The sequence below is a fragment of the Mycobacterium sp. IDUB_5 genome, assembly GCF_055419565.1.
Genome location: NZ_JBVAXX010000002.1, coordinates 280,233 through 335,608 on the forward strand (window position 1 = coordinate 280,233; position 55,376 = coordinate 335,608).

Consider the following 55,376-nt stretch of genomic DNA (forward strand, 5'->3'; position numbering starts at 1 on the left):
TGGCGGGACGCACGTGCCCGGTGAGCCCACCGATCACGAGAACGACCACCGCGGCGGCCGTACCGAGGACGGTCCTGCCATAACGCCAGGTCAAACTGTCGGGACGCCTACGCACGTGGGCAGCCTACCGCGCGATTTCGGCGTGGTCGTGATCGCTGGGCGACGACGACCACGCCGAAATCGCCATCACGGCAGGGCGCCGGGGCTGATCTCCTCGAGCATTTCGGTGACCAGCGCCGCGATCGGGGACCGTTCGCTGCGCAGCAGCGTGATGTGAGCGAACAGCGGGTGTCCCTTGAGCTTCTCGATGACGGCGGCGACGCCGTCGTGCCGGCCGACGCGCAGGTTGTCCCGCTGCGCGACGTCGTGGGTCAGCACCACCCGTGAGCCGCTGCCCAGCCGCGACAGCACCGTGAGCAGCACGTTGCGCTCCAGCGACTGCGCCTCGTCGACGATCACGAACGAGTCGTGCAGCGACCGGCCGCGGATGTGGGTCAGCGGAAGCACCTCGAGCATGCCGCGCGAGAGCACCTCGTCGAGCACCGCCGGGGAGGCCAATCCCTCGAGTGTGTCGAAGACGGCCTGCGCCCAGGGCCCCATCTTGTCGCTCTCACTGCCGGGCAGGTAGCCCAGATCCTGGCCGCCGACGGCGTACAGCGGCCGGAACACCACGACCTTGCGCTGTGTGCGGCGCTCGAGCACCGCTTCCAGGCCGGCACACAGGGCCAGCGCGGATTTGCCGGTGCCTGCCTTGCCGCCGAGTGACACGATGCCGACGGACTCGTCGAGCAGGAGATCGAGGGCTACGCGTTGTTCGGCTGACCTTCCCCGGAGGCCGAACACTTCGCGATCACCACGGACCAGTTGCACCCGCTTGTCGGGGTTGACCCGGCCCAACGCGTGAGAGTTGCTGCCCAGCAACCGAATTCCCGTGTGACACGGCAGGTCGCGAGCGGCCTCGAGATCGATCTCACCCTCGGCGAACAGTGCGTCGACGTCCTCGCCTGCCACCTCGAGCTCCGCCATCCCGGTCCAGCCGGACGTCACGACGTCCTGGGCGTGGTACTCGTCGGCGAGCAGGCCCACGGCGCCGGCCTTGACCCGCAGCGGGATGTCCTTGCTGACCAACGTGACTCGCTTGCCCTCGGCCGCCAGGTTGGCGGCGACCGTCAGGATCCGGGTGTCGTTGTTCTCGGTGCGGAATCCGGACGGCAGCACCGACTGGTCGCTGTGGTTCAGTTCGACGTTGAGCGTTCCACCTTCTGTGCCAATGGGTATCGGCTGATCCAGGCGTCCGTGTTCCAGGCGCAGATCGTCGAACATGCGCAAAGCCTGGCGGGCGAACCAGCCCAGTTCGTGGTGATGGCGTTTCGCCTCGAGTTCGCTGATCACCACCAGCGGAACCACGACCTCGTGTTCGGCGAACCTCGTGATGGCCCAGGGGTCGGACAACAGGACAGAGGTGTCGAGAACATAGGTCCGGACGGGAGAATCGATCACGTAGCGCTCCTCGAGGCTGCGCGAGTTCGCGGAGCCCCGACGCGAACATCTCGGTGGACGCGGGCGCGGCCGAAAGGACCGGGGCCGGTCCTTTCGTCGAAACGATTCGGACCGCCCGGACAGCAGAGCATGTCGCTAGCCATCGAAAACGACGCTACTCCCGAGCGGGCGTCCGCGCCGGACAGGCGCGCCGCGTAGAAGCGGCTGCCCCGTTACGAGCTGATGAACTCCGAGAGACGCGGCTCGTCGGCCAGGCCCCACGCCGCGATCGAGTCGGCGACGACTTGCCGCAGCGCGGCCTGATCGAAGATGCCGGCCTCGGCGACGGTGGCCACCTTGTCGGTGTAGGCGTCGATGTCGCCACCGACCACGTCCAGGGCCGCAGCCCGGGTGGCGATCGCGTCGACGGTCTCGTCGCGCAGGGAGCTCACGCAGTGCGCGACCAGGTTGCTGAAGAACTCGGCGTGACGTTCCTCGTCGCGCGCGATCTTCTCGACGAGGCCGCGTAGCACCGGCTCGTCGGTCTCGGCGGCCAGGTTGCGGCAGAACACGGCGTGGGCACGCTCCCACATCGCCATGAACGCGAGCGTCTCGATCTGGCTGTAGGTGTTGGCGCGGTAGCCCTTCATCACGTGCTCGACACGCACGTCCTCGTTGGCCGACGGGTCGACCTCGCGGGTGACGACGAGGTAGTTGCGCAGCGCGACGGCGTGCAGGTGCTCCTCGGCGGTCCAGCGACCCAGCCAGCGGCCCCACTTGTCCTCGAGGATGAAGTGTTCGACCAGCTCGCGGTGGTACCCCGCCAGGTTGTCCTTGGTGATCAGCAGGATCTCGACCGCGTCGGTGACCTTCTTGGGCAGCGTCACATCCGAGGGCTCCCAGTCGCGGCCGCCGAGGAATGCGAAGTTCTCGCCCTGGTCGAAGGGCACATAATCGTGGGCGAACCAGGCGTCCTCGGTATCGAGGTGACGTCGCAGCTGCTCCTGGACGACGGGCTCGAGTTCGAGGGTCAGCGCGTTAGCGACAGGTTTCTGTGCCATGCGGTTACAGTAACCCAATTATGTGGGAATCGTAAAATTCCTCGGCCGTGTCGCGGGCCTCGTGTCAGAGGGTCAGACCCGGGTAGAGCGGGTTGGCCTCCAGCAGCTCTGAGGCCGCCGAACGCACCCGGTCCGCGGTGCCCTCAGCCAGCGTGTACTTGGCTTTCGACGGCCCGTTCGGTCCCGCGGCCGGCTGGGTGTTGGACAGCACTTCGACGACCAACTCGGCCACCCGGTCGAACTCGTCGGCGCCGAACCCGCGGGTGGTCAGCGCGGGGGTGCCGAAGCGGATACCGCTGGTGTACCAGGCGCCGTTGGGGTCGGCCGGGATCGCATTGCGGTTGGTGACGATGCCGGAGTCCAGCAGCGCCGATTCGGCCTGCCGGCCCGTCAACCCGAACGACGTGACGTCGAGCAGCACCAGGTGATTGTCGGTGCCGCCGGTGACCAGCGCGGCGTCCCGCTTGACGAAGCCGTCCGCCAGCGACTGCGCGTTGTCGGCGACGGCCTGGGCGTAGGTGCGGAACTCCGGCTGGCGGGCCTCGGCCAGCGCGACGGCCTTGGCGGCCATCACGTGCGAGAGCGGGCCGCCCAGCACCATCGGGCAGCCCTTGTCGACCGCCGGCGCGTACTCCTCGGTGGCCAGCACCAGACCGCCACGCGGGCCGCGCAGCGACTTGTGCGTCGTCGTCGTCACCACGTGCGCGTGTGGCACGGGATCCTCGTCGCCGGTGAACACCTTGCCCGCCACCAGACCGGCGAAGTGCGCCATGTCGACCATGAACGTCGCGCCCACCTCGTCGGCGATCTCGCGCATCTTGGCGAAGTTCACGCGGCGCGGGTAGGCCGAGTACCCGGCGACCAGGATCAGCGGCTTGAACTCGCGCACGGCCGCGGCCACGGCGTCGTAGTCGATGAAGCCCGTCTCGGGGTTGGTGCCGTACTGGCGCTGGTGGAACATCTTGCCCGAGATGTTCGGCCGGAAGCCGTGGGTGAGGTGTCCGCCGGTGTCCAGCGACATGCCCATCAGCTTCTGATTGCCCAGCTTGGCGCGCAGCGTCTCCCAGTCCGCTTCCGACAGGTCGTTGATGTGCTTGGCACCGATGTCGGCCAGGCCCGGGGTCTCGACCCGGGTGGCCAGGATCGCCCAGTAGGCCACCAGGTTGGCGTCGATGCCCGAATGCGGCTGGGCATAGGCGTAGGACGCCCCGAACAGTTCGCGCGCGTGCTCGGCGGCGAGCGCCTCGACGGTGTCGACGTTCTGGCATGCCGCGTAGAAGCGGTGCCCGACGGTGCCCTCGGCGTACTTGTCGGAGAACCAGGTGCCCATCGTCAGCAGCACGGCCGGCGAGGCGTAGTTCTCGCTGGCGATCAGCTTCAGCGAATGGCGTTGATCGTCGAGCTCTTTGCGGGTGGCCTCGGCGATGCGCGGTTCCACGCTCTCGATCACTCGAAGAGCGGCGCGGTAGGCCTCGCTCGCGGTGTCGGCGTATTCGATGCCCTGACCTTTGGCGGAGGTGGCAGTCATGCCGTCGAGCCTAGCCCGCGACCAGCCCGGCCGAGAAACCCACCGAGACCGACCGAGTGTGCGATCCGTGACGCTTGACCCGGCGTGTTGCGGATGAAACCGCACACCCGGCGGCGGCTCAGGCGGCCCGCAGCGACGACGGGATCAGCGGCTCGTCGAGCAGCGTGGTGAACCGCTGGGTCAACGTGACGCCGTCGGGCCGGTCGTCGAGCCAGCCACGTAGCAGCCGGTAGCCCTCGACGTAGGTGCTGGTGTAGGCCCGCCACAGCGGCGAGGACAGGAACCGCAACATCTGGCGGGCGCGGTTGTCGTCGACCAGCAACCAGCGCTTCAGGAACGCCACCACGTCGTCGACGTCGCGGTGCTCATCGTGCAGCATCAGTGCGGCGTCCTGGCGGACATCGGCTAGCGCGGCCGTCGCCTCCGAGATCGTCTCGGCTCGCGCGCCGTCGAACCGCAGGCCCAGGTCGGCATAGATCTCGGCGGCCCAGGTCCCCCACCCCGGCCCGACGGCGGCGTGGAGCGCGAGGTCGGCCAGGCCCTCGGCCATCAGGCACTGCGGCGTGTTGACCAGGAAGATCGTCTGCTCGGCCTGACCTTTGCCCTCGACGAGCCCGGCTTCTTTGCGGCAGTGCTCGGTGTGGTGGCCGGGGTAGGACTCGTGGGCGACCAGCCGCGGCAGGTTCGCCATCTGCTGCTTGAGGTCGGCGTTGACGGCGACCGTGGACCGGTAGTCGCCGAGGTAGTAGTTGAATCCCGACCACGGTTTGTCGGTGACCACCTCGTAGGTGATGGTCTCGCGCTCCGGCAGAGGGAACGTCGCGCGGACCCGGTCACGCAGGGCGCTGGAGAACGCGTGGATGGCTTCTTCCAGACGAGCGGGCGGAATCTCCTCGGCCGCGCGGTGGGCGGAGATCCGGTCGGCCAGCGGGCCGGTGCCTCCGAGCGCGTCGTCGAGCTTGGCGTGCGCCTCCCGGTAGCGCTCGGGATCGCCCTTGCTGATGCGGACGTCGAAGTATGCCTCGACCTCGTCGACGAACCCCACCTTCTCGCCTGCGAACGTGCGGGCCGCGCACTCGAGGGCGCGCAGGTGTGCACCGACGAACGCGGCACGATCGGCGTCGAGGCCGGCGGGTAGTTCGCCGAGCAACCGTCGGGCGTCGCGCGCGAGGTCGGCGGGGTCGGGTGCGGGTTCGTCGGCGACCGCGCGACGCAGTGCGGGGTCGCCGGTGAACGAGTCGACGTAGCCCTCTTCGATGCGGTCGAAGCGCAGCCCCAGCATCAGGTAGTCGCGCACCAGAGACTCAGAACCAGTACCGGCGTCCATGGTCACCACGCTAACTGCAAGACTGTGCCCATGGCTCGGCTGAGCGAACCCAGCCCCTATGTGGAGTTCGACCGACGTCAGTGGCGGGCACTGCGGATGTCGACGCCGCTGAAGCTGACCGAGGACGAACTGGTCCGGTTGCGGGGTATCGGCGAGAAGATCGACCTGCTCGAGGTCGAGGAGGTCTACCTCCCGCTGGCGCGATTGATCCACCTGCAGGTGGCGGCGCGCCAAACGCTGTTCTCCACCACCGCCGACTTCCTCGGGGAACCGCAACAGAATCCGGACCGACCGGTGCCGTTCGTCATCGGGGTGGCCGGCAGCGTCGCGGTCGGCAAATCGACCACCGCGCGCGTGCTGCAGGCGCTGCTCGCCCGCTGGGAGCACCACCCCCGGGTGGATCTGGTGACCACCGACGGCTTCCTCTACCCCAACGCCGAGCTGTCTCGACGTAATCTCATGCATCGCAAGGGTTTTCCCGAGTCATACGATCGCCGCGCGCTGATGCGCTTCGTCACCGCGGTCAAATCGGGTGTCGACGCTGCGTGCGCCCCGGTGTACTCGCACCTGCTCTACGACATCGTGCCGAGCGAGAAGCAGATCATCGCGCACCCGGACATCCTCATCCTGGAGGGTCTCAACGTCCTGCAGACCGGGCCTGCGCTGATGGTGTCGGACCTCTTCGATTTCTCTGTCTACGTCGACGCGCGCATCGAGGACATCGAGGAGTGGTACATCTCGCGGTTTCTGTCGATGCGGGCCGGGGCGTTCGCCGACCCGGCCTCGCACTTCCACCACTACTCCACGTTGACCGACGAGCAGGCCGTCTTCGCCGCCCGCGACATCTGGCATTCGATCAACCGCCCCAACCTGATCGACAACATCCTGCCGACGCGCCCGCGCGCCACGCTGGTGCTGCGCAAGGACTCCGATCACTCCATCAACCGGCTGCGGCTGCGCAAGCTCTAGTCGCGAGCGCTGATGCGGCGCACGCCCTGGAACTGCAGCTCGGCCATCACCAACGTGTAGACGCCGGTCCCGAGGAACAGCGCCACCCCGGTGGTGGTCAGGGGCAACACCCCGGCCAGCACGATGCAGACCGTGGCGACGCTGAACAGCAGATTGCCGGCGGCCAGCACCACCCCGGCCGTGCGGATCCGCGGCCGTGACGCGAACACCAGCACCACGAGGGCGAACACGACGAACGACGCACCCGTCACGTACTCGATCGTGGGCGTCGTCCCCGACAGCCGGGCGACCGTCGGGGCGAGCGCCAGCAGCGCGACTCCGCTGAGGCCGCTGCACACGGCGTCGGCGCGCATCGCGAAACGCAGCAGCGAGTCGCTCGCCGCGCCGAGGCGGGAGGACACAGTGCCGAGGCGGGAGGACACAGTGCCGAGGCGGGAGGACACAGTGCCGAGGCGGGAGGAAACGGTGCCGGTCATGGGTGATTCCTTTCAGTAGGACCGGTACCGGAGCCGACGCCGTAACCTCTTCCGACGGCGACTCCGGTCCCAGCCATGACGGGGTCACGCCAGGTGGCGCACCCCGAGGTACTGCAGCCACGACAGGCCGATGGTGGCCGCCGTGAACGTCAGCACGAGAGCGGTGCCTGCACCGGTCAGCACCATCGCACCGGTCACGAGGACGGTGACGACCGCGGCGACGAACAGCGCGTTACCGACCAGGACCGCGACGCCCACATGCCGGATGCTGCCCAGCCGTGCGGCGCTGTACAGCAGCGCGCCGTATCCGACCAACGCGGCGCCGGCGAGCCACCCGACCGTTGCGCTCACCCCTGTCAGCCGGCCGAGCGGATCAGCCGCCATCGCGGCGAAGAGGCCGACCCCGCCGCAGAGTGTGGCGTCGGCGCGCAGGGCGAAGCGCAACAGCTGGTCGTCGGGGCGGCTCGCCCCGGCGGCGCGGTGGGTGATGGCGGTCATGACACTGACGGTGCGCCGATGTCGGTGCCAGATCGACACCGAATGCTGCCAAGTGCTGCCAACCGCAGGTCAGCGCACGTCGACGAGGCTGCTCTTGAGGTCGGTGGCGATGACGCGCGCGGCGGCGTTCTGCCAGTTGTGCAGGGAGCGCTGCGGTACCTCGGTGGCAAGCCACTGCCACGCGCGGCGCGCCACCGGGTCCAGACCGGCGGCGGTCGCGTTCTGCGCGTAGGCGCGGACGCCGACGACGTACGGGAAATAGAGGGCGTTGTAGTGCCGCCACGCCTCGGTGGTGCCGAAGTCGTTGCCGTCGCGGGGTTTCAGGCCGGCGATGCGCTCGGCCAGCAGCGCACGCAGTTCGTTGGCGCGTTCCAGCGGGTGACCGGGCGCCCCGCGCCGGGCGAGCCGCTCGTCGATGATCGGCAGCGCGGTCAGCGGGCTCGCGACGAGCTTGGACAAGTCGGCGTAGTGGCCGAGGGCGCGGCGGGTGACGCGGACGAACGTCTCGTCGTCCATGTCGTCGAGGGGGCCGGCCGCACGCCGCGGCAGCGCCGCCTCGGTGCTGCGCAGCGCCGCGCGCTCGGCGCTCAGCGCGGGGGTCCGCGAGAACGCGAGCCGGTCCAGCAGTCCCGCGAGCGGGTCGGCCAGCACGTTGACGGTGATCGCGATCGCGAGGCTGGTGAACAGCAGCACGACCAGCGTGACGCCCGGCCCGGAGGCGGCCACGCCGAGCAGCACCTGGCCGCCGAACAGCACCGCGACCGCCGCGGTGCCCAGCGCCGAGCGCAGCATGTCCTTGCGCAGCGCCTGGCCCTCGTCGAAGGCGTCGCCCAGAGCTACCGCCATGCCGAGCAAGGCGACGTCGACGCCGGTCGAGGCGAGCGCGAGCCAGCTGGGGACCAGACCGAGCGGGATGACGAGGATCGCGTTGCCGAGTGCGAAGAACAGCGTGGCGACGACGACGAACCCGACGACGGGCCGAGGCTGGTGGCGGCGCAGGACTGCGGCCAGCAGCGCGCCGACGGCAGGAACTGAGACCGCGGCGAACAGCACCCAGTGACCGAGCCGCAGCGGCCCCTCGACGTCGCCGGCCATCGCGGCTCCGATCACGGCGACGACGGCTGCCGCGGCGACGAGCGCGGCCTCGCGGGCGCGACCGCGTGCGCAGTCCCGCGGGCGTGACATCTCCAGCAGCACCGCGAACCAGGCCACCCCCGGCACCGCGACGAGGTACACCTCGAGCCGGCCGAGCGCGTCGACACCGGCGCCTACGCGCACGGCGTCTAGCGCGACGACGGCCGCGAAGCCGGTCAGACCCACCGCGGCGAGCACCAGCACCGGTTTGCGCGGGTCACGGGCCAGCAGATAGAGGCCCAGCCACCAGCTCAGCGCGAACACCGCGGCGGACAGGCCGAGCATCACGGCGCCCTAGCGTCCGTAGCGCCGATGCCTGGCGCTGTAGTCGCGCAGCGCCCGCAGGAAGTCGACCCGCCGGAATTCCGGCCAGTAGGCCTCGGTGAACCACATCTCCGAGTAGGCGCTCTGCCACAGCAGGAACCCCGAGAGCCGTTGCTCACCCGAGGTTCGGATCACCAGATCGGGGTCGGGCTGGCCCGAGGTGTAGAGGTTCTCCGAGATCGCTTCTGCGGTCACGGCTTCGATCAGCTGGTCCCCCGTGGCGCCGTTGGCCAGCTCCTTGCTCAACAGGGCGCGGACCGCGTCGACGATCTCCTGACGGCCGCCGTACCCGACGGCGACGTTGACATGAAAGTGGCCACCGTTGCCGTCGGTCGACTGCACCGCCTCGCGCAGCCGGCGGGCGGGCTCCTGGCCGATCAGCTCGAGATCGCCGACCGTGCGGACACTCCACTGATTGGCCGGCGCGCAGATCTCTTCGACGACGTCGGTGATGATGTCGATCAGCGCTGCCAACTCGTCGGCGTCGCGCTGCAGGTTCTCGGTGGACAGCAGGTAGACCGTGGCCATCTCGATGCCGGCTTCGGCGCACCAGCGCAGCATCTCGGCGATCCGCTGCGCGCCCGCGCGGTAGCCGAACGCGACGTCGTCGTGGCCGAGCTCACGGGCCCACCGCCGGTTGCCGTCGCACAGCACGGCGATATGGCGCGGGAGCTCGGATTTCTGCCGGGACAGCTCCTGTCGCAGCCGCAACTCGTAGAGCCGGTAGGCCGGTTCCTTGAGCCGCCGCGGAATGAGGTCCACGATGATCCAGACTACTGTGACCGATGGATTGTCCACGCCAGTCAGCGGAGGTGAAATGCCGACATCTCTGGAGCCTTGGTACACCGCCGACACGCCACGGGAACCCGAGGATCTGCCCGAGGCCGTCGCAGAAGGTGTCGCCCAATTCCTGGGCAAGCCGCGGCTACGCGGATGGATCCACGTCTACTCCGCGGTGATCGCCGTCATCTGCGGAGCCACGCTGGTCGCGGTGTCGTGGTCGATGAAGTCGACCCAGGCGGGAGTCGCGACGCTCGTCTACACGCTGACGATCGTCGCGATGTTCACGGTCAGCGGGACCTACCACCGGGTGAACTGGACGTCGAAGACCGCGCGCACGTGGATGAAACGTGCCGACCACTCGATGATCTTCGTGTTCATCGCGGGCAGCTACACGCCGTTCGCTGTGCTGGCGCTGCCCCAGCACAGCGGTGAGGTGCTGCTGTGGATCGTGTGGAGTGGCGCTCTGGCCGGGGTGCTGCTGAAGATGTTCTGGCCGTCGGCGCCGCGGTGGGTGGGGACGCCGCTCTACATCCTGTTGGGCTGGGTGGCCGCGTGGTTCATCGGGCCGATTCTGCAGGGCGCCGGGGTGGCAGCGGTGGTGCTGCTGATCGTCGGCGGCGCGCTCTACAGCATCGGCGGTGTGCTCTATGCGCTGAAGTGGCCGAACCCGTGGCCCACGACGTTCGGCCATCACGAGTTCTTCCACGCCTGCACGGCCGTCGCGGCGATCTGCCACTACGTCGCGATGTGGTTCGCCGTCTACTCCGGCTGAGGTCCGGCTGAGGTGTGGCCCCCTACAGCGGGGTGATGTTCTCCTGGCTCCAGTAGGCCTTCATCGACGTGATCTTGCCGTCGCCGTCGAACACCATGACCTCGATGGGTTCGATGCGCATCGCGCCGCCGACGTTGATCGCGAACATGAACGCGGCCTCGTGCCCACCGGCGCGGAACGTCAGCAGCTCGGTGGTGATGTCGTGATCGCCTTCCATTCCCTTGTAGAACCCGGCGATCGCCTGTCGGCCGATGTGCACTTCCCCGCACCCGACCGGGTCTTCCAGAGTGGCGTCCTCGGCGTAGAGCGCGGCGACGTCCTCGGCAGTGCCGGTGGCGACCGTGTCGAGGTAGCGCTGGACGAAACCGTGCAGGACATCGGGCTCGAAGCTCATGAGCCGCAACGCTACACGGACGGCTTCAGCGCGGCAGCGAGTTCGCCGGCCGTGCGAACCGGCAGATCGCACATCCGCCCGCGACACACGTAGGCGGCATCCTCGGGGTCGTCGATGCCGCCCATCTGCGGCCGGTCCCGCAGCAGTTCCGACGTATCGACCGGCCCGCCCACGACGATCGCTCCCCCTGGCGCCAGCGCGCGGGCGGCCCGCAGCAGATCCGACGTCGCCGGGTCGACGCACGACACCGCGATCTGGATCGGACCACGCACCGCCGCCTCGGCGACCGCGAGCCAGTGTCCGGCCGACCGGGGCGCCCGCGCCAGCAGCGGCGCGGCCGTCGCGAGCGTGGTGTCGAACGCGTCGCCGTAGCGGTTCGCCCTGTCGGCGGGAGCGAGGTGCGCGGCCAACATCAGCGCCTCCGCCATCGACGACGCCCCCGACGGCGTAGCCCCGTCGAACGGATCGGCGGGCCTCATCAGCAACTGCTCTGCGTCGTCGGCGACGTCGTAGAAGCGGCCCGGGCGGTCTGGATCGGCGAAGTGGTCCAGCGCGACGTCGAGCATTTCGGTGGCGGCGTCGAGCCAGCGTTGCGCCCCGCTGACCTGGTGCAGCGTGAGCAGGCCGGTGGCGAGGGCCGCGTGGTCGTCGAGGATGGCCGCGCTGGGGCCGACGACACCACCGAGGCTGGTGCGGCGCAGCCGGCCGTCGCGCACGTGCAAATCCAGCAGGGCGTCCGCGCAGGACGCGGCCGCGTCGATCAGCTCGGGTTCGGCCAGCGCGACGCCCGCCTCGCACAGTGCCGTGATAGCCAGCCCGTTCCACGCGGTGACGACCTTGTCGTCACGCTCGGGTTGCGGCCTTTCAGCGCGCACCGCGCGCAAGGTCTTCCGCACGGCATCGAACCGCGCCGCATCGGTCGGCTCCGCGCGCAGCTGCAGCACCGACGCACCGTCCCCGAAGGTGCCGTCGTCGGTCACGACGAAAAGCGCTGCGGCCCAGTCCGAGTCGTCACCGAGTGCGTCGCGCAGCTGCGCGGGAGTCCACACATACGTCGATCCCTCCCGTCCCGCGGCGTCGGCATCCAGCGACGAGACGAACAGGCCATCGCGGCGCAGATCGTCGAGCATGAACATCGCGGTCTCGCGAGTCACCCTGCGCGCCAGAGGATCACCGGAGAGCCGCGCCCAGTGCGCATAGACTCGCAGCAGCAACGCATTGTCGTAGAGCATCTTCTCGAAATGCGGCACCACCCACGCCTCGTCCACGCTGTAGCGGGCGAAGCCGCCGGCGAGCTGGTCGTAGAGGCCGCCGCGCGCCATCGCCTCACACGCGCGGGCCACCGCTGCGGGCGCCGCGTCCGTGCCGGTGCGTTCGTGGTGGCGGAGCAGCGCTTCCAGCAGAACCGACGGCGGGAATTTCGGCGCCCCACCGAACCCGCCGTGCGCCGTGTCCTCGTCGGCGAGCACCGCCTCGACCGCGCCGTCGCACAGCTCCGCGGTCACCGGGGCGCCCCCGGGCAGGCCGGTGGTCATCGTCTGCAGTTCGCCGGTGATGTGCTGCGACGCCTGCTCCACCTCGGCGCGCCGATGACGCCATGTCTCGCTCACGGCCGAGAGCAATTGCAGGAACGTCGTTTTCGGGTAATAGGTGCCGCAGAAGAACGGTTGGCCGTTGGGGGTCAGGAAGCACGTCATCGGCCAACCGCCCTGCCCGGTGAGGGCCACCGTGGCGGCCATGTACACCGCGTCGAGATCGGGGCGCTCCTCGCGGTCCACCTTGATGCAGACGAATCCGGCGTTGGCCACCGCGGCCACCTCGTCGTCAGCGAACGACTCGTGGGCCATCACGTGGCACCAGTGGCACGCCGCGTATCCGATCGACAGCAGGATGGGCACATCGCGGGCGGCGGCCTCGGCCAGCGCCTCGGCACTCCACTGCCGCCAGTGCACCGGATTGTCGGCGTGCTGGCGCAGATAGGGGCTCAGCGCCGCCCCGAGGGTGTTACGGCCCGGCGTCGGGCTCACGACGCGCCACCGGATCGGCCGGGTTGCCCGCGGCCAGGTCGGGATCGGCGTCCGGGGCACCCGTGTCGACACCACCCTCGGTGCCGTCGGCGTCGGTGTCGAACGAGGCCGGCACCTTCTTCAGGTGCCGATTCATCGACCACACCAGCCCGAAGACGGCGATGAGCAGCAGCACGATCACGATGAGGCCGAACGGACTCGCTTTACCGAAGTCGGGTCCGCTCTGCTGCGGCGGGTTCTGGGCCAGGATGTCGACGGCCAGCGCGGTCATCATCAGCTCAGTTCCGTCCCTCGATGCCGGTGAACAGGTCGGTCTCGGGCAGCGACACCGGGACGCGGGACCGGGCGAGCTCGAACTCCTCGGTCGGCCACAACCGCTGCTGCCACTCCATCGGGGTCGTGAAGAAGAAGCTCTTCGGGTCGATCTGGGTGGCGTGCGCGAGCAGCGCCTCGTCGCGCTGAGGAAAGTACTTCGCGCATTCGATGCGCGTGGTGACCCGCTTGTCGGCCAGGTCGATCTCCGGATCCCAACTCTCGAGCCACTTCGCGAACGGACCCTCCTGGCCGTTCCTGGCGAACTCGTCCTGCAGCACCTGCATGCGCTGCCGCAGGAAACCGTGGTTGTAGTAGAGCTTGTGGGTCGCCCATGGGTCGCCGGCGTCGGGGTAGAGCAGGTAGTCGGCAGCCGCCTCGTACGCCGCGACCGACACCTTGTGGCACATGATGTGGTCGGGGTGCGGGTAGCCGCCGGTCTCGTCATAGGTGGTCATGACGTGGGGCTTGAAGTCGCGGATCACCCGGACCAGCGCCTCGGTGGGCACCTCGAGCGGCTCCAGCGCGAAGCAGCCCTCCGGCAGCGGCGGCAGGGGATCACCTTCAGGCAGACCCGAGTCGACGAAGCCCAGCCACTGGTGCTCGACGCCGAGGATCGCGGCCGCCTTGGCCATCTCCTCGCGGCGGATCTCGTCTATCCGGCCGTGCACCTCGGGCAGATCCATCGCCGGGTTCAGGATGTCGCCGCGCTCCCCGCCTGTCAGCGTCACCACCATCACCCGTACGCCCTCGTCGACGTAGCGGGCCATCGTCGCCGCACCCTTGCTTGACTCGTCGTCGGGGTGCGCGTGCACGGCCATCAACCGCAGTTCGCTCAACAGTTCCCTCTTAGCTGCTCACCTGGATGGACACTCACGGTCAGGTTCAACAGAACCGACACGTCCTATAGTTCCAGTCCTAGTACACGTATCCGAACGACGGGCATGCAAAACGAGATGATCGACAGGCCCCTGGACCGATACGGCACCCCGCAGCGCAGTCGGCGCACCCGTCGCTGGCTCGTCATCGGCTTGTTCGTCGCGGTGGTCGCGCTCGGTGTCGCGATCGCCGCGGTGGCGTTCAACCGGCTGGGCTCCCCGGAGGTGAAAGGCGAGCTGGGCGGGTACCGCGTCGTCGACGACCGCACGGTGGAGGTGACGGCGAGCATCACCCGCGACGATCCGTCCCGGCCGGTGGTGTGCATCGTGCGGGCCCGCTCCTACGACGGTGACGAAGTGGGCCGCCGCGAGCTCCTGGTTCCACCGTCGACGGCGGAAACCGTGCAGGTCAGGACGACCGTGACGACGTCTCGGCCGGCGGTTGTCGGGGACGTGTACGGGTGCGGCACCGACGTGCCGTCCTACCTGGTCAGCGGGTAGACCGACCACCGTCCGGGCTTGCGATCGGACACTGCGCAACCAACCGCGGACTGCGAAAACATGAAAATCGGGTAGCCGCCCGGTGCTATCATGGGCCAGTACACGGTTCCTGCTGGAGCCGTGTATTGCTGCATTTGAGCGCCGTTACGACGACGGCGGTTGTGGCAATACACGCTGATACACATTGGTGCCTCAGCACCGCCCCAGCACCGTGCCCGAGAACTTTTCACGCACACAGCGCTGAAAGCGACGACGACAGGAGCGCGCCGACATGACTGACACCCAGGTCACCTGGCTGACCGAAGAGGCGTTCGACCGGCTCAAGGCCGAACTCGACCAGCTGATCGCCAACCGCCCCGTCATCGCGGCCGAGATCAACGACCGCCGCGAAGAAGGCGATCTGCGTGAGAACGGCGGCTACCACGCCGCTCGCGAGGAGCAGGGTCAGCAGGAAGCCCGGATCCGCCAGCTGCAGGAGTTGCTCAACACCGCCAAGGTCGGCGAAGCACCGAAGCAGTCCGGCGTCGCGCTGCCCGGTTCGGTCGTCAAGGTCTACTACGACGATGACGAGAGCGACACCGAGACGTTTCTCATCGGGACCCGTCAAGAGGGCGTCACCGACGGCAAGCTCGAGGTGTACTCCCCGAACTCTCCGCTCGGCGGCGCGCTGCTCGACGCCAAGGAAGGCGAGACGCGGACCTACACCGTGCCCAACGGCAACACCGTGAAGGTCACGCTGGTCTCCGCGGAGCCTTATCACGGCTGACCGGCGTGGCGCAGATCGCTGAAGAGCTGTTTCTGCTCCTGGTCGACAACGCGTCCGGCGAACCCGGTCTCGACGAGCCGAGGCGGGCTCACGCGCTGGCCGCGGCCACCCTGCTGGACATGGCATACGCCTGCCGGGTGCGCCCGACGGTCGACGGTGAACCGGCCCCGCCGGGGCATCTGATCGCGCTCGACGCGGCCGGCCCCGTCGATCCGCTGACGGCGAAGGCACTGGACTATGTACGCAGGGCCCCGCGGCGACCCGGCCAGGCGATCAAGGTGGTGGGCCGGTCCGCGGAACGCCTGCTGGCCGAGCACCTGGAGCGAACCGGCCAGATCCGTCGCGTGACCGGGCGCTCGGGCGCGCTGCGACGGCGCGCGAGCACGTCGCTGACCGATCGCCGCCGCGTCGGTCCGACCCGCGATGCGCTGATGGCGGCACTGTTCGAGCGCAGACCGCCGAGCGCGGCCACCGCGGCGACGATCACGGTGTTGCACGCCGCCGACGGGCTCGGCGCGCTGCTCAGTCTCAACGACCGCGGCTGGCGTTGGGTGCACGCCAGAGCTGGTGAAATCGCCAGCGGCAGTTGGCTCGACGAGTCGCCGACGGGGCTGGCCGAGGTCAACCTGGCGGTCACCGCGTCGGCTGTGCGCCAGGCCTTGGCGGAGCTGACCTAAGCGAGAGCCTGCTCGACGTCGCCGAGCAGATCTGCGATGTCTTCGATGCCGACCGACAGGCGCACCAGGTCATCGGGCACCTCGAGCTGCGAGCCGGCCGTCGAGGCATGCGTCATCGCCCCCGGGTACTCGATCAACGACTCCACCCCGCCGAGCGACTCGGCCAGGATGAAGATGTCGGTGCGCGCGCAGAAATCGCGCGCGGCCTGCGGCCCACCCTTCAGGCGCGCCGACACCATTCCGCCGAACCCGCTCATCTGCTTGGCGGCCACGTCGTGGTGGGGATGATCTGCCAGCCCCGGGTAGAGAACGGTCTCCACTGCGGGATGCCCGGCGAGGAATTCGGCGATGGCAGCGGCATTCTCGCTGTGGCGCTGCATCCGCAGCGGCAGCGTCTTGAGCCCGCGCATCGTGAGGTACGCATCGAACGGGCCCGGCACCGCGCCGGCCCCGTTCTGGAGGAAAGCGAATGCGTCGTCGAGAGCCTCGTCATTGGTGACCAGCGCGCCGCCGACCACATCGGAGTGCCCGCCGATGTACTTGGTGGTCGAGTGCAGCACGATGTCGGCGCCGAGCGGCACCGGCTGCTGCAGTGCGGGTGAGGCGAAGGTGTTGTCCACCAACACTTTCACGCCGCGTTCCGCGGCCAGCGACGCGATGCCGGCGATGTCGGCGATCGACAGCAGCGGGTTGGTCGGCGTCTCGACCCAGATCAGCTTCGTGCGATCGGTGACGGCGGCGCGCACCTTGTCCAGATCACCGAGTGCGGCCGCGGTGTAGCTGATTCCCCACTGCGCGAACACCTTGTCGATGAGCCGGAACGTGCCGCCGTAGGCATCGTCGGGGATGACGAGGTGATCCCCCGGCCGCAGGATGGCGCGCAGCGCGCAATCGGTGGCGGCCATGCCCGAACTGAACGCGCGGGCGTAGGTCGCGGATTCGACCGCGGCCAGGGCGGACTCCAGCGCGGCGCGGGTCGGATTCCCTGTCCGCGCGTACTCGAAGCCGCCGCGCAGCCCTCCGACACCGTCCTGGGCGAACGTCGAGCTGGCATAGATCGGGGTGTTGACCACGCCGGTGGCGGGGTCGGGCCGGTAGCCGGCGTGGATGGCTTTGGTGGCCGGTCCCAGTGCCCGGAAATGCTCGGATGCGCTGCGGTGCTCGCTCATGCTGCAACGGTAGCGCTGCCAGCCGTATCGCTCGGCACCCGGCACCTGGCTCGGCGACCGGCGTCGGCGCAGCTGCGCCGACGCCGGACCCCAAGGCTTCAGTAGTGGTGCGTCGGCTGCTGCCCGTGCTGCCCCTGCGGGGTGGCCGGGACACACACCGTGGTCATGATCTTGTCGGCGAGCGTCTGCCGCTTGGCATCCCACAGCGGGAACAGGTAGCCGATGTAGCAGATGATCGCGTCCACGAAGTGAGCCAGCTGGCGAACCACGGACAGCCCGAAACCGATGGGCTGAAACGTCTTCTCGCTGACGACCTTGAACTTCATCACCGACTTGCCGATGCTCGAGCCCGTCGTGCCCTGGCGGTAACCGTAGTTCCACACCACGTAGGCGAGGGTGAGCACCGACGCCAGGAACGACACGAGCGTGCCGACGACGGAGTAGCTCGACGTACAGGCGTATCCGCCGTTGATGTTCTCGCAGTTGTTGTCACCGGTGAGGATCGCGATGCCCTGTCCCAGCCCGACGATGATGAACACCGGGATGTAGTCGATGAACCACGCGGCAACGCGCGTCAACCACGACGTGTATGCATCCTTGGGCAGCGCGGGCGCCGCCTGCGGGTAGCCCTGTTGCTGAGGAGGAAAGCCGCCGGGCGGGTAATTGCCTTGCGGCGGAGGCGGATAGCCACCGGGCGGGGGCGGCGGGGTGTAGCCGCCCTGGGGGGTCGGCTGGCCGCCAGGGGGCGGGTATCCACCAGGGGGCGGGTATCCACCCGGGTTGTCAGTCATCGTATCTTCCTCCTCGGCTCAGTTGGGTGGAGCGACATGGTGTTACGACATGGACGAGAGCGCGCAGATGACCACCGATGATGCGCCGAAAAACCCTGGCTGACAACTGATTCCGTCGGCGAGCCCGTCAACAGCGGACGCCCCGCTGTCACAGGCCATCGAGCGGGCACCCAGCACGATCGGGGATCAGGCCGCGCCACAACCGATCCCGCGTACCGCGAGAACGGCGAATCGCCGACTCGAGGCGGGGACAGTCGAGACCCCGGCGGTTGATCGCTCATGGCGCCTTCCAGTCTGTTTCTTAGCTGGCAGCAAGCGAGATCACCATACCTGAGAGAAGGCTGCGAGCAGCGGTTTTACCCGCTGTGAGGTCAGCGGCGCGTGCTGCTGTCGGAGAGGTAACCGAGCAGGTCATGCCGGGTCAGCACACCGACCGGCTTGCCCTCTTCGACCACCATCACCGCATCGCACTCGCGCAGCGTCTTGGCCGCCGTACTCACCAGTTCGCCAGCACCGATCAACGGCAACGCCGGGCTCATGTGTTGGCTGACGGCGTCGGCGAGCTTGGCGCGGCCCTCGAACACGGCCGAGAGCAGCTCGCGTTCGGAGACACTGCCTGCCACCTCGCCCGCCATCACCGGGGGCTCGGCACCGACCACTGGCATCTGGGACACGCCGTACTCCCGCAGGATGCCGATCGCATCGCGGACCGTCTCCGCGGGATGGGTGTGCACCAGGTCCGGCAGCGCCCCGGACTTGCCGCGCAGCACGTCACCCACCGTCGACTCCGAGACCGAACCGTCGAGCCTGCTGCGCAGGAACCCGTAGGAGGACATCCAGCCGTCGTTGAAGATCTTCGACAGGTAACCGCGGCCGCCGTCGGGCAGCAGCACGACGACCAGGGCGTCAGGCCCCTCCCGCTCGGCCACCTGGATCGCCGCGTAGGCGGCCATCCCGCACGACCCACCGACCAGAAGCGCTTCCTCGCGCGCCAGCCGCCTGGTCATCTCGAACGAGTCGGCATCCGACACGGCGATGATCTCGTCGGGCACCGCGGGGTCATAGGCCGTCGGCCAGAAATCCTCGCCGACACCCTCCACCAGATACGGCCGCCCGGTCCCGCCCGAATACACCGAACCCTCCGGGTCCACGCCGACGACCTTGACCCGGCCGTCGCTGATCTCTTTGAGGTAGCGGCCGGCACCGGTGATGGTTCCGCCGGTACCCACGCCGGCCACGAAGTGGGTGATCTTGCCGTCGGTGTCGGCCCAGATCTCCGGCCCGGTCGACTCGTAGTGGCTCTCGGGGCCCATCGGGTTGGAGTACTGGTCGGGCTTCCACGCCCCGTCGATCTCGGTCACCAGCCGGTTGGACACGCTGTAGTAGCTGTCGGGGTCGTCGGGTGCCACGGCTGTCGGGCACACCACGACCTCGGCGCCATAGGCCCGCAGCACGTTCTGCTTGTCCTCGCTGACCTTGTCCGGGCAGACGAAGATGCATTTGTAACCGCGCTGCTGAGCCACCAGCGCCAGACCGACCCCGGTGTTGCCGGACGTCGGCTCGACGATGGTGCCGCCCGGCTTGAGCTGGCCGCTGGCCTCGGCTGCGTCGATCATCTTGACCGCGATGCGGTCTTTCGAGCTACCGCCCGGGTTGAGGTACTCGACCTTGGCCGCCACCGTGCCCGACCCGGGGGGAACCACCGAGTTCAGTTGAACCAGAGGGGTGTTGCCGATGAGCTCACTGACGTGCCGGGCGATGCGCATGCGTCCATCGTCTCAGGCCCGTCAGGGGACTACCAGGTGGCCTCTCGGATGTACTCGCCGATCTGCTTGATCGACCGGTTGGCCTCGGGAACGGCAGGCGAGCCGAGTTGGAAGACATGCATCTGGCCGGGCCAGATGCGCACCTCCACCGGCACCCCGGAGGCGGCGAGCAGACGCGCCGCTTTGCGCGCGTCACTGAGCAGGACCTCCGACCCGGAGACGTGGATCAGGGTGCGGGGCAGGCCCGGCTCGATGTGATCGAGCGGTTCGTAGATCTCCTCGGGCTTGCCGTTCACGACCCGTTTCGCTCCGGCCTGCTCGATCAGCTCGATGAGCGCGTGAAAAGCCTTGGGCGGGAACATGACATCGCTGCGGATGTTGGGGTGCTCGGCACGTCCCTCGTTGTCGATCTCGAACAGCGGCGACATCGTGACGACGGCCGCGGGCGTCTCGGTGTATCCCTCGAAACCGTCGAACTGCAGACGCTCGGCGAGCGAGAGCGCGAGGTAACCGCCCGCGGAGTCGCCGGCGAGGACGATCTGGTCGGGCTCGTAGCCCGTCTCGCGCAGCCAGCGGTAGGCGTCGAAGCAGTCGTCGAGCGCGGTGCCCACCGAGTGCTTGGGGATCATCCGGTAGTTGACGACGAGGACGGGGGCATCGGCGTATCGCGACAGTGCGGTGACCAGGCGGCCGTGGGTGTGCACGCCGCACGTCAGGAACGCACCGCCGTGCATGTAGAGGACGACGCTGCGCTTGCCGTCCGCGGGCAGGACACCTGCGGCCCGCACCAGCTGTGCCGTGCAGTGGGGCAGCGCGATCGTCGCGCGGACCGTGCCGGGGACCGGGCGGATGACGCGGGCCGCGAAGTCCACCAGCCCCCAGGGCCACGGCAGCTTGGGGGCGTAGCTGCCAACGGAGAGGAACGGCTTGATGGTCGCCCTCGCGGCCAGACCCATGACGCGTCCTGCGATGCTCGGGCCGTCCTCGACGACCTCGACCGGCGCCCCGTCGCTGACCGGGAAACGGCGCGGTTTGTGCCCTCGACCTGGCCGGACACCCAGATGGGCAGTACTGGGGACCTTGCTCGGTGCCGTCATCGCCACCACTTCCTACGCCGTTGTAGTACGGGATCAGCCAAGATACTCAGACAAGCTCGTTACTTAGCTTGACACCTGTAACCATTATCACAATCGTTTAAACGCGATTGATACCGGAGTTGATACCGCACCGTGACCGCGGATTCCGTCGCCCTCCCGCTCGCCCGCCGATCGGCCACCTAAACTCGCTCTCGTGGGCTTCAGCCGCCGTGCTCCTCACGTCCGCCGGTCGACCGTCGCGCTGGCGGCGGTCGCAACGCTGGCGTCCACCGGATCGGTCTACGTCGGCGCCCGCAACCTGCTGACCGGACAGGCCGATCAGGCCCGCCGCGTCATCCCCAAATCCTGGGACATCCCACCCCGCGCCGACGGCGTCTACCTCCCCGACGGTGGGCCGGTGACGCGCTGGTACCGCGGCGTGCCGTTCGACCTGCACCTGATGATCTTCGGCGACTCCACCGCCACCGGCTACGGATGTCGGACCGCCGACGAGGTGCCGGGCGTGCTGCTGGCCCGCGGCCTGGCGAAGGAGTCGGGTAAGCGCATCCGACTCAGCACCAAGGCGATCGTCGGCGCGACGTCGAAGGGACTGTCCGGTCAGATCGATGCGATGTTCGTCGCCGGTCCGCCGCCGGACGCGGCGGTGATCATGATCGGCGCCAACGACATCACCGCCCCCAACGGCGTCGGGCCGTCGGCGCGGCGGCTGGGCCGCGCCGTAGCGCGGCTCCGCAGCAGCGGCGCGGTCGTCGTCGTCGGTACGTGCCCCGATTTCGGTGTGATCAAGGCGATTCCGCAGCCCCTGCGCTGGGTGGCGCGCAGCCGTGGGCTGCGGTTGGCGCGCGCTCAGGCCGGTGAGGTCCGGGCCGCAGGCGGCGTGCCGGTGCCGTTCTCCGATCTGCTGGCACCGCATTTCTACAAGGCGCCGGACGAGCTGTTCTCACAGGACATGTTCCATCCATCGGCCGCGGGTTACTCCTTGGCCGCCCAGCAGCTGCTGCCCGCGCTGTGTGCCGCGCTGGGTGAGTTCGTCGGCAGCGAACCCGCTGAAGCGGCTCTGGAATCCCGCTCGGGTGAGGGCTCGCTGCTGTCGCGGATCGGCAACCTCGGGCGGCTGTGGCGCCGCTCCACCGGGGTGCCCGCGCCGATCGTCGTGGCTGCGAGCTAGGTTCACAGACACGTTCTCGCTGTCTACCGAGGAGTCCTCATGCCCGAAGCCGTCATCGTCGCCACCGCCCGCTCCCCCATCGGCCGGGCCAACAAAGGCTCGCTGGTCTCGATGCGTCCCGACGACCTGGCCGCCCAGATGGTCAAGGCCGTTCTCGACAAGGTTCCGGCGCTGGACCCCCGCGAGATCGACGACCTGATGCTGGGCTGCGGCCAGCCCGGCGGTGAGGCGGGATTCAACATCGGCCGCACCGTGGCGGTGCAGCTGGGCTACGACTTCCTGCCCGGCACCACGGTCAACCGGTACTGCTCGTCGTCGTTGCAGACCACGCGGATGGCGTTCCACGCGATCAAGGCCGGGGAGGGTGACGCATTCATCTCCGCCGGTGTTGAGACGGTGTCGCGCTTCCTCAAGGGCACCTCTGACGGCTGGCCGGACTCGAAGAACGAGCTGTACGCCGACGCGATGGCCCGCACCGAGCAGGCTGCCGCAGGCGCCTCCGAGTGGCACGATCCCCGCGAGGACGGCCTGCTGCCCGACGTGTACATCGCGATGGGCCAGACGGCGGAGAACGTCGCACTGTTCACCGGGATCAGCCGTGAGGACCAGGACCACTGGGGCGTGCGGTCGCAGAACCGCGCCGAGGAAGCCATCAAGAGCGGCTTCTTCGAGCGCGAGATCACCCCGGTCACGCTGCCCGACGGCACCGTCGTCACCACCGACGACGGCCCGCGGGCCGGCACCACCTACGAGGCCGTCAGCCAGCTGAAGCCGGTGTTCCGGCCCAACGGCACGATCACCGCGGGTAATGCCTGCCCGCTGAACGACGGCGCGGCCGCGGTCGTCATCATGAGCGACACCAAGGCCAAGGAGCTGGGGCTGACCCCGCTGGCGCGCATCGTGTCGACCGGCGTGTCGGGTCTGTCGCCGGAGATCATGGGCCTCGGCCCGATCGAGGCCGTGCGCAAGGCGCTGGCCAGCGCGAAGATGTCGATCTCCGACATCGACCTGTACGAGATCAACGAGGCGTTCGCAGTGCAGGTGCTGGGCTCGGCACGCGAGCTCGGCATGGACGAGGACAAGCTCAACGTCTCCGGTGGCGCTATCGCGCTCGGGCATCCGTTCGGCATGACGGGCGCCCGGATCACCGCCACGCTGCTGAACAACCTCGCCACGCACGACAAGACCTTCGGCATCGAGACGATGTGCGTCGGCGGAGGGCAGGGCATGGCGATGGTCGTGGAGCGCCTCTCGTAGTTTTGCGGCCGTGCCGCGCCGCGAGAGTGAAGTCACTGTCGCGGCGCGGCGCGTTTCGCTGCCGAGGCAGCACCTTCGCGGCGCCTCACGCCAACCAAAAAGGGCGCCCACCTTTCGGTGAGCGCCCTTCTCGGTGCGATGACTAGTCGTTGTTGAAGTAACTCAACAGCCGCAGGATCTCGAGGTAGAGCCACACCAGGGTGACGGTCAGACCCAGCGCGATGCCCCACGCCGCCTTTTCCGGCGCACCAGCGCGGATCATCTGGTCGGCCGAGTCGAAGTCGATCAGGAACATGAACGCCGCGAGACCGATGCAGACCAGCGAGAAGATGATCGCCAGCGGGCCGCCGCTGCGCAGGCCGAAGCCCTCACCGCCGCCGACGCCGAACAGCGCGAGCACCAAGTTGAGCAGCGCGATGGCCATCACGCCGAACAGGGCGGCGACCAGCATGCGGGTGAACTTCGGGGTGACGCGGATGGCGCCCGTCCTGTAGACGACCAGCATGCCGGCGAACACGCCGACTGTGCCGAAGACCGCCTGGGCGATCATGCCGGGGCCGCCGCTGGAGACCAGGTTGGCGAACAGGAAGGATGCCGCGCCCAGGAACAGCCCCTCGAGCGCCGCGTACGACAGCACGATGGCCGGGTTGTCCTGCTTGCGTCCGAACGTCGCGATCATCACCAGCGCGAAGCCGCCGAGGCCGCCGATGAGCGTGAACGGCATCATCAGGCCGATGTTCTGCGCCACCAGGAAGTAGGACAGGACACCGACCGCCGTGACCACGGCCAGGGTGATACCGGTGCGGGTGACGACGTCATCGATGGTCAGCGGACGGGAAACACCCGTCTGACGCTGATCCGGGTACTGCGTCGTGTACGGGTCGGCCTGTACCGCCTGCGCGCCGTAGCCGGCGGCTGCGGTACCGAACTGCGCGTATCCGCCCTGCTGCTGCCCCTTGGGCAATGAGCGGAATACCGGGTTGCTGCTTTCGCGCACCGTCGGTTCCTTTCCTGATGTCGTGTTTCGGCCTGTGCCGAACAACCGTTGAACGATCGACGCGCCGGGACAGTTCCCGAGAATCGAATCTGTTCCCAGCCTTCTCACAGGAACCTTACCCGGCGCCCTCCGATCAGGGGCGACGATCTAGATTGCTGGCGTGGACGGAAACGAGGATCTCCTAGTAACGGTGCGCGACGGAGTCGGGCACCTGACCCTCAACCGGCCCAAGGCGATCAACTCGCTGACCCACCCGATGGTCACCGACATCGCGGCCGCCCTGACGGCCTGGGAACACGACGACGACGTTCGCGCGGTCGTCGTGTCAGGGGCCGGCGAGCGTGGCCTGTGCGCGGGCGGCGACATCGTCGCGATCTTCCACAGCGCCAAGGCCGGCGGTGCCGAGGCACGCCGGTTCTGGCACGACGAATACCTCCTCAACGCCTACATCGGCCGCTACCCCAAGCCGTATGTCGCACTGATGGACGGCATCACGATGGGTGGCGGGGTGGGCATCAGCGCGCACGGCAGCGTCCGCGTGGTCACCGAGACGACCAAGATGGCCATGCCGGAGGTCGGTATCGGCTTCGTGCCCGACGTCGGCGGCACCCACATCCTGGCCCACGCGCCCGGCAATCTCGGCGTCCACGCCGCGCTGACGGGCGCCCCCTTCCGCGCAGCAGATGCGATCGCCATGGGTTTCGCCGACCACTACGTGCCCCACGCCGATCTCGCACAGTTCGTCGCGGCGATCGAGAGCGACGGCGTGGACCACGCGGTGAGCACCTACGCCCAGGAGCCGCCGCCCAGCGAGCTGACGGCACACCAGGAGTGGATCGACCGCTGCTACGCGGGCCAGACCGCCGGCGAGATCATCGACGCACTGGGAAGCGAAGGCATCCCCGCCGCGACCGAGGCCGCCGAGCTGATCAGCTCCCGCTCCCCTGTCGCGGTGTCGGTGACCTTGGAGGCCGTGCGCCGCGCCCGCTCGCTGCCGACCCTGGAAGACGTTCTGCGACAAGAGTTCCGGACCTCGTGCGCGGCGTTGCGGTCAGCAGATCTGGTGGAGGGCATCCGGGCGCAGATCATCGACAAGGACCGCAACCCCCAGTGGTCCCCGCCGACGCTGGGAGCTGTCACCGAGGCCGACGTGGCCGCGTACTTCGCCCCCGCCGACCCTGACCTGACCTTCTAGACCGTCGACACGCACCAGGAGCGATCATGACTGACTACGAGACCATCCTCGTCACCCGCGAGGGCCGGGTCGCCACCATCACGCTGAACCGGCCCAAGGCGCTCAACGCCCTCAACACTGCGGTGATGAACGACGTCACCTCCGCTGCAGCCGAATTGGATGCCGATCCCGGTATCGGCGCCGTCGTGCTCACCGGCAACGAGAAGGCGTTCGCCGCAGGCGCGGACATCAAGGAGATGGCGAATCTGTCCTTCGCCGAGGTGTTTTCGTCGGACTTCTTCGCCGCGTGGGGCAAGTTCGCAGCCACGCGCACACCGACGATCGCCGCCGTCGCCGGCTACGCACTCGGCGGCGGGTGCGAACTGGCGATGATGTGCGACATCCTGATCGCCGCTGACACCGCGAAATTCGGTCAGCCCGAGATCAAGCTGGGTGTTCTGCCGGGTATGGGTGGTTCGCAGCGGCTGACCCGCGCCATCGGGAAGGCCAAGGCGATGGACCTGATCCTGACCGGCCGCACCATGGACGCCGAGGAGGCCGAGCGAGCGGGGCTGGTGTCGCGCGTGGTCCCGGCCGACGCCCTGCTCGAGGAGGCCGCCGCCACCGCGGCGACGATCGCCGGCATGTCGCTGTCGGCGGCCCGGATGGCCAAGGAGGCCGTGAACCGCGCCTTCGAGTCGACGCTTGCCGAGGGTCTGCTCTACGAGCGCCGGCTGTTCCACTCCGCCTTCGCCACCGACGATCAGAGCGAGGGCATGGCCGCGTTCACCGAGAAGCGTTCGCCGAACTTCTCCCACCGCTGACACCCACCGCTACCATGCCCTCGTGACCGCCACCGCCGCCCCGCCGACGGCCGAGCCGCCCGCGGAGGCAACCCGGAAACCGTGGTGGGAGCGCCACTACACGTTCACCGGCACTGCGGTCGGTCTCGTCTTGCTGTGGCTGTCGCTGACGCCGTCCCTGCTGCCGCGGGGTCCCCTGTTCCAGGGATTGGTCAGCGGTGGCGCCGGGGCCTTCGGATACCTGCTCGGCGTCTTCTCGGTGTGGCTGGTGCGCTACATGCGGTCCAAGGATTCCAGCCCGCCGGCTCCTCGCCGCGCCTGGCTGATCCTCGTCGTGGTGGGTGCGGTCGGCATGATCCTGGCGATCATCTGGTTCCACGAATGGCAGGACAACGTCCGGGATCTGATGGGTGTGCCGCGGCTGACGTTCTGGGACTATCCCCTGGCGGCCGTCATCTCGGTGATCACGCTGTTCGCCTTCGTCGAGATCGGCCAACTGATCCGCCGACTGGTTAGCTACCTGGTTCGGCAGCTCGATCGTGTTGCGCCGCCTCGGGTTTCGGCGGTCATCGTGGTGACGTTGCTGTTGGCGTTGACGATCGCGCTGCTCAACGGCGTCGTCGTACGGTTCGCGATGAGCACGATCAACAGCACGTTCGCCGCGGTCAACGACGAGACCGATCCCGACAATCCGGCTCCCGAGACGCCGCTGCGCTCAGGCGGTCCAGGGTCGCTGGTCAGTTGGGAGTCGCTGGGCCACCAGGGCCGCATGTTCGTCGGCGGTGGGCCGTCGGTCTCCGAGCTCAGCGCGTTCAACGGCCGGCCGGCGGTCGAGCCGATCCGCGCCTATGCGGGCCTGAATTCGGCGGTCGGGATCAAGGCCACCGCGGCGCTGGCCGCGCGCGAACTGCAGCGCACCGGCGGTCTCGACCGCGCAGTGGTGGCCGTGGCCACGACGACGGGCACGGGCTGGATCAACGCGGCCGAAGCCACTGCCCTGGAGTACATGTACAACGGCGACACCGCGATCGTGTCGATGCAGTACTCCTTCCTGCCGAGCTGGTTGTCGTTCCTCGTTGACAAGGAGAACGCGCGGCAGGCGGGCCAGGCGCTGTTCGAGGCCGTCGACGAGTTGGTCCGCGCGATGCCCGAGGCGCAGCGACCCAAGCTCGTGGTGTTCGGTGAGAGCCTCGGCTCCTTCGGTGGCGAGGCGCCGTTCCTGGCGTTGAACAACCTGATCGCCCGCACCGACGGCGCGTTGTTCAGCGGTCCGACGTTCAACAACACGATCTGGACCGATCTGACCGCCAATCGCGATCCCGGTTCGCCGCAATGGCTACCGATCTACGACAAGGGCGAGAACGTGCGATTCGTCGCCGAGCCTCGCGATCTGCAGAGGCCGCACGATCCGTGGGGGCAGCCGCGCGCGGTCTACCTTCAGCATGCGTCGGATCCGATCGCCTGGTGGAGTCCGGATCTCCTGTTCGCCAAACCGGATTGGTTGCGGGAGCCACGTGGCTATGACGTCTCCCCTGACATGCAGTGGATTCCGGTGGTGACGTTCCTGCAGGTGTCGGCCGACATGGCGGTGGCAGTCGACGTGCCCGACGGGCATGGCCACGTCTACGTGCGCAACGTCGCCGACGCGTGGGCCTCGATCCTGTTGCCGCCGGGGTGGTCTGCGGCGAAGACGGAGAAGTTGCGCCCGCTGCTGCGCAGCGACGAGAACAGCTGAACCGGCTAGTAGACCAGCACACCCTTGAGCGCGTGGTACCCGCCGACCACGTCGGTGGCGCGGTGCAAGCCGATCTCCTGCAACGCCGCGGCGGCCAGGCTCGAGGTGTAGCCCTCCGAGCACAGAATCACCCATTCGACGTCGTCGTCGACGGCCTGCGGAATGCGGACGTCGCTGGTGGGGTCGAGTCGCCACTCGAGCACGTTGCGCTCGATGATCAGCGCGGTGGGCACTTCGCCCTCGATGGCCCGCTGCGCGGCGGGTCGGATGTCGACCAGGATGGCTCCGCGCCGCAGCGCGGCAGGCAGCTCGTCTGCGGTCAGTCGGTTGATCTTCGTGCGGGCGTTCTCGAGCACGACATCGATGCGGCTTCCCATGTCACTTACCTTCCGGTTGGTCGGTCAATTCGGTCCGTTTGCGCCGCAACGTGTTTCGTTCGGACAATTCGTAGTAGGACATCGCGGTGAGCGGCGGCGAGTAGGCATGCACGCTCAGGGTCGGCGTAGAGATCGGCGAGGGCACCGTGACGCTTTCACGTGCCCACACCACATCGTGCACCCACCCCAGCGGGAAGGCGGCCTGATCGCCCGCCTCGAGCCGACGATGGCGCAGTTTCTTTCCATCCCAACGTGTTTCATGCAACGCTCCAGACAGAACCGTGAGCGCCCCGAGCGAGCCGCCGTGGTCGTGCAGCTCGGTGGCGTGGTCGGGTACCCAGCTGATCAACCAGACGTCGAGCTCGTCGTCGCCGTGCAGCCGCGTGTACCACCGTTCGGTCGTGGGCGGCCCGCCGACCGGCAGGATGTCGTCGTAGCGGCCGCCGAGGACGTCGGAGGCGTAGCTGTCGGTGGCGTGCAAGAGGTCAGCTGGGCGCAGCCGGGTAGGCGCGAGAACCATGGGAGAACTCCAGGAAGGGAACGGACGGATGGGGGGTCGGGGTCAGGCCCGACAACACTCCCGAGTCATTCCGTTACGCACGTTCCCACTGTGGCACGAGACCCGACGCTTCGCCAGGTCCCGGAGTTAATCTCACCGTGAATCTGGAATTGCGCACCTCGCGGCTACATTGGCGGAATGGTCCCCTCTGCCGTCCGGATCGCTGTCCTCGTCGCGGCGGGCGCCCTCGCCGTGGCGGGTTGCTCCTCGAATCCCACCCCGTCCACGCCCACCACCGAGACGTCGTCGTCACCGCTCGCCCAGCCGAGCACGGCCCCCACGACCACCGAATCGCTGGCTCCGAACGCCGTGGCCGTCTCACCCGGCGGGGTGACGACCAAGGTGGGCGCACCCGCGGAATCCACGGAGGACGACTACTTCCAGAACTGCCGTGCTGCGCGCACGTACATGGACACCCGCGGCGGGGATCCGAAGGCGCAGATCGAGCCGTACCTGAAGATGCTGCAGAGCGCACCGACGGTGGGATCGGGAGAATTCGACAAGAGCTGGACGCAGCTGTCGCCCGGTCAGCAGTCCGCGATCATCGTGGCGGTCGAGTCGGCCGCCGACGCGCTGTGCGGCTAGTCGTTCCAGACGAAACAGAACGTGTGGCCGGCCGGGTCGCGATACACCCGGAACCGGTCCTCGTCGACGTCCTGCACCCACGTCGCGCCCAGCTTGATCACCTCCGCCTGAGCGGCCTCGAGGTGGTCCTCTTCGATCATCACGTCGAAGTGGATCTGTTGTGAGGCGTGCGGGTCGGGGAATTGCGGCGGCTGGTGCTCGGGAGAGAGCTGGAACGCCAGCCGACGCCCGTCCGGGCCGGTGACCACGACCCAGTCTGTGTCCTCCTGGGTGATGTCGCCACCGAGAACCTCGGCCCAGAAGCGCGCCAGGCGGAGGGGGTCGGGGCAATCGACGACGACTGAACGCAGTGTTCCGATCATGTGGGACAGGGTTGCCCGTCGCGGCCGGCTCATGCAAGCGAGAATGGGCGGATGCGGGTCGCATTGGCGTTGGGCAGCGGAGGCGCCCGCGGGTACGCCCACATCGGGGTGATCAACGAACTCCACGAGCGGGGCCACGAGATCGTCGGCATCGCGGGGTCGTCGATGGGTGCCCTGGTGGGCGGACTGGAGGCCGCGGGACGGCTCGACCAGTACACGACATGGGCCGGTTCGCTGACCCAGCGTGCGGTGTTACGTCTGCTCGATCCGTCGATCACATCGGCAGGCGTGCTGCGGGCGGAGAAGATCCTCGACGCGGTCCGGGAGATCCTGGGCGAGGTGAGGATCGAGGACCTCCCGATTCCCTACACCTCGGTGGCCACCGACCTGATCACGGGAAAGTCGGTGTGGATGCAACGCGGTCCGGTCGACGACGCGATCCGCGCGTCGATCGCGATCCCGGGTGTCATCACCCCGCATGTACTCGACGGCCGGTTGCTGGCCGACGGCGGAATCCTCGATCCGCTGCCGATGGCCCCGATCGCCGCCGTCGCCGCCGACGTCACGATCGCGGTGAGCCTCTCCGGCGACGATCCCGAGGCACACCGTCGCGACCGGGTACCCCGGCAGGCCACCGGCGACTGGCTGAACCGGATGTGGCGCAGTTCGTCGTCGCTGCTGGACTCGAAGGCCGCCCGCTCACTACTCGACACCCCGACGGGGCGGGCCGTGCTGGGTCGGTTCGTCGTGGGTGACGACGAGCCCGTGGAGGCTCCCAGCGAACCGGTGATGCCGCTGGTGCCGAAGCTGGGCGGCTTCGAGGTGATGAATCGTGTCATCGACATCGCGCAGGCGGCGTTGGCCCGGCACACGCTGGCCGCCTATCCGCCCGACCTGTTGATCGAGGTGCCGCGCACGGTGTGCCGGAGCCTGGACTTCCATCGCGCCAATGAGGTGATCGACATCGGGCAGGAGTTGGCCAGCGCCGCGCTCGACACGCTCGAGGCGACCGTCGCAGCCTCAGAGACCTAGGAACTGCGCGACGCGGGCCGCTTCGCGCCGGCCCTGGGCGCGCCCGGACTGCGCGGAGGGCGCCCGGCAGGCCGGGTCGAGAGGATTGGGGCCGAAGGCTTCCAGCGCGTCGGCGTCGGCGAAGACGGCCACCGTGGCACCGGGGAAGGCAGCGATCTCGTCGGCCGTGCCGGTGCCCCACGGTGACGGCGCATCGGACGCGGACGGCACCAGGACGACGGCGGTGTCGCAGTCGGAGACGGCCGACATGTTCACCGAGCTGCCGACGCCGCCGTCCATGTAGCGCCGGTCAGCGACGGTGACCGGCGGCCAGGCGCCGGGCACCGCGCAGCTGGCGGCCACCGCGTCGATCAACTCGATGCCGGAGCTACGGTCGAACACCACGAGTTCGCCTGTCGCGATGTCGATTCCAGTGATCCTCAGATCGCGCGAGGGCCAGTCGTGTGATGGCAATCGGTGGGCGATGACCGCGCGGCGCACCGACTCGTCGACGGTGTCGGTGGCCGCGGCGACGGCGCCGATCTTCTGCAGCTTCTGCTCCTTGGTGGCGCCGGGGGTCATCACGGCGTCCAGGAACAGTGCGGTGATGCCGTCGACGGAGACCCCGGGGTGGATCTCGTGCGAGGTCTCGGAGAGCTGGCGGGCGAACAGCTCCTCCAGGGCGAGGCCACTGGACAGCTGGGCGGCGACCGTCGATCCCGCCGAGGTCCCCAGCAGCACGTCGGAAGCCACCAGCGCCTGTCCCACGGCGGGCGCCTCGTCGGTGATCCCCAACAGAATGCCCGTCTCCCAGGCGATTCCGGCCAATCCGCCACCGGCCAGCACGAGGCCACGACTCGTCGTCGTTCTATGGGGCAACGTCACCCCTCTTCTCTACCGGACGATCTGACTGGCCGCCGCCTCGGGGTTCAGATCGGCGACGCTCAGGCGATGCCGGGGCGGCTCGAGGACGCCGGTCGTCGACGTGAGGTCCAACCCGGGGCCGACATGAACCAGTTCACCGTCGCCGAGGGGGCGCCAGGCGGGGTCGTCGTCCATCCGCTCGGTTGCGAACACCACCGACGGGCCGTCGCCGGCACGCGCATTGATCCTGCTGCTGCGCATCTCGCAGCGGGCGTGCTCGGCGGGTGTGCGGCGGTCGAGCACGAACAGGTCGTGGGTGTCCGGATAGCGCAGCGCCCACATCTCGGTCGCGGTGCAGAGCAGGATGTTGATCGCGAACACACCGACGTGGGCGCCGAGCCAGCGCACCGCGTCGATCAGCCCGGCGGTGACGTCGCCGTCGCGGGCCCGCACGGCGCCGGTGATGAGTGCGAACACTCTCTCCGAATCTGTTTGTCCCACAACCAGATCAGCGCAGCCGAGCTCGGCCAGGCGTGTGTCGAGCGCGTCCAGGTCGGTGACGACGCCGTTGTGGGCGAACAGCCGGCCGTCCTGGACGAAGGGGTGGGTGTTGGTGACGTCGGGGGCGCCGGTGGAGGCGTAGCGCACGTGGGCCAGCACCGTGCTGGCGACGACGTCGCGGGCCTCCCTGGCGAATTCGGCGTCCCGCCATGCGGCCAGCGGTTGTTTGTTCACGACCGGCTCGCCCGCTGGGTCGAAGTAACCCAACCCGGTGCCATCGGGATTGCGGCGGCTCTGCTCAGCCAGGCTGTCGGGGGCGTCGAGCAGCCAGAACGTCACCGGCACAGGCGCGCCGGCGTGCATCCCGAACAGGCGGCACATCGTGTTCTCCTCTACAGGTGCGGTGCCGCCTTGCCGCTGATCAGGGGGAGGTCCAGGTAGGTGGCGATGCCCGGCGGTGCGGCGCAGACCGCGGGCACCGAATTCACGCAGTGGGCGGCTGTCCCGACCACGCCGTATTCGGGCCCCTCTCCGCCGATTTCGGATTGGAATCCTGTCACCGACACGGTGAAGTCGGGGTTGCCCCGCACCTCCATCTCGTAGCGTTGCCCGGCCGGGCCGAAGGTCCATGCGGGATCGAGGTGGTCCTCCCCCATCAACCAGTTCACCGTCACCCGGACCACGGGTTCACCGTCGACCAGTGCCTCCCAGTGGAACTTGCGGCCCGCCACCTGCCCCGGCTCGATCGGACCCATCGGCGATTCGATGGTCGCGGTGGCCACAGCGATCTCCTGGGTGGCACGCACCCGCGGATCGGCGTGAAAACCCAACTGGTCCACGCACATTCGCACGGCCTGGATGAACCCGGCGTCGAGCATCTTCTGCATCGGCCCGGTCAGCGCCTTGTCCGGCGTCTCGCCGAAACCCATCACGTGACGCAGGACGTCAGGGGCCTCATACGTCCGCAGATCGGAGAACTCCTCGGCGCGCACGAAAGTCACGCCCGTCGACATCGCCGAGAGCATCAACGGGAACTTCTCGCTGATACCGCCGGGCGCGATGCCGGTGCCGTGCAGTGTCGCGTTGCCGGCCAGCGCGGCCTCCCGCAGGGGCGCGCCGCTGCGCTCGCTGGGATACAGCCAGCCGACCGGGGTGACGACGTTCTTGCCGGCACTCAGCAGCGCGATCACCTCGTCGGGGTTGGCGATCAGCGGGGCGTAGATGACCGCGTCGGCGTCCATCGCGAGGATCTCGTCGATGCTGTCGGTGGCGGTGACCCCGAGCTGGGCTGCGCCGATCAGGTCCCCGACGTCGCGGCCGGCCTTGGCCGACGAGTGGACCCAGCACCCGGCGAGTTCGAGTTCAGGGTGTTCGAGTACGCCCTTGATGGCGGCCACGCCGACCCCACCGGTCGCCCACTGCACGACGCGCAACGCCATGTCGACTCCTCGTGAAAATGGAACGTGTTCTACTCAGATGTACACCAGCGCCCGGCGGGCCGGTCGCGATTGGCGAAGGGATCAGCACATGAAGCGAGTGTTCGTCGTGGGCGTGGGGATGACGAAGTTCGAGAAGCCCGGCGGACGCGGAGCTGGCGGAGCGGACCATCAGGACCGCAGAGAAGGTTGGGACTATCCGGACATGGCGCGTGAGTCCGGGACCAAGGCGCTCGCCGACGCGGGTGTCGAGTACACCGAAATAGAGCAGGGCTACGTCGGGTACTGCTCGGGTGATTCGACGTCGGGACAGCGGGCGCTCTACGAGCTGGGGATGACGGGCATCCCGATCGTCAACGTCAACAACAACTGCTCGACAGGGTCGACGGCGTTGTACCTGGGCGCCCAGTCGATCCGCGGCGGGCTCGCCGACTGTGTACTGGCGCTGGGCTTCGAGAAGATGCAGCCGGGTTCGCTCGGTGGCGGTGCCGACGATCGCGAGTCACCGCTGAAGCGACACATTCTGGCGCTCAACGAGGTCGACGCGATGCAGTTCCCGGTGGCGCCGTGGATGTTCGGCGCCGCGGGCCGCGAGCACATGCAGAAGTACGGCACCACCGCCGAACACTTCGCGAAGATCGGCTACAAGAACCACAAGCATTCGGTGAACAACCCGTATGCGCAGTTCCAAGACGAATACAGCCTCGAGGACATCCTGGCCGCGAAGATGATCTCCGATCCGCTGACCAAGCTGCAGTGCTCGCCGACGTCCGACGGGTCTGCGGCCGTGGTGCTGGCGAGTGAGGAGTACGTGGATTCCCACGGACTGGCGGACCGGGCAGTGGAGATCGTCGGGCAGTCGATGACCACCGACTTCGCGTCGACGTTCGACGGCAGCGCGGCCAACATCATCGGGTACGACATGAACGTGCAGGCTGCGCGGAAGGTGTACGACCAGTCCGGGCTCGGCCCGCAGGACTTCCAGGTGATCGAGCTGCACGATTGCTTCTCGGCCAACGAGCTGCTGCTGTACGAAGCCCTCGGCCTGTGTGGGCCCGGCGAGGCGCCGGCGCTGATCGACGACGGGGACACCACCTACGGCGGACGCTGGGTGGTCAATCCGTCGGGCGGGCTGATCTCGAAAGGCCATCCCCTCGGCGCGACGGGCCTGGCCCAGTGCAGCGAGCTGACCTGGCAGTTGCGCGGTGACGCCGACAAGCGGCAGGTCGACGGCGTGACGGCGGCGCTGCAGCACAACATCGGGCTGGGCGGCGCGGCGGTCGTGACGGCCTATCAGCGCGCCGACCGCTGAGATTTTTCCGGCGAACAGTCGCGAACTCGTGTGACACGCCGCACGACATGCTCGAGTTCGCGTCTGCTCGCGCAATGAAAAGACCCGGCCGGGAAGCACCGGCCGGGTCTTTCCTCCTCGCGTCCTACACCGCGGCAGGGACCTTCTCCTGTTGCGGCTCCTGAACGCGTGAGCCGTGTCCGTCGTCGACCATTGTCAGCTCATCGAACGGATCTCGCCCGGCGAGCACGTTGTCGACCTTGGTCCTGTCGATCGTGTGGGTCCAGGAACCGACCAGCAGCGTGGCCACTGCGTTGCCCGAGAAGTTGGTCAGCGCACGGGCCTCGGACATGAACCGGTCGATGCCGACGATCAGGCCGACGCCGTCGAGCAGGTCGGGGCGGTGTGCCTGCAGGCCGCCGGCCAGCGTCGCCAGCCCTGCACCCGTCACACCGGCCGCGCCCTTGGAGGCGACGATCATGAACACCAGCAGGCCGATCTGCTCGGGGATGGACAGCGGGTCACCCAGCGCACCGGCGATGAACAGCGACGCCATGGTCAGGTAGATCGCGGTGCCGTCGAGGTTGAACGAGTAGCCGGTGGGAACGACCACGCCCACGGTCGAGCGGTCCACACCGAGGTGCTCCATCTTGGCGATGAGGCGGGGCAGCGCCGACTCGGACGACGAGGTCGACACGATCAGCAGGTACTCGCGAGCCAGGTAGCGGACCAGCTTGAAGATCGAGATCCCGGAGACCAGCCGCAGCAGCGAGCCGAGGATGCCGAACACGAAGATCGCACAGGTGATGTAGAACCCGAGCATCAGGGTGAGCAGCTGCCCCACCGCGGACCAGCCGGTCTGGCCGACGACGTTGGCGATCGCGCCGAAGGCGCCGATCGGGGCCAGCCACAGGATCATGCTCAGGACCTTGAACACCAGCTTCTGCAGGTGCTCGACACCGCGCAGGATGGGCTCACCGGTGGAGCCGAGGGCCTGCACGGCGAAGCCGACCAGCAATGCGATGAACAGCGCCTGCAGCACGCTGCCCTCGGTCAGCGCGGAGAACATCGACGTGGGGATGATGCCCTGGACGAAGTCCATCAGCCCGCCGGCCTCATGTGCCTTGTCGGCGAGTTCGGCGCCCTTGGCGGCCGTGGTCGAGCTGATGTTCAGGCCGGTGCCCGGGTGCAACAGGTTGCCGACGACGAGACCGATCGCCAGCGCGAAGGTCGACATCGCCAGGAAGTACACGAACGCGAGCCCGCCGACCTTGCCGACGGTGGCGGCTTTGCGGACCGAGCCGATGCCCAGCACGATCGTGCAGAAGATGACGGGCGCGATCATCATCTTGATCAGCGCGACGAACATCGTGCCGAGCACCCCGAGGCTCTTGCCCACTTCCGGGGCGAGGATGCCGACGCCGACGCCGGCGATCACCGCGACGATGACGGCGATGTAGAGCCAGTGGGTACGGTCGCGCTTTTTGGGCGCTTCCGGTGTGGGGGGCCGGTCGACGGTGGTGGTCATGGGGTTCCTCCGAGCTTGGGTGACGATGTGGTCTGAAAGGATGGTCTGCCACGGCGTGAGCCAGGTCACGTTTTAGTTCATTTCGTTCAGCGAAGGGTGTGCGCGACGATGCGACGGTTCCGGGTGGCCTGGCCGCGCTCGCTGGCCGGCCAGGCGATCGCGCTGCAGGTGCTGGTGATCGCGCTGATCGTGGCTGCGGGCAGCGTTCTCGCGCTAATCGATGCACGCCAAGACGGTGACGCGTCGGCGCGCGACCAGGTCGTGGGGATCGCCACCTCTCTCGCCGACGCTCCGTCGACAGCGCAGGCCATCGAGTCGGGCCGTGCCACCGAGGTCCTGCAGCCGATGACCGAGCTGGTGCGCACCCACACCGACATCGCGTTCATCACGATCATGGCCCCCGACCGCACCCGGTTCACCCACACCGACCCCACTCAGATCGGCGGCAAGTATCTGGGCACCATCGAGCCGGCGCTGCGCGGTGAGACGTTCACCGAGACCTACACCGGGACGCTGGGACCGTCGATCCGCGCCGTTGCACCGGTGCGCGACGGATCGGGCCGGATCGTCGGCCTGGTCGCCGCCGGCATCCTGCAGAAGAGCCTGGCGCAGCGGTGGCGATCGCAGTGGCCGGTGATCGCCGCGGTGGGCGCCGGCGCCCTCGCCGTCGCTCTGGTGGGAGTCTGGGGTATCCGGCGGCGATTGCTGCGCCAAACCCATGGTCTGCGGCCCGACGAGCTGCGGGTGATGTACGACCACCACGACGCGATCCTGCACTCCGTGTCCGAGGGCCTCATCGTGCTCGACCGCAACGGAGTCGCGGTGGTCAACGACGAGGCGCGACGGCTGTTGTCGTTGCCCGCCGGCGCCGTGGACAGAGCGGACCTGCCGGAATTCCTGCAGTCCTTCGCGCCCGGGGCCCGTGACGAGGTCCACGTCACCGACGACCGCGTGCTCGTGGTCAATCGCTCACCGGTGGCGTCGGCCGGACGGACGTCGGAGGTGGTGACGATCCGCGATCGCACCGAATTACAGGGCGCGCTCGGCGAATTGAACTCGCTGAAGGTGCTCACCGATTCACTGCGCGCGAAGGCTCACGAGGCAGCCAACACCCTGCACACCATCGTGACGATGGTGGAGATGGGGCGTGCCGACGAGGCGGTCCGGTTCGCCACCGCCGAGCTGGAGCTGTCCCAGCATCTGGTCGATCGTCTGTCGGGCGCGGTCGCCGAACCCGCGTTGGTCGCTCTGTTGCTCGGCAAGACCGCCCAGGCCGACGAACGCGGGATCGAGCTGACCGTCACCGAGGACACCCACCTGCCCGCCGGCGACGGGCATCCGCTCACCGGCTCGGAGATGGTCACGGTGTTGGGCAACCTGATCGACAACGCGATGGATGCCTGCGACAAATCGGATCCGTGGGTGGAGGTCACGGTCAACCACAGCGACGAACGGTTACTGATCCGGGTGGCCGACAGCGGAGAAGGCATGGACGCCAAGACTTTCGACAAGGCGATGCGGCGCGGGTACTCGACCAAGACAGGCAGCGACGCCGAACAGCACGGCCTCGGGCTGGCGCTGGTGGCTCAGGTGGTCAAGCGGCACGGTGGCTCGCTGCGCGCCGACATCACCTACGGCTCGGTGGTCACTGTGGAGGTCAGCGCGTGATCAAAGTTCTGATCGTCGAGGACGAGCCGCTGATCGCCGAGGCACATCAGGCGTATCTCGGCCGCCTGCAAGGCTTTACGGTGGCGGCGGTGGCACACACCGCCCGGGATGCGATGCGCGCGGCCTCGGAGGCGGCGGCCGACGGCGCGGCGATCGATCTGGTGTTGCTCGACATTGGTCTGCCCGACGCGAACGGTATCGCCCTGGCATCGGCGCTGTCAGGGCTGCGCCCTGCTCCCGACATCATCACGATCACCTCGGAACGCGACCTGGAGATGGTGCGGGCCGCGGTCGGCCACGGGGCCTTGGCATACCTGCTGAAACCGTTCACGTTCGCCGCGTTCCGCGATCGCCTCGAGCGGTACGCGCGCTATCGCGAGGCCCTGCCGGCCGGTACCGACGCCGCCAGCCAGGCCGAGGTCGACCGTGCGCTGTCCGAGCTGCGGATCGGGCCCGACCGCGCGGCCGCACCGAAAGGTATCGCTCCGGGCACGAACGACGAGATCGCCCGCGCGGTCCGCGATTCCGGCGACGCCGGCGTCACCGCGGACACGGTCGCCAAGCAGATCGGGGTGTCGCGGGTGACGGCGTGGCGCTACCTGGAGCGGCTGGCCGACGAGGGCACGGTCCGCCGCGAGACCGACTACGGCAAGGCGGGCAGACCGAAGACCCGGTATCAGTGGCGCTGAGCGGAACTCAGACGGTGACCGGCTGGCGGGTGCGCGGCGCGGTCAGTGCGAACGGCTCCGTCGCGAGGAACTGGGAGTAGAGCATGCCGAGCGTCGACTCGACCGCGTGCACGGTCATATCCCCGGCGTAATCCGCGAGGAACAGCTCGCCACCATCAGCGCTGTGCGCCACGCATGACGGCCGGGCCGGTGCGGTCATGGCGTCGACGACCTCGAGCCGCACCGTGCACATGACGTGCACCCGGTCGTAGTCGACGACATAGACACGCGCCTCGTCGCGGCTGAGTGACAGCTGGGTGGGGGCTCCGCCCACGACGACCGTGCTGGCGACGCGGGCGGTAGCCAAATCGATGACGTGAACGGCGCCACCGACTTCGCGGTCGGAGGTCAGCGCGTACACGGTGTCGCCCGCGCAGGCCAGGTCGCGCAGCGGCGACCCGACCGGCACGACCTGCTGCACGCGCGTCGTCTCGGCGTTCACGATGACCAGCTGGCTCCCCCGATCGTCGGTGACGGCAACCAAGAGGCGCCGTCCGCGGGGATCGAGCGCCAGCGCATCGATGTTGGCCGCCGGGCCCTGCCCGATGTCGATGGTGCCGGCGCGCTCGGCGGTGACGTCGATGACCGTCACTTCGACGCGATCACCGGTTGCACGTCCCGCGTAGAGCCGCTTGCCGTCGGGTCCGACCGCGAGCGCGGTGACGCCGGACGCGACCGGGAAGGTCGCCGTCACGGCGGCGGTCTCCACATCGACGACCATCACCATGTCCTGTTGAGCGGAGGTCACGGCGACGTAGGCGCGGTCATCGCTGACCACGACACCGGTCGGCTCGCCACCGAGGCGCACGACGGCACGCTCGTCCAAGGTGTGGGGATCGAGCAGCGTGAGGGTGTCGCGGGTCGGATTCGCGACGGCAACGGCGCGGGGTCCGGCCGCGAGGTCGCCGATCGGTCCGCGTCCCACGGTCAGACGACGCATGCCGTCGGCGTGGTCCACAACTGCCACGTCGGTCCCAGCGGTCTCGTCGGGCGCAGAAGCATGCTTGCGCATCGCTTTCACCATGGGCATCGCAAATTTGGCCATCGAAGTCTCACCTCCCCCGGGGCGACGTCGCCCGGGTCCGATTACGTCTGTCAGCAACCCTCATGGGCGCGGTCTGGACCGAGTGTAACGACGAAATATCAAGGTCAGAGGTGCCAAAGGTCACTTGCGCCCGTGGTCGACGCGAAACTCTCAAGACATACTTAGACTTCTCTTGGTTATCGATTCGTTACCTTGCCATGGCAACGAGCAAACACTCGGTGAACAGCGCGGGACGGCCGATCCGCAATCGTTGTTACCGAATGTGACGAAGTCGGCGCACTCAGGATTCTTAGATTGCGGCACGCGAAATGAGCGCCAGATCACACCGCGACACGGCAGGGAGATGGTCTCGAACTCCGGCCGCGACACCTGTCATCCGTGGCCCGCCGGTTCACTCAGGCCGGTTCGGCTCCGCGCAGAATAGCGATATCGGTCCGCGGAATCAGTCCTTCGGGGTCGCAGAGCGCCAACACCCGGGTCACCGCGGGGCTTCCGACGACGCACCACTCCACGTCCTCGCGGGAGAAGTGTGCGCTGAGCGCATACAGTGCCGACGCACCGTCGAACGCCATGAACGCCACAGCGGTGAGGTCGACGACCACCGCGCGTGAGGCGCCGGCGGCCTCGCGGATCGTATGCGCGAAATGTTTGGCGTTGGCGGCGTCCACCTCACCGGCGATCGCCACCGTCGCCTCTTTCGCCCGGCCACGACCGCGCGTCCTGGTCGCAACAGTCAGCTCTGTCGAAGCCACGGAGAAGCTTCGACAGTCTGATGACCTGCTCCGAATGGACGTGACGGTCATGACACGGACATCACTGCGTCATGGCTATTACTGCTCGGCCTTCTGACGGGCCTCGTTGGCCTTGGCTTCGGCGCGCGCCTTCTCGGCTTCGGCCTCTTTCTGCGCCGCTTCCCGCTGGGCCTCGGCCTTGTCCTGCTGAGCCTCACCCTCGCGCTGCAGATCATCGCGGCCGGTCACGACTCCAGCGACCTCTTTGGCCTTGCCCTTGACGTCTTCGACGACACCCTTGACGGCTTCTTCGGGACCAGAATTGTTGTCACCCACGGGAGCGCTCCCTCTTCAGTGTTGTGCCCGGATGGATCATCTCCAGTCCAGGGAGCGGCCTGGCCGCTCAGCGATGCGTCTGTTCCCTGGCCCTCAGAACACCAAACATTCAACCAGCGAAGTCGCTCAGCGCGTCATCCAATGACGAGAACAGTTCGATGTAATCGGCCAAGCCCATGATCGTCAGGGGGCGGCTGGTGGCGGGACCATCGGCAACGACCGCGAATCGGGTGGTGCCATCGAGCTGTTTGCGCGTGGTCACGAGCACTTCCATGCCCGCCGTCCCGAGGAAGTCGACCTCGGTCATGTCGAGGATCAGCCCGGCGGGACGGCGATCCGCTGCCGCACTCATCACGTCCTGGAGTTGGGGCGCGGACAGCATGTCGACAGCACCGGCAGCGGCGATCACGACAACGCCGTTGACCTGGTGTTCGCTGAATTGCTGCACGCGCGATGCCTCTTCTCTCTACGCCCTGCAGGGGGCGACGATGTCATGAGGCTGCAGTCTGAACCCGTTCGACTCGGTGCCGGTGCCGACAACCGGCTACAGGTTAACGGAGAGCCGGAACAGTCGGGCCGACCGGATTCGCCGACCTGCGCGTATCGACACCGGCGACGACTACGTTGGACCATGTCTGAGGTTGGCATGTCCATGGGCACAGGGCTGAAATCGGAGGTGCTCCGTTCGCACGCGCACTCAACTGGCTGAAGAGGTCGAGCTGGGCCTCGCCGGCTCGTTGCACCCCAGACGCACGGCGATGCGGCTCCTGACGCTGCTCAAACCCGAACTCGCCGACTGGGCTCTGCTGGCGATGCCGGACGCGCGCACCGGCGGGCTCCTTCTCCAGGGCGGTGAGTCGGTGGGATTCACCGCGACGATCTCGCAGACCGCGATCGCCGGCAGCCGTCTGGACCGGGTGCTGCGCACGGGAAACAGCGACGTCAGCTCCGATGTCGGCGACCCGTCGCTCGCCGAGCTGCTGCCGCATCCCGCCCTGCGCGCCGAGGTCGCCGCGTTGGGGTTGACGCACCTTCTGGCCGTCGGGCTCAACGCGCGCGGTGCCACGCTGGGGTCGCTGCTCCTCGGCCGCCGCGGAACGTTCGACGCCGAGGACACCGCGTTCGCCGGCCACCTCGCGGCCCGAGCCGCGATCGCGCTCGACTCGGCCCGCCTCTACGAGGAGCGCACGCAGATCGCAACCGTGCTCAGCAGTGCCCTGCGGCCGCCGTCGCTGCCCGAGGTCGACCACCTCCACCTGGCCGCACGGTATCGACCGGCGGCCGAACACATCGACATCGGCGGCGACTTCTACGACGTGCTCGGCGCGGACCGGGACTGGCTCATCACGCTCGGCGATGTCAGCGGCAAGGGCGTCGAAGCGGCCGCGCTGACCGGACGTACCCGGCAGAGCATTCGCACCGCCGCCTACTTCGACCGCAGGCCGGCCATGCTCCTGCGGGCGTTGAACAGCGTGCTGTACGAGACACGACCCGAGCAGTTCGTGACGGTGCTCTGCGCCGGGATACACATAGCCGAGTCGGGCTCGCACGTCGATGTCGAGTTGGCCACCGCGGGCCACCAGGCACCGTTGGTCGTGCGCAACGACGGGCACGTGGAGCAGCTCGAGGTGTTCGGCACGGCCTGCGGGATGATCCCCGACGTCGAGTACCGGACCATTTCGCTGCGCCTGGAACGCGGCGACACGATGCTGATGTTCACCGACGGCGTCGACGAGGCGCACGGCGCGCAGGGCCTGTTCGGCGTGGAGCGGTTGATCGGGCTTCTGCCCGCATACGCGGGCGCCTCCCCCGACGTGGTGTGCGAGGTGGTCGAACAGCAGGTCGTCGAGTACGTCGACGGCCGACCGCATGACGACATCGCGGTACTGGCGGTGACGTGTCCGGGCTGAGGGGGCCCGATGGCTCGACTCCTCCTTCGTCGTCGTCGAGCGGGCCCGATGGCTCGACTCCTCCTTCGTCGTCGTCGAGCGCCGCCGAGCGGGTGCAGCCGTATCGGGATGTGGTCGCCACGCGTGACGCCGCGGGGGTGCAGTCGTTGATCCAGCGCATGCTGGCTGACGGGCTGAACCCCGTGACGGTGCTGACCGACGTGGTCGCCGCCGTGCAGCGCGACAACGGGGAGCGGTGGCAACGCGGCGAGTGGACCATCGCCGAGGAGCACGCCGCGACCGCGATGGCGGTGGCCGCGACCAAAGCGGTGGGCCGGCACGTGCGGGCGGTGGCGCCGACGCGCGGCCGGGTCCTGGTCGCCTGCGCCGAGCGGGAGTGGCATGCGTTGCCCGCCATGATCATCGACTGCACACTGCGCAGCGCCGGGTGGGACAGCATCCTGATGGGTGCGGCCACATCTGCTGTACGGCTGAACCAGTATCTGCAGGACCACGGCCCTGAGGCGGTGGCGGTCAGCTGCTCGGTCTTGGGATCGCTGCCGGCGACGCGGCGGTTCATCGAGGCCAGCACCGCCGCGGGAGTGCCGATCGTGGTGGGCGGGCCCGCGTTCGGAATCGACGACGTGCGCGCGAAGGCTCTCGGCGCGACGGCGTGGGCGGCCGACGCGCACGGGGCACTGGCCGCGATCGCGAGCCTGCCCCCGGTGGTTCCGCCCGTCTCGCCGTTGCCACCGCAGGCAGCAGCCGAGCAAGCTGATCTCGAACACGACCACCGCAGGATCGTCGAGGGGCTCGCCGCATCCTGGTCGGTGACCGCGGGCGGCCGCCTCGCCGCCGCGGACACGGCCATGGCCATCGATGCGCTCAACCAGCTGCTGCATGCGGTTGCGGCGGTCCTGTTGACCGGCGACAGCAGACCGATCCCCGAGACGGTGGCCTGGATCGCCGACGTGGTCACCACGCGAGGACTCGACGCCGCCGTCGTCGACGAGCTGGGCGTGGCGACCTCGGCAGCGTTGCGCGCCTACCCGCTCTCACGCGCCATCCTCGACACCCACTACGCCGACGGCCACTGACCCGCCGGATTCGGTGCGCGCATTTTTTCGGTGACGGTGAACCATTCGGCCGCGGGCACCGTGTCTTCGGTTGACATGTTCACAGAGACACCACAGGGAGTTTTCAACATGACCAGAACCATCACCGCCACCCTGATCGCCGCGGGCGCGATGCTGGCAACGGCCGCCACGGCCCAGGCCGCCCCCAACTCGAGCGGCGGCTCCGGCGGCAACGCCGTGGCGACCATCAACCAGCTCAAGGCTTCTGGCGCTGATGTCCGGATCAACCGCGTCGGCAGCGCCCCGCTCGACGAGTGCGAGGTGACCAACGTGAACACCTTCTCGCGTCCGGCGCAGATCATCCCGATCGACGACGACGACATCACCGTCTTCACGAGATTCCCGAAGCCGAAAGTGACGGTCACGCTGAACTGCTCGTGATCAGCGTGCCGAGTTCGACGTCCGGGTCCGCGCGCGCCTCCCGCAAAACCCTCGACCCTCACTTTAGCCTTGGGGGCCGTGACCACCTTGCTGGAACCGTCGTTGGCGGACCTGGATTTCGAGCCCGACATCCTGTGCACATGCCGACGTTTCTGCGGCCCGCTGGCGCACCCCGCGCAATGGTGGGTCACCTTGTCGTGCGGATGCCCCTACCCGATGTGCCGACGCGCTCTGCGAATTGCCAACGTGCGATTGAACGTTCGACCCCTGACGTGCCGGATGTGCGAAACGGAGCAGATCGCGATCCGGTCGGTGGCACCGATCTAGTCCCGGGCGGCTTCCACGGGAGGAGCTTCGGCGGGCAACTGCGCCGCGGGCCGCAGCACCGCGGGCCGTAGACGCTCGGGCAGGGCTCGTAGTACGAGTCCCACGACAGCGACGACCGCGACCGCGATTCCGATACCGACCATCGCGGGCAGACCCGGACGCAGGTTGTCGACCACCATGAAGATGCCGAACACCCCGAACAACGCCGCGGCGACCACCTGGATGACCCGTTCCGGCAGGTGCTTTCCGGCCACCGCGCCCACCAGGATGGCCAGCGCGTCAGCGGCGACCATGCCGATGGTGGAGCCGATCCACACACCCAGCCAGTTGTTGTCGGCGGCCAGCGTGATGGTGGCGAGCATCGTCTTGTCACCGAGCTCGGCCAGCATGAACGCCGAAGTGACCACGAAGAACGCCGGCGCGGTGGCGCGCTGCGCCCGGGAGGCCTCCTGGTCGGTGAGCGAGTCACCACGCAGCGTCCACAGGCCGAAGAACACGAACATCGCGCCCGCGATGAGGCCGAGGAGGTGCGTGGGGAGGGCGGCGCCGAGGTAGTGCCCGATCGCGACCGACAGCACGTGCACAGCCGTTGTAGCCGCGAGAATCGCCGACAACACCACCCACCACCGGTAGCGCAGGGCGAACATCATCGCCATCAGCTGGCTTTTGTCGCCGAGTTCGGCCACGAAGATCACGGCGAAACTCAGCAGCAGGGCGGCGATCACCGACAAACTCCTCTACTCGTGGCTGTCGGCCGGATCGGGTCATGCCTCCGGCCGGCAACCGAAAAACGATGCACGGCCGAAGGTCTCGCCCACCGAACCCGAAGTCCGGTTCAGATGACCGGGCTGATGCGCAGGCGCAGAGCCAGTGTGTCGACCATCTGATTGGGGGCTACTCCCCTTCGCTTCGAGTAAGGCTACCCTCGGGCTCGATCGAGCGCAACTCATCCGGCCTGAAAGAGACTGGCGCACAGTAAGTTTGAACGATCGACCGTAATTGTTCGGGTACCCGTATCCTAAAGTGACGCCTCTAGCACCCCGTAGCGACGCGTACCAGCACCGCGCGGCTGTACAGGAGGTGAAATCCCTTGCGCTGCACATTCTTCTGCGACAGCGAACCGGGCGCCGTGGTCACCACTGCAAGGTCGCATCCCGCCTCGACAGCAGCCCGTAACCGGTACGCCAGCAGGGCGGCTTGAACGCCCCGACGCCGGAACTCGGGAGCGGTCGCCGCACCGGTCAGTTGGGCGATGCCATCCGCGGTCCGCATGCCCGCGCCGCCGACCACGGCGCCGTCCACGCCGGCCAGGTAACGCACCGCGCCGGCCTCCTCCATGTCGTTCATCGCATCGGCGATGACGCCGCGGGGGAACTCCTCGTGGCTGGGCACCCCCTCGCCGTCGGGGTGGGCAAAACCTTCGACGATCACGTCGAGCCAGGCCTGGCGCTCCCCGGCCTCGGCCCGCCACACCTCGGGTCCCGGGGCAGGGTTCGCTGCGGCCGGCAGCGCGCACCCGAGCACGTTCTCGAAGCCGACGAGGCGATAGCCCCTGTCACTCAGCTGCGCCGCGATGCCGGGCTCGGCGAGGGTGCACAGCTCCACGGCGACGGCCGCCCGGCGTTCGGCGAAGGTCCTTTCGATCTCGTCGAGCGAGTCGGCGTCGGGCAGCCCGTCGAAGCCCAGCCCGACCACCTTGTTCATCGGTGAGTCTGTGTCTGCGTAGCACGCGAGGCCACCGGCGACGGGCATGGTGACCCCCGGCGCACCGCGGCGGCCGGCGGCGCGGGTCGCGGCCCCGATCAGGTCGGTCTCGGCGCTTTCGATGCGCTGCGCCAGCGCGGTACCGCAGAACAGCATGGCGTCAGATCAAACCGGTGTTTGGCGGCACGGTCAACGGAGAATCCTGAGCGCCGTGACCGACAACAACACACCCGAGGACGCGACCCAAGCCACCGACGAGCAGCGGGACCTGCAGGACAAGCTCGATCATCAGGACGACGACCCGGACGCACCCGCGGGGTGGCAGACCCGCGATCAGATCCCCGACGAGAACTGAGCTCCCGCTCTAGTCGTCAGTGTCCGCCGGCCCGCGCTCGGGCACCATCCGGTCCCGCAGGCTGTCGTAGATCGGTGCGCACCCGGTGAGCTGAGCCGCGATCACCGCGGCCGCGCTCGCCGCCAGCATCGGCACGGTGACCGAGGTGGTGGCCGTCATCTCGATCACGATCACCATGCCGGTGACCGGCGCGCGCACGGTCGCAGAGAAGAAGGAGGCCATCCCGACGATCGCCATCGGAATGGTCAGCGCCGTCAGGTCGTGTGGCCACACGGCATCGACGATCGCGACGAAGCCCACGCCCCACAACGCTCCGATGGCGAGCAGCGGGGCGAAGAGCCCCCCGGGCAGCGCAGCAGAATAGCTCAGCGGCCCGGCGATGAACCGCACGGCAAGGTAGCCGACGATCGCGGCCAGCATCCACGTGTGGCCACTGAGAATGAGCTGGGTGATGGACTGCCCGTCGCCCACCGACAGCGGCACCAGGACGGCGGCCAGCCCGATCAACGCGCCGATGACGGGCGCTTTGACGACGGCCGGGATGCGGGCCTGGGCTGCGACGTGGTCGAGGAACCACAGCACCGTCACGTTGTAGGCGGCCCCGAGCAGCCCGGTGAGCACGCCGAAGAGAAGGAACAGGGGCAGCCAGCCCAGCGCTGGGGCGGCGAGCGGCTCGACCGCGAAGTCCGGGTGGTTGCCGAGGATCAGGCGGGTGCACCCGACCGCGGTCGCCGAGGCCAGCGTGGTGGCCAGCACCAGCTGCATGCGGAACGACTTGCTGACCTCTTCGACCGCGAAGAGCACGCCGGCGATGGGGGCGTTGAACGCCACGGCCAGTCCCGCGCCGCCGACCGCGGTCTGCATCATGCGTACGTCGGCGTCACTGAGGCGCGCGTGCCTGGCTGCCTGGGCGCCCACGGCCGCACCCATGTGGACGGTCGGCCCCTCCCTGCCGAGCACGAGGCCCGAACCGAGGGCCAGCACCCCGCCGACGAACTTCGCGAACAGCAGCTCGATCAGCGGCGGTCGTGCGTCCCCGTGGTACACCGCTTCGACGTGCTGGATGCCGCTACCGGCGGCCAGCGGCTGCCGCCGCACGATCAGCGCGGCCAGCCAGGCTCCCAGGGCCGACGCGGCCACCGGGATCAGCCAGCCGGGGCCGGGCAGGTGGTGCGCCCAGTCGATCAGGTCGAGACGGAGCCGTTCGGCCTGCTGCAGGCACCAGCGGAAGGCGCCTCCCACCAGGCCGATGACGATGCCGGCAAGCGTCGCGGTCACCGCGAGGACCAGTGATCCCCGCGTGGTCACCAGCGGCTACTCGACGACACTGCTATTCAACGCTCCTATTCAACGACGAAGACCGGGATCTGCCGGTCCGTCTTGGTCTGGTACTCGGCATAGGGCGGGTAGGCCTCGACCGCCAGTGACCACCAGTGCTCGCGCTCGTCACCGGAGATCTCGCGGGCGGTCATCTCACGGATCTCGGTGCCGTCCTGCACTGTCACCGCCGGGTTGGCCTTGACGTTGTGGTACCACGACGGGTGCTGGGGGTCGCCACCCTTGGAGGCGACCATCGCGTACTTGCCGTTCTCTTCGACGCGCATCAGCGGCACATAACGCTTCTGGCCGGATTTCGCGCCGAGCGTCGTGAACAGCACGACGGGCCGGTCCATGATGTGGACGCCCTCGGTGGTGCCCTGCTCGAGAATCTGCTTGGTCTGGTCGCGAACCCAGTCGGTGGGGCTCAGCTGCGGTTGCTCAGTCATGCCACCAGTCAACACCACCGACCCGACGATATTCCGGTGACCGACGAGTTTTCACAGCACCTTGGACAGGAAATCCTGCAGCCGTGGATGTTTGGGATGATCGAACACCTGTGCCGGGGTGTCGTCCTCGACGATGTTGCCGTCGGCCATGAAGATCACCCGGGAGGCGACCTCCCGGGCGAAGCCCATCTCGTGGGTGACCACCACCATCGTCATCCCCTCGGCGGCGAGCGTCCGCAACACCTCGAGCACGTCGCCCACCATCTCCGGGTCGAGCGCGCTGGTCGCCTCGTCGAACAGCATGATCGACGGGCTCATCGCCAGCGCGCGCGCAATGGCCACGCGCTGCTTCTGCCCGCCCGACAACGTCGCGGGCTTGACGTGTGCCTTCTCGGCCAGACCGACCTGACCGAGCAGTTCCATGGCCCGCTTCTCGGCGGCGGCCTTGTCCATCTTCTTGGTCAGCAGCGGCGCCAACGTGACGTTGTCGATCACGGTCATGTGCGGAAACAGATTGAAGTGCTGGAACACCATGCCGATGCGCTGGCGCACCTTGTCGAGGTCGATCTTCTTGTCGGTCAGGTCGAACTCGTCGATGACGACCGTCCCGTCGGTGATGTCCTCGAGCTTGTTCAGGCAACGTAGGAACGTCGACTTGCCCGATCCCGACGGCCCGATGACGCAGACGACTTCGCCCTCTTTGACCGTCGTGGTGATGCCGTCGAGCACCACGAGATCTCCGAACGACTTCTTCAGATTGTCGATGCGGATCTTCACCGCGCCCGTGGACTCGGTCGCGCTTTCCGGTGCGAGCTGGTTCATTTCGCAATGCCCCTATCTGACAAGTCGGCGTTCCAGACGATCCGAGAGTTTGGTGAGCGCCATGATCACGATGAAGTAGATGATGCCGATGATCAACCACATGTTGAACGACTGGTAGTTGCCGGCGATGATGATGCGCCCCGTCTGGGTCAGTTCGGCGATGCCGATGACCGACAGGATCGAGGTGTCCTTCAGCGTGATGACGAATTGGTTGATGTAGGACGGGATCATCGTGCGGATGGCCTGCGGCAGGATCACCTTGCGCATGGTCGGCAGGTAGCCGATACCGAGGCTGCGTGCCGCCTCCATCTGTCCCTTGTCCACGGAATTGATACCGCCGCGCACGATTTCGGTCATGTACGCGCCTGCGTTCAGCGACAGCGTGATGATGCCCGCCGTGAGCGCCGACATCTGGAAGCCCAGCGCCGACGGGATACCGAAGTAGATGAAGAACGCCTGCACCAGAAGCGGTGTGCCGCGGAAGACATCGACGAACGTGGTGCCGATGGCACGCAACCAGATGGCTCGCGACACCCGGAACAACCCGAAGATGACGCCAAGGATGAGTGCGAAGAAGATCGAGACGACCGTCAGGATGATCGTCATCTTGAGGCCTTCGAGCAGCAGCGGGAAGGTGCTCTTGATCAGCCCGAGGAACGAATTGTCGTCGGTGGTGGCCTCTTCACCGAGGTAGGCGCTGATGATCTTGTCGTACTCGCCGGATGCCTTGAGGTTCTTCAGGCCCTCGTTGAACTTGGTGAGAAGTTCTGCGTTCTGGCCCTTGTTGACCGCGAAGCCGTAGCCCGTCGGATCCTCTTTCGGTGTCACGGTCTTGAAGCCGTTGCCCTGCGCGATGCCGTACAGCAGCACCGGGTAGTCCTCGAACACCGCGTCGGAGTTACCGGTTCGCACCTCGTCGAACATCGACGACGAATCGGCGAACGACACCACCTCGAAGCCGTACTTGTCCTTGATCGAGTTCGCGAAATCCGAACCCTGGGTGCCGTTCTTCACGGCCACCCGCTTGCCCTTGAGATCCTCATAGGACTTGATGTCGTTGTTGGACTTCAGCACCGCCATCTGGATGCCGGATTCGAAGTAGGGGTCGGAGAAGTCGAACACCTTGCGGCGCTCGTCGGTGATCGACATGCCTGCGATGACGCCGTCGACCTGGTTGGCCTGGACGGCCTGCAGTGCGGCGTCGAAGCCGAGCGGTTTGATGTCGACGGTGAAGCCTTGATCTTTGGCGATCGCCCGGATCAGGTCCATGTCGATACCGACGAATTTGCCCTCTTTGTCCTGGAACTCGAACGGAGCGAACGTGGTGTCGGTGGCGACCGTGTAGGTCTGCCCCTGCGCCTTGGCCTCTGGCAGGGCTTGCGGAACCGTCAGCGCGGAACCGACGCCGAGCACGAGGAGCACCCCGAGCAGCGAGATGAATCTGCCGCGCCCGCGCGCCCACGATCCCGCTCTGTGCGGGACTGCGCGTCCCCACCTACCGGCTCGCATGCTGAACCTCCCTGTCGGTGATGATCACGCGAACACGCTAGCCCTCCAGAGGGCACGAGAGCCGGTTATCGACGCGACATGGTCAAGATCGGCGCGCCCGCAGCTCGGCGTTTTCGGCCTCCAGGGCGGCGAGCTTGCGCCGCATCGGCTCCAGTGCGCCCTCGAGTTCGGCGGCCGTGTAGCGGGGTGTGATGTGCTGCGGGCAGTTCCAGTCGTAGGCGGCGACGTCGACGAGTACGGCGCGTTCGACGACCGCGTCATAGGTGGGATCGGTCATCGACGCGACCAGCTCGGGGTTCTGTTCCGCGGTCACGATGCGGGCGTGTCCGAAGATCTTGAGGCGTCGCCGGTGGGCGTGATCGAGGAAGATGAGTGCGACGCGCTGCTCGCCGCCCATGTTGCCGGTGCTGATGTATTGGAGGTTGCCGCGGAAATCGGCCCACCCGATGGAGTGGTCGTCGAGAACCCGGACGAATCCCGGAGGTCCGCCGCGGAATTGCACGTAGGGCCACCCGGTCTCCCCGACCGACGCGAGATAGAAGTGGTCTCGCTCGGCCAGGTAGTCGCGTTCGTCGTCGGTGAGCCGGTCCGGCCCCGGTGTCGCCGCACCGGTGTCGGCCTTGCGTCCGTAGAACGTGGCGCTGCCGTGCTCTTCCTGCACCGACCGCACCGTCGGGGTGAAAGCGATCGATCCGTAGTGCCTGCTCATCGGAGGGGGATGTCGTGGCCGTGCTCGGCCTCGGGGCGCGGTCCGAAGTAGCGCCGTTGCGATTCGTCGATCGCGACGTCGTTGATGCTCGCCTCGCGCCGGCGCATCAAGCCTTGGTCGTCGAACTCCCACAGTTCGTTGCCGTAGCTGCGCCACCACTGACCTGAGGCGTCACGGCATTCGTACTGGAACCGCACGCCGATGCGGTTGTTGCGGAAACTCCACAGGCTTTTGCGCAGCGCGTAGTCGAGCTCCCGCGCCCATTTGGCGGTGAGGAATTCGACGATCTGTGCCCGCCCGGTGACGAACTGGTCGCGGTTACGCCACACGCTGTCCTCGGTGTAGGCGAGGCTGACACGGTGCGGGTCGCAGGTGTTCCACGCGTCTTCGGCGGCCTGCACTTTCTGCAGCGCCGTCGTCAGGTCGAACGGGGGAAACGGTGGGCGGGATTCGGTCATGATCAGGCGCCTTCCTGTGTCATCGCGGTGATCACGTCGCTCGTCGTCACGACTCCGTGAGCGAGGAACGCGTAGTTGACCAGGGCGGCCTGGTAGCCGTCGCCGAACACCGGATGGCGGGGACCTGCGGTGGCATCGGTGACGACGACGACCTCGAAGCCCTGTTCGAGCAGGTCGCGCAGATGTGATTCGACGCAGATGTTGGCCAGCATCCCGCACAGCACGACCGTGCTGATCCGGCGTTTGCGTAGCTGCAGAACCAGGTCGTTGGTCTGTGGCCCCCAGACCTTGTGTGGGCTGGCCACGACGGTGTCCGGGTGGTCGATCAGCGGCGCGAGCTCGGGCAGCCAGTCCGCGCCGGAGCCGGCGAATCCGTCGAGGGTCAGCGGGCCGCGGCGGGCGAAGGTGTCGGTCCGCAACTCGTCGGTCTCCAGCGGACCGTTGAACAACCACCGGTGGTCGGTGGGATAGAAGTAGTGCGGCGAGACGAACACGCCGTACCCGCCGTCGTGCGCGGCGGTGAGCAGCTCGACCAGATGCTCGACGGTCCGGTTCTCGGTGACGCTGTCGCGCAACACCTCCCAGTTCTTCCCGGTCGCGCTGAGCACGTCGTTCTGCGGGTCGATCACGACCACCGCGGTGTCGGCCGTCGTGTAGTTCACTGCTGCGCGACTTTCCGGCCGAGGAAGTCCCGGACGTAGCCGGCGATCTCGTCGCCGTGGGTCTCCAGTGCGAAGTGGCCCGTGTCGAGCAGGTGGTACTCGCCGTCGGGCAGGTCGCGCTGGAACGCCTCGGCTCCCGCCGCGCCGAAGATCTGGTCGTTGCGCCCCCAGGTCACCAGCAACGGCGGTTGATGGGTACGGAAGTACTCCTGGAACCCAGGGTAGCCGTCGAGGTTGAACTGGTAGTCCCAGAACAGCTGCAACTGGATCGCGTCGTTGCCCTTGCGGTCCAGCCCGGCTTGGTCGAGCTGCCAGGTCTCGGGGGCGATCCGGTCGAGCCGGTCGGCGGGCACGCCGTGGGTGTACTGCCACCGCGTGGTCTCCGGGGTGAAGTACTCCCGCACCGAATCCTCGTTCGCTGCACGATCTTTCGCGTGCGCGAAGAGGCGGTCCCAGAACGGGGTGAAGCCCTCGAGGTAGGCGTTGCCGCTCTGGCTGATGATCGCGGTGATGCGTTCCGGCCGCGCGTGGGCGATGCGCAGTCCGATCGGCGCGCCGTAGTCGTGGATGTAGATCGCGAACCGCTCGAGGCCCAGATGCTCGATCAGTCCCTCGGTGATCTCGGTGAGCCGATCGAAGCTGTAGGTGAACTGGTTCACCGACGGCATCGCCGACTGCCCGAAGCCGATGTGGTCGGGTGCAATCAGATGGTAGTCGTCGGCCAACGCGGCAATCAGGTTGCGGAACATGTGCGAGCTGGACGGAAAGCCGTGCAGCAGAAGCACTGTGGGGCGGCTGGGATCGCCGGCCTCCCGGTAGAAGACGTCGAGCCCGTCGATGGTCGCGGTGCGGTGGCGCGTGGTGGTATCGGACACGTGTTCAGCCTGCGCGGTGCACGGTGCGGCGAACAAGGGCTGGTTTCGGATCACATTCATCGGGTTGGCTGATCAATCGCGTGGTGGGCCTTAGGATCGTCGGGTGGAATTGCGCCAGCTGGAGGCGTTCGTCGCGGTGGCGCGAGAGCTGCACTTCGGACATGCCGCCGAGAAGCTCCACATCTCGCAGCCCACACTGAGCGAGCTGATCCGCCGCCTCGAACGGGAGGTCGGCACACCGCTGTTGACCAGAACCACCCGCCGAGTGGCCCTCACGCAGGCCGGCGTCGAGCTGTTCGGCCGCGCGGTCAGCATTCTCGACGACGTCGAGGGAGCCGCAGCTGCGGTGCGCCGGCTCGTCGACGGCGACACCGGCACCGTCCGGCTGGGCATCACGCCGCCCGCCGCCCCGCTGCTCGCGCCGCATCTCGCGCAGGCTCTCCAGCGAGCCGCACCCGAGGTCGAGTTGTCGGTGCGCCGGATGTGGCTTCCTGACTTGCAACAGGCCATCGGGGAGGGCGCGCTCGATGTCGCCATCACCTGCGGGCCTGTCACCAATCCGCCGGGCATCTTGAGCGAGGTGTTCTGCGCGGAGCCGGTGGTGGTGGGCCTGCGTGAGGGCCACCGCCTCGCCGACCGTGCGGATCTCGACCTCGCCGAGCTGGCCGGCGAGACCCTGGGCGCGCACAGCGAGGCGCTGTTCCCCGCGTGGTCGCTGGCCCTGCAGCAGATCCTCGACGACGCCGGAATCGCGTCGCCCACAGCCGAATTGACGGAGATCGACCTGTCGGCGCACCGATGGTCCGAACAGCGCGAGGTGGACTGGACGCTGACCACTGCCGCCGTCGCCGGCACCGCGCCCGGAGTCACGCTCGTGCCGCTGCAGCCGCCGCGGTTCATCCCCTACACGCTGCAGTGGTGCCCGATTCGCGCGACGACCGCCGCGGTGGGCAGGTTCGTCCATCTCGCCTTGTCCGTCGACGTCCCGCCCGGCTGGGTGAGCCAGCCCGACCACCTCCGGCACCCGGGTCGATGAAGCGTCACTTGGCGAAGCGCAGCACCGTGGCTTCGACGAGTTTCTGCAGGCCCCGGCTGGCCGACTTGCCGACCGCGACAGCCGTTCGTTCGACCGCGTTCGGCGGCGGCGGCAGATACACGGTTGCCTCGTCGTCGACGCGGACGGTGCCGGCGGTGGCGACGTCGGCGTAGATGCCGAGGAAGCGGTTCGTCTTCTCGGCCAGCTGCCGGGTCACCGACAGGTCTTTCCCCAGGCCCGGCTGCGGGCGTGTCCCGACCACGCACCGGATCGTCGGGTTGGTCACCGACAGCACGACGGTGCCGAGGTGCACTTCGCCACCGACCCAGGCGGATTCGGGGAACGGGTCGGGGCTCTCGACGTCGACGAGCACGTTGGGCCGGAAGCGCCGCACGTCGTACGGGGTGCCATCGACCGAGAGGCTGCGCAGGCTCGTCGCGCTGAGCAGGTGCACCGGGCTGAGGTCGACGAATGTCCCCGGTGGAGTGGAATACCTTGCCAGAGTGATCATTTGGCGCGTGGTGAACACCGAGGTATCGGGCAGCTCGTCGGTGTCGCCCAGGCCGAAGTCCTGTCGGACCTGATCGGCGGCGAAGTTGCCCAGAGAGGCCTGAAGCGACATGCGGTGGGCACTGGTGTCGCTCACCGACGGGAGCGCGGTGAGCCGCACCTCCCGGCCGACCAGCTCGCTGAGGGCTGCGTGCACGGTCGGGTCGTCGCTGGTGATCTCCCGTCCGTCGGGCAGGGAGATCACGACGGCGGGAACCTTGCCCGGTCCGGCATCGGGGCCGGGTTCGGCGACGTAGCGCGCAGAGCACTGCAGCAGAGCGGGGATTCTGCGGGCGGATGCCGTGACCCCCTT

General features: G+C 68.1%; 60 protein-coding genes (2 of these 60 cut by a window edge). 20 read left to right on the forward strand and 40 right to left on the reverse strand.

The features are described 5' to 3' along the window. The 5 genes from ACZY1G_RS06420 to ACZY1G_RS06440 form a co-directional block, all read right to left on the reverse strand. A protein-coding gene (locus ACZY1G_RS06420) for a polysaccharide deacetylase family protein (RefSeq protein WP_463815441.1) crosses the window boundary here: on the reverse strand, positions 1-115 show its beginning. 767 nt of this gene lie to the left of the window's left edge; 115 of the gene's 882 nt are visible here — the first part of the coding sequence; its start codon is at positions 113-115; the stop codon falls past the left edge of the window. A gap of 71 nt (positions 116-186) precedes the next feature. Beyond that, a complete protein-coding gene (locus tag ACZY1G_RS06425) occupies positions 187-1,500 on the reverse strand; it encodes a PhoH family protein (RefSeq protein WP_463815440.1) in 1,314 nt (437 codons plus the stop codon). Positions 1,501-1,712: 212 nt separating this feature from the next. Beyond that, positions 1,713-2,540 carry an acyl-ACP desaturase gene (locus tag ACZY1G_RS06430; protein ID WP_463821918.1) on the reverse strand — a complete coding sequence of 276 codons (828 nt, stop codon included), beginning with the start codon at positions 2,538-2,540 and terminating at the stop codon, positions 1,713-1,715. Between the two features lie 64 nt (positions 2,541-2,604). After that, on the reverse strand, positions 2,605-4,068 hold the full coding sequence (locus tag ACZY1G_RS06435) for a glycine hydroxymethyltransferase (RefSeq protein ID WP_463821919.1): 1,464 nt from the start codon (positions 4,066-4,068) through the stop codon (positions 2,605-2,607). Between the two features lie 118 nt (positions 4,069-4,186). Next, on the reverse strand, positions 4,187-5,395 hold the full coding sequence (locus tag ACZY1G_RS06440) for a DUF885 domain-containing protein (RefSeq protein ID WP_463821920.1): 1,209 nt from the start codon (positions 5,393-5,395) through the stop codon (positions 4,187-4,189). A 30-nt stretch (positions 5,396-5,425) separates the two neighbouring features. Between ACZY1G_RS06440 and coaA the strand changes: the two genes are divergently transcribed. Next, positions 5,426-6,364: a type I pantothenate kinase gene (gene coaA / locus ACZY1G_RS06445; RefSeq protein WP_463815435.1), complete on the forward strand. Its 939-nt coding sequence runs from the start codon at positions 5,426-5,428 to the stop codon at positions 6,362-6,364. On the opposite strand, the gene ACZY1G_RS06450 is transcribed toward coaA, so the two are convergent. The 4 genes from ACZY1G_RS06450 to ACZY1G_RS06465 form a co-directional block, all read right to left on the reverse strand. After that, on the reverse strand, positions 6,361-6,840 hold the full coding sequence (locus ACZY1G_RS06450) for a hypothetical protein (RefSeq protein WP_463821921.1): 480 nt from the start codon (positions 6,838-6,840) through the stop codon (positions 6,361-6,363). The genes coaA and ACZY1G_RS06450 overlap by 4 nt on opposite strands. Positions 6,841-6,924: 84 nt before the next feature. Next, positions 6,925-7,338, reverse strand: coding sequence for a hypothetical protein (locus tag ACZY1G_RS06455; RefSeq protein WP_463821922.1), 414 nt, complete (start codon positions 7,336-7,338; stop codon positions 6,925-6,927). Positions 7,339-7,407: 69 nt separating this feature from the next. Continuing rightward, on the reverse strand, positions 7,408-8,757 hold the full coding sequence (locus ACZY1G_RS06460) for a hypothetical protein (protein ID WP_463815432.1): 1,350 nt from the start codon (positions 8,755-8,757) through the stop codon (positions 7,408-7,410). 9 nt (positions 8,758-8,766) lie between these two features. Further along, the gene (locus ACZY1G_RS06465; RefSeq protein ID WP_463815431.1) at positions 8,767-9,558 is read right to left on the reverse strand and encodes a (2Z,6E)-farnesyl diphosphate synthase; all 792 of its coding nucleotides are present in this window, start codon (positions 9,556-9,558) and stop codon (positions 8,767-8,769) included. Positions 9,559-9,613: 55 nt separating this feature from the next. Here ACZY1G_RS06465 and trhA point away from each other — a divergent pair, with 55 nt between their 5' ends. After that, on the forward strand, positions 9,614-10,351 hold the full coding sequence (trhA, locus tag ACZY1G_RS06470; protein ID WP_463821923.1) for a PAQR family membrane homeostasis protein TrhA: 738 nt from the start codon (positions 9,614-9,616) through the stop codon (positions 10,349-10,351). Positions 10,352-10,373: 22 nt separating this feature from the next. Here trhA and ACZY1G_RS06475 read toward each other — a convergent pair whose 3' ends face one another. From ACZY1G_RS06475 to mca, 4 genes are read right to left on the reverse strand one after another with little or no spacing between them, the layout of a single operon-like run. Further along, positions 10,374-10,745: a nuclear transport factor 2 family protein gene (locus tag ACZY1G_RS06475; RefSeq protein WP_463815428.1), complete on the reverse strand. Its 372-nt coding sequence runs from the start codon at positions 10,743-10,745 to the stop codon at positions 10,374-10,376. 11 nt (positions 10,746-10,756) lie between these two features. Continuing rightward, positions 10,757-12,772, reverse strand: a complete 2,016-nt coding sequence (locus ACZY1G_RS06480) for a thioredoxin domain-containing protein (RefSeq protein ID WP_463821924.1) — start codon at positions 12,770-12,772, stop codon at positions 10,757-10,759. Further along, a complete protein-coding gene (locus ACZY1G_RS06485; RefSeq protein WP_463815817.1) occupies positions 12,750-13,043 on the reverse strand; it encodes a hypothetical protein in 294 nt (97 codons plus the stop codon). The genes ACZY1G_RS06480 and ACZY1G_RS06485 overlap by 23 nt, the downstream gene beginning before the upstream one ends. A 7-nt stretch (positions 13,044-13,050) precedes the next feature. Continuing rightward, positions 13,051-13,923 (reverse strand): mycothiol conjugate amidase Mca, encoded by an 873-nt coding sequence (gene mca, locus ACZY1G_RS06490; RefSeq protein WP_463815426.1) that lies wholly within the window; start codon positions 13,921-13,923, stop codon positions 13,051-13,053. Between the two features lie 117 nt (positions 13,924-14,040). Between mca and ACZY1G_RS06495 the strand changes: the two genes are divergently transcribed. The 3 genes from ACZY1G_RS06495 to ACZY1G_RS06505 all read left to right on the forward strand — a co-directional run bounded on the left by ACZY1G_RS06495 (position 14,041) and on the right by ACZY1G_RS06505 (position 15,906). Further along, the gene (locus ACZY1G_RS06495; protein ID WP_463821925.1) at positions 14,041-14,463 is read left to right on the forward strand and encodes a DUF4307 domain-containing protein; all 423 of its coding nucleotides are present in this window, start codon (positions 14,041-14,043) and stop codon (positions 14,461-14,463) included. Positions 14,464-14,734: 271 nt separating this feature from the next. Further along, the gene (gene greA / locus ACZY1G_RS06500; protein ID WP_463815424.1) at positions 14,735-15,229 is read left to right on the forward strand and encodes a transcription elongation factor GreA; all 495 of its coding nucleotides are present in this window, start codon (positions 14,735-14,737) and stop codon (positions 15,227-15,229) included. Between the two features lie 5 nt (positions 15,230-15,234). Then, the gene (locus ACZY1G_RS06505; protein WP_463815423.1) at positions 15,235-15,906 is read left to right on the forward strand and encodes a GOLPH3/VPS74 family protein; all 672 of its coding nucleotides are present in this window, start codon (positions 15,235-15,237) and stop codon (positions 15,904-15,906) included. On the opposite strand, the gene ACZY1G_RS06510 is transcribed toward ACZY1G_RS06505, so the two are convergent. From ACZY1G_RS06510 to ACZY1G_RS06525, 4 genes are all read right to left on the reverse strand, one after another. Continuing rightward, a complete protein-coding gene (locus ACZY1G_RS06510) occupies positions 15,903-17,075 on the reverse strand; it encodes a cystathionine gamma-synthase (RefSeq protein ID WP_463821926.1) in 1,173 nt (390 codons plus the stop codon). The two genes, ACZY1G_RS06505 and ACZY1G_RS06510, sit on opposite strands and share 4 nt — an antisense overlap. Before the next feature lie 98 nt (positions 17,076-17,173). Further along, positions 17,174-17,866, reverse strand: a complete 693-nt coding sequence (locus ACZY1G_RS06515) for an RDD family protein (RefSeq protein WP_463821927.1) — start codon at positions 17,864-17,866, stop codon at positions 17,174-17,176. 371 nt (positions 17,867-18,237) lie between these two features. Further along, complete coding sequence (locus ACZY1G_RS06520; protein WP_463815420.1) at positions 18,238-19,632, reverse strand: cystathionine beta-synthase; 1,395 nt, start codon at positions 19,630-19,632, stop codon at positions 18,238-18,240. Positions 19,633-19,661: 29 nt separating this feature from the next. Continuing rightward, a complete protein-coding gene (locus ACZY1G_RS06525; RefSeq protein WP_463815419.1) occupies positions 19,662-20,729 on the reverse strand; it encodes an alpha/beta hydrolase in 1,068 nt (355 codons plus the stop codon). 193 nt (positions 20,730-20,922) lie between these two features. Between ACZY1G_RS06525 and ACZY1G_RS06530 the strand changes: the two genes are divergently transcribed. After that, complete coding sequence (locus ACZY1G_RS06530) at positions 20,923-21,897, forward strand: SGNH/GDSL hydrolase family protein (RefSeq protein ID WP_463815418.1); 975 nt, start codon at positions 20,923-20,925, stop codon at positions 21,895-21,897. A gap of 39 nt (positions 21,898-21,936) precedes the next feature. Then, complete coding sequence (locus tag ACZY1G_RS06535; RefSeq protein ID WP_463815416.1) at positions 21,937-23,154, forward strand: acetyl-CoA C-acetyltransferase; 1,218 nt, start codon at positions 21,937-21,939, stop codon at positions 23,152-23,154. Positions 23,155-23,296: 142 nt separating this feature from the next. Here ACZY1G_RS06535 and ACZY1G_RS06540 read toward each other — a convergent pair whose 3' ends face one another. After that, positions 23,297-24,151: a Bax inhibitor-1/YccA family protein gene (locus tag ACZY1G_RS06540; protein WP_463815415.1), complete on the reverse strand. Its 855-nt coding sequence runs from the start codon at positions 24,149-24,151 to the stop codon at positions 23,297-23,299. 160 nt (positions 24,152-24,311) lie between these two features. Here ACZY1G_RS06540 and ACZY1G_RS06545 point away from each other — a divergent pair, with 160 nt between their 5' ends. The 3 genes from ACZY1G_RS06545 to ACZY1G_RS06555 are packed head-to-tail and all read left to right on the forward strand — an operon-like array spanning position 24,312 to position 27,863. Then, positions 24,312-25,346 (forward strand): enoyl-CoA hydratase/isomerase family protein, encoded by a 1,035-nt coding sequence (locus ACZY1G_RS06545; RefSeq protein WP_463821928.1) that lies wholly within the window; start codon positions 24,312-24,314, stop codon positions 25,344-25,346. 26 nt (positions 25,347-25,372) lie between these two features. Beyond that, a complete protein-coding gene (locus ACZY1G_RS06550; protein WP_463821929.1) occupies positions 25,373-26,149 on the forward strand; it encodes an enoyl-CoA hydratase in 777 nt (258 codons plus the stop codon). A gap of 22 nt (positions 26,150-26,171) precedes the next feature. Then, entirely contained in the window at positions 26,172-27,863 is a 1,692-nt protein-coding gene (locus ACZY1G_RS06555) for an alpha/beta hydrolase (RefSeq protein ID WP_463821930.1), read from the forward strand. A 5-nt stretch (positions 27,864-27,868) separates the two neighbouring features. On the opposite strand, the gene ACZY1G_RS06560 is transcribed toward ACZY1G_RS06555, so the two are convergent. Together ACZY1G_RS06560 and ACZY1G_RS06565 are read right to left on the reverse strand one after the other, a co-directional pair. Continuing rightward, on the reverse strand, positions 27,869-28,240 hold the full coding sequence (locus ACZY1G_RS06560) for a rhodanese-like domain-containing protein (RefSeq protein ID WP_463815411.1): 372 nt from the start codon (positions 28,238-28,240) through the stop codon (positions 27,869-27,871). Between the two features lies 1 nt (position 28,241). Beyond that, positions 28,242-28,760, reverse strand: coding sequence for a cysteine dioxygenase (locus ACZY1G_RS06565; RefSeq protein WP_463815410.1), 519 nt, complete (start codon positions 28,758-28,760; stop codon positions 28,242-28,244). 177 nt (positions 28,761-28,937) lie between these two features. On the opposite strand from ACZY1G_RS06565, the gene ACZY1G_RS06570 reads away from it, so the two are divergent. Then, complete coding sequence (locus ACZY1G_RS06570; protein WP_463815409.1) at positions 28,938-29,384, forward strand: lipoprotein LpqV; 447 nt, start codon at positions 28,938-28,940, stop codon at positions 29,382-29,384. Here ACZY1G_RS06570 and ACZY1G_RS06575 read toward each other — a convergent pair. Next, entirely contained in the window at positions 29,381-29,779 is a 399-nt protein-coding gene (locus ACZY1G_RS06575; RefSeq protein ID WP_463815408.1) for a VOC family protein, read from the reverse strand. The two genes, ACZY1G_RS06570 and ACZY1G_RS06575, sit on opposite strands and share 4 nt — an antisense overlap. Before the next feature lie 18 nt (positions 29,780-29,797). Between ACZY1G_RS06575 and ACZY1G_RS06580 the strand changes: the two genes are divergently transcribed. Next, on the forward strand, positions 29,798-30,778 hold the full coding sequence (locus ACZY1G_RS06580; protein WP_463821931.1) for a patatin-like phospholipase family protein: 981 nt from the start codon (positions 29,798-29,800) through the stop codon (positions 30,776-30,778). Here the strand turns inward: ACZY1G_RS06580 and ACZY1G_RS06585 are convergent. From ACZY1G_RS06585 to ACZY1G_RS06595, 3 genes are read right to left on the reverse strand one after another with little or no spacing between them, the layout of a single operon-like run. Then, positions 30,767-31,636, reverse strand: coding sequence for a patatin-like phospholipase family protein (locus ACZY1G_RS06585; protein WP_463822217.1), 870 nt, complete (start codon positions 31,634-31,636; stop codon positions 30,767-30,769). The two genes, ACZY1G_RS06580 and ACZY1G_RS06585, sit on opposite strands and share 12 nt — an antisense overlap. 15 nt (positions 31,637-31,651) lie before the next feature. After that, complete coding sequence (locus tag ACZY1G_RS06590; RefSeq protein ID WP_463815406.1) at positions 31,652-32,503, reverse strand: class II glutamine amidotransferase; 852 nt, start codon at positions 32,501-32,503, stop codon at positions 31,652-31,654. A gap of 11 nt (positions 32,504-32,514) precedes the next feature. Beyond that, positions 32,515-33,561, reverse strand: a complete 1,047-nt coding sequence (locus ACZY1G_RS06595) for an NAD(P)H-dependent amine dehydrogenase family protein (protein ID WP_463815405.1) — start codon at positions 33,559-33,561, stop codon at positions 32,515-32,517. An 88-nt stretch (positions 33,562-33,649) separates the two neighbouring features. Here ACZY1G_RS06595 and ACZY1G_RS06600 point away from each other — a divergent pair, with 88 nt between their 5' ends. Next, positions 33,650-34,870, forward strand: a complete 1,221-nt coding sequence (locus ACZY1G_RS06600) for a lipid-transfer protein (protein WP_463815404.1) — start codon at positions 33,650-33,652, stop codon at positions 34,868-34,870. A gap of 124 nt (positions 34,871-34,994) precedes the next feature. On the opposite strand, the gene ACZY1G_RS06605 is transcribed toward ACZY1G_RS06600, so the two are convergent. Further along, on the reverse strand, positions 34,995-36,377 hold the full coding sequence (locus tag ACZY1G_RS06605) for a cation:dicarboxylate symporter family transporter (protein ID WP_463821932.1): 1,383 nt from the start codon (positions 36,375-36,377) through the stop codon (positions 34,995-34,997). 108 nt (positions 36,378-36,485) lie between these two features. On the opposite strand from ACZY1G_RS06605, the gene ACZY1G_RS06610 reads away from it, so the two are divergent. Continuing rightward, on the forward strand, positions 36,486-38,045 hold the full coding sequence (locus ACZY1G_RS06610; RefSeq protein WP_463815402.1) for a sensor histidine kinase: 1,560 nt from the start codon (positions 36,486-36,488) through the stop codon (positions 38,043-38,045). Beyond that, the gene (locus tag ACZY1G_RS06615; protein WP_463815400.1) at positions 38,042-38,734 is read left to right on the forward strand and encodes a response regulator; all 693 of its coding nucleotides are present in this window, start codon (positions 38,042-38,044) and stop codon (positions 38,732-38,734) included. The genes ACZY1G_RS06610 and ACZY1G_RS06615 overlap by 4 nt, the downstream gene beginning before the upstream one ends. Positions 38,735-38,741: 7 nt before the next feature. Here the strand turns inward: ACZY1G_RS06615 and ACZY1G_RS06620 are convergent, their stop codons facing one another. The 4 genes from ACZY1G_RS06620 to ACZY1G_RS06635 all read right to left on the reverse strand — a co-directional run bounded on the left by ACZY1G_RS06620 (position 38,742) and on the right by ACZY1G_RS06635 (position 41,333). Continuing rightward, complete coding sequence (locus ACZY1G_RS06620; protein ID WP_463815399.1) at positions 38,742-39,818, reverse strand: YncE family protein; 1,077 nt, start codon at positions 39,816-39,818, stop codon at positions 38,742-38,744. Positions 39,819-40,213: 395 nt separating this feature from the next. Then, entirely contained in the window at positions 40,214-40,570 is a 357-nt protein-coding gene (locus ACZY1G_RS06625; protein ID WP_463821933.1) for an STAS domain-containing protein, read from the reverse strand. A 78-nt stretch (positions 40,571-40,648) separates the two neighbouring features. After that, the gene (mbp1, locus tag ACZY1G_RS06630) at positions 40,649-40,885 is read right to left on the reverse strand and encodes a microaggregate-binding protein 1 (protein ID WP_463815397.1); all 237 of its coding nucleotides are present in this window, start codon (positions 40,883-40,885) and stop codon (positions 40,649-40,651) included. A 109-nt stretch (positions 40,886-40,994) separates the two neighbouring features. Further along, on the reverse strand, positions 40,995-41,333 hold the full coding sequence (locus ACZY1G_RS06635; RefSeq protein ID WP_463815395.1) for an STAS domain-containing protein: 339 nt from the start codon (positions 41,331-41,333) through the stop codon (positions 40,995-40,997). A 310-nt stretch (positions 41,334-41,643) separates the two neighbouring features. Here ACZY1G_RS06635 and ACZY1G_RS06640 point away from each other — a divergent pair, with 310 nt between their 5' ends. From ACZY1G_RS06640 to ACZY1G_RS06650, 3 genes are all read left to right on the forward strand, one after another. Next, a complete protein-coding gene (locus tag ACZY1G_RS06640; RefSeq protein ID WP_463815394.1) occupies positions 41,644-42,795 on the forward strand; it encodes a PP2C family protein-serine/threonine phosphatase in 1,152 nt (383 codons plus the stop codon). Beyond that, the gene (locus ACZY1G_RS06645) at positions 42,783-43,871 is read left to right on the forward strand and encodes a cobalamin B12-binding domain-containing protein (protein WP_463821934.1); all 1,089 of its coding nucleotides are present in this window, start codon (positions 42,783-42,785) and stop codon (positions 43,869-43,871) included. Before ACZY1G_RS06640 ends, ACZY1G_RS06645 begins: the two co-directional genes overlap by 13 nt. 108 nt (positions 43,872-43,979) lie before the next feature. Then, positions 43,980-44,291, forward strand: coding sequence for a hypothetical protein (locus ACZY1G_RS06650; protein WP_463815392.1), 312 nt, complete (start codon positions 43,980-43,982; stop codon positions 44,289-44,291). Between the two features lie 323 nt (positions 44,292-44,614). On the opposite strand, the gene ACZY1G_RS06655 is transcribed toward ACZY1G_RS06650, so the two are convergent. Together ACZY1G_RS06655 and ACZY1G_RS06660 are read right to left on the reverse strand one after the other, a co-directional pair. Then, positions 44,615-45,343: a TMEM165/GDT1 family protein gene (locus ACZY1G_RS06655; protein ID WP_463821935.1), complete on the reverse strand. Its 729-nt coding sequence runs from the start codon at positions 45,341-45,343 to the stop codon at positions 44,615-44,617. A gap of 307 nt (positions 45,344-45,650) precedes the next feature. Further along, positions 45,651-46,478, reverse strand: coding sequence for a GNAT family N-acetyltransferase (locus tag ACZY1G_RS06660; RefSeq protein WP_463815389.1), 828 nt, complete (start codon positions 46,476-46,478; stop codon positions 45,651-45,653). A 55-nt stretch (positions 46,479-46,533) separates the two neighbouring features. On the opposite strand from ACZY1G_RS06660, the gene ACZY1G_RS06665 reads away from it, so the two are divergent. Further along, on the forward strand, positions 46,534-46,677 hold the full coding sequence (locus tag ACZY1G_RS06665; RefSeq protein WP_463815388.1) for a hypothetical protein: 144 nt from the start codon (positions 46,534-46,536) through the stop codon (positions 46,675-46,677). A 9-nt stretch (positions 46,678-46,686) separates the two neighbouring features. Here the strand turns inward: ACZY1G_RS06665 and ACZY1G_RS06670 are convergent, their stop codons facing one another. From ACZY1G_RS06670 to ACZY1G_RS06705, 8 genes are all read right to left on the reverse strand, one after another. Then, positions 46,687-47,985, reverse strand: a complete 1,299-nt coding sequence (locus ACZY1G_RS06670; protein ID WP_463821936.1) for a ClC family H(+)/Cl(-) exchange transporter — start codon at positions 47,983-47,985, stop codon at positions 46,687-46,689. Positions 47,986-48,020: 35 nt separating this feature from the next. Further along, entirely contained in the window at positions 48,021-48,443 is a 423-nt protein-coding gene (locus ACZY1G_RS06675; protein WP_463815386.1) for a nitroreductase family deazaflavin-dependent oxidoreductase, read from the reverse strand. Between the two features lie 51 nt (positions 48,444-48,494). Beyond that, positions 48,495-49,265: an amino acid ABC transporter ATP-binding protein gene (locus tag ACZY1G_RS06680; protein ID WP_463815385.1), complete on the reverse strand. Its 771-nt coding sequence runs from the start codon at positions 49,263-49,265 to the stop codon at positions 48,495-48,497. Positions 49,266-49,277: 12 nt separating this feature from the next. Then, the gene (locus tag ACZY1G_RS06685; RefSeq protein ID WP_463815384.1) at positions 49,278-50,774 is read right to left on the reverse strand and encodes an amino acid ABC transporter substrate-binding protein/permease; all 1,497 of its coding nucleotides are present in this window, start codon (positions 50,772-50,774) and stop codon (positions 49,278-49,280) included. A gap of 82 nt (positions 50,775-50,856) precedes the next feature. After that, positions 50,857-51,483: a pyridoxamine 5'-phosphate oxidase family protein gene (locus ACZY1G_RS06690; RefSeq protein WP_463815383.1), complete on the reverse strand. Its 627-nt coding sequence runs from the start codon at positions 51,481-51,483 to the stop codon at positions 50,857-50,859. Beyond that, positions 51,480-51,941 (reverse strand): nuclear transport factor 2 family protein, encoded by a 462-nt coding sequence (locus tag ACZY1G_RS06695; RefSeq protein ID WP_463815382.1) that lies wholly within the window; start codon positions 51,939-51,941, stop codon positions 51,480-51,482. Before ACZY1G_RS06695 ends, ACZY1G_RS06690 begins: the two co-directional genes overlap by 4 nt. Positions 51,942-51,943: 2 nt before the next feature. Next, positions 51,944-52,603 carry a cysteine hydrolase family protein gene (locus ACZY1G_RS06700; protein WP_463815381.1) on the reverse strand — a complete coding sequence of 220 codons (660 nt, stop codon included), beginning with the start codon at positions 52,601-52,603 and terminating at the stop codon, positions 51,944-51,946. Beyond that, on the reverse strand, positions 52,600-53,478 hold the full coding sequence (locus tag ACZY1G_RS06705) for an alpha/beta fold hydrolase (protein WP_463815380.1): 879 nt from the start codon (positions 53,476-53,478) through the stop codon (positions 52,600-52,602). Before ACZY1G_RS06705 ends, ACZY1G_RS06700 begins: the two co-directional genes overlap by 4 nt. Positions 53,479-53,581: 103 nt before the next feature. On the opposite strand from ACZY1G_RS06705, the gene ACZY1G_RS06710 reads away from it, so the two are divergent. Continuing rightward, on the forward strand, positions 53,582-54,514 hold the full coding sequence (locus tag ACZY1G_RS06710; RefSeq protein ID WP_463821937.1) for a LysR family transcriptional regulator: 933 nt from the start codon (positions 53,582-53,584) through the stop codon (positions 54,512-54,514). A gap of 4 nt (positions 54,515-54,518) precedes the next feature. On the opposite strand, the gene ACZY1G_RS06715 is transcribed toward ACZY1G_RS06710, so the two are convergent. Then, a protein-coding gene (locus ACZY1G_RS06715) for an MOSC domain-containing protein (RefSeq protein WP_463821938.1) crosses the window boundary here: on the reverse strand, positions 54,519-55,376 show its 3' portion. Its footprint extends 123 nt past the window's final position; 858 of the gene's 981 nt are visible here — the last part of the coding sequence; its start codon lies beyond the right edge, outside the window; it ends in the stop codon at positions 54,519-54,521.

Coding starts and splice junctions, on each gene's coding strand:
- ACZY1G_RS06430 (WP_463821918.1), bottom strand. CDS start 2,540: ATGGCACAGAAACCTGTCGCTAACGCGCTGACCCTCGAACTCGAGCCC.
- ACZY1G_RS06435 (WP_463821919.1), bottom strand. CDS start 4,068: ATGACTGCCACCTCCGCCAAAGGTCAGGGCATCGAATACGCCGACACC.
- ACZY1G_RS06440 (WP_463821920.1), bottom strand. CDS start 5,395: ATGGACGCCGGTACTGGTTCTGAGTCTCTGGTGCGCGACTACCTGATG.
- coaA (WP_463815435.1), top strand. CDS start 5,426: ATGGCTCGGCTGAGCGAACCCAGCCCCTATGTGGAGTTCGACCGACGT.
- ACZY1G_RS06450 (WP_463821921.1), bottom strand. CDS start 6,840: ATGACCGGCACCGTTTCCTCCCGCCTCGGCACTGTGTCCTCCCGCCTC.
- ACZY1G_RS06455 (WP_463821922.1), bottom strand. CDS start 7,338: ATGACCGCCATCACCCACCGCGCCGCCGGGGCGAGCCGCCCCGACGAC.
- ACZY1G_RS06460 (WP_463815432.1), bottom strand. CDS start 8,757: ATGCTCGGCCTGTCCGCCGCGGTGTTCGCGCTGAGCTGGTGGCTGGGC.
- trhA (WP_463821923.1), top strand. CDS start 9,614: ATGCCGACATCTCTGGAGCCTTGGTACACCGCCGACACGCCACGGGAA.
- ACZY1G_RS06475 (WP_463815428.1), bottom strand. CDS start 10,745: ATGAGCTTCGAGCCCGATGTCCTGCACGGTTTCGTCCAGCGCTACCTC.
- ACZY1G_RS06485 (WP_463815817.1), bottom strand. CDS start 13,043: ATGACCGCGCTGGCCGTCGACATCCTGGCCCAGAACCCGCCGCAGCAG.
- ACZY1G_RS06495 (WP_463821925.1), top strand. CDS start 14,041: ATGATCGACAGGCCCCTGGACCGATACGGCACCCCGCAGCGCAGTCGG.
- greA (WP_463815424.1), top strand. CDS start 14,735: ATGACTGACACCCAGGTCACCTGGCTGACCGAAGAGGCGTTCGACCGG.
- ACZY1G_RS06510 (WP_463821926.1), bottom strand. CDS start 17,075: ATGAGCGAGCACCGCAGCGCATCCGAGCATTTCCGGGCACTGGGACCG.
- ACZY1G_RS06515 (WP_463821927.1), bottom strand. CDS start 17,866: ATGACTGACAACCCGGGTGGATACCCGCCCCCTGGTGGATACCCGCCC.
- ACZY1G_RS06520 (WP_463815420.1), bottom strand. CDS start 19,632: ATGCGCATCGCCCGGCACGTCAGTGAGCTCATCGGCAACACCCCTCTG.
- ACZY1G_RS06525 (WP_463815419.1), bottom strand. CDS start 20,729: ATGACGGCACCGAGCAAGGTCCCCAGTACTGCCCATCTGGGTGTCCGG.
- ACZY1G_RS06535 (WP_463815416.1), top strand. CDS start 21,937: ATGCCCGAAGCCGTCATCGTCGCCACCGCCCGCTCCCCCATCGGCCGG.
- ACZY1G_RS06550 (WP_463821929.1), top strand. CDS start 25,373: ATGACTGACTACGAGACCATCCTCGTCACCCGCGAGGGCCGGGTCGCC.
- ACZY1G_RS06560 (WP_463815411.1), bottom strand. CDS start 28,240: ATGGGAAGCCGCATCGATGTCGTGCTCGAGAACGCCCGCACGAAGATC.
- ACZY1G_RS06565 (WP_463815410.1), bottom strand. CDS start 28,760: ATGGTTCTCGCGCCTACCCGGCTGCGCCCAGCTGACCTCTTGCACGCC.
- ACZY1G_RS06570 (WP_463815409.1), top strand. CDS start 28,938: ATGGTCCCCTCTGCCGTCCGGATCGCTGTCCTCGTCGCGGCGGGCGCC.
- ACZY1G_RS06575 (WP_463815408.1), bottom strand. CDS start 29,779: ATGAGCCGGCCGCGACGGGCAACCCTGTCCCACATGATCGGAACACTG.
- ACZY1G_RS06580 (WP_463821931.1), top strand. CDS start 29,798: ATGCGGGTCGCATTGGCGTTGGGCAGCGGAGGCGCCCGCGGGTACGCC.
- ACZY1G_RS06590 (WP_463815406.1), bottom strand. CDS start 32,503: ATGTGCCGCCTGTTCGGGATGCACGCCGGCGCGCCTGTGCCGGTGACG.
- ACZY1G_RS06595 (WP_463815405.1), bottom strand. CDS start 33,561: ATGGCGTTGCGCGTCGTGCAGTGGGCGACCGGTGGGGTCGGCGTGGCC.
- ACZY1G_RS06600 (WP_463815404.1), top strand. CDS start 33,650: ATGAAGCGAGTGTTCGTCGTGGGCGTGGGGATGACGAAGTTCGAGAAG.
- ACZY1G_RS06605 (WP_463821932.1), bottom strand. CDS start 36,377: ATGACCACCACCGTCGACCGGCCCCCCACACCGGAAGCGCCCAAAAAG.
- ACZY1G_RS06610 (WP_463815402.1), top strand. CDS start 36,486: ATGCGACGGTTCCGGGTGGCCTGGCCGCGCTCGCTGGCCGGCCAGGCG.
- ACZY1G_RS06620 (WP_463815399.1), bottom strand. CDS start 39,818: ATGGCCAAATTTGCGATGCCCATGGTGAAAGCGATGCGCAAGCATGCT.
- ACZY1G_RS06640 (WP_463815394.1), top strand. CDS start 41,644: ATGCGGCTCCTGACGCTGCTCAAACCCGAACTCGCCGACTGGGCTCTG.
- ACZY1G_RS06650 (WP_463815392.1), top strand. CDS start 43,980: ATGACCAGAACCATCACCGCCACCCTGATCGCCGCGGGCGCGATGCTG.
- ACZY1G_RS06660 (WP_463815389.1), bottom strand. CDS start 46,478: ATGCTGTTCTGCGGTACCGCGCTGGCGCAGCGCATCGAAAGCGCCGAG.
- ACZY1G_RS06675 (WP_463815386.1), bottom strand. CDS start 48,443: ATGACTGAGCAACCGCAGCTGAGCCCCACCGACTGGGTTCGCGACCAG.
- ACZY1G_RS06680 (WP_463815385.1), bottom strand. CDS start 49,265: ATGAACCAGCTCGCACCGGAAAGCGCGACCGAGTCCACGGGCGCGGTG.
- ACZY1G_RS06685 (WP_463815384.1), bottom strand. CDS start 50,774: ATGCGAGCCGGTAGGTGGGGACGCGCAGTCCCGCACAGAGCGGGATCG.
- ACZY1G_RS06690 (WP_463815383.1), bottom strand. CDS start 51,483: ATGAGCAGGCACTACGGATCGATCGCTTTCACCCCGACGGTGCGGTCG.
- ACZY1G_RS06695 (WP_463815382.1), bottom strand. CDS start 51,941: ATGACCGAATCCCGCCCACCGTTTCCCCCGTTCGACCTGACGACGGCG.